Consider the following 57,671-nt stretch of genomic DNA (forward strand, 5'->3'; position numbering starts at 1 on the left):
ACGCGTGGAGCTAACCGATACTAATTGCTCTTTTCGCGCTTGAGAGTTTCACACCCCCATCGACAACCCTGGGTTGTTGATATCCCGGGTGGATGACAATCCAGCCTTTGTGCACGATTTGAAACCCATTTCCCAAACGCCACACCGGCTTCATTGCTTGGTGGCCATAGCGTCTGTGACCCACCCGATCCCATCCCGAACTCGGCCGTGAAACCAGACAGCGCCGATGGTACTATTGCTCAAGCAATGGAAGAGTAGGTCGCCGCCAGGCATTGAAGCCCGTGTCGCGCTTGCGGAAGTACAAACAAAACCCATTCACATGTCCCCCGTTCTGCCCAAAAGGGCAACCAGCATTGGCGCGGGGTGGAGCAGCCCGGTAGCTCGTCAGGCTCATAACCTGAAGGCCGCAGGTTCAAATCCTGCCCCCGCAACCAATCCCACACATACCAAACCGCTTCAGTCCATCCTGAGGCGGTTTTTTTGTGCGCGTTTTCCAGGGCTTGCGCCCGAGTCGTTCCGCTCTCAACGCGCCGCTCTGGACCCCACCGAACGCCAGGGCGTCGATCTGCTTTGGGGGTATTTTCTGGGGTACTCGCCGCAATCCCAGCAGGGTACCCCCAGATGGCGCGCAAGGAACTCGAAGTCCGCTACGCGACCAGGCGGTAAAAGGACTACAAGCTCCCCGATGGCGAGGGCCCGTACCTGCTCGTCCGGCCCAACGGCTCGAACCTCCGGCGGATGATGTACCGCTTCCACGGCAAGGAGAAGCTGCTCTCCTTTGGTCGCTACCCCGATAGGCGCGGGTAGCGCTGGGGCAGGGGAGGGGCCCCGGCGCCAGCAACACGCCGCCGGCAGGTAAAACCTTCGAGCAGGCAGCACGGGCGTGGCACGAGAACCGCGCGGGCAATCTCGACAAAGGCCATGCCCAGCGGCTGATGACACGGCTTGAGCGCGATGCCTTTCCGGTGCTCGGTGATAGGCCGCTTCACTCCATCACCAGTGCCGACGTGCTCGCGATGATGCGGGCCGTCGAAGCGCGCGGTGCGCTCAACGTCAGCCGGCGGATCAAGCAGCATGTCAGCCAGATCTATCGCTTTGCCATTCCGCAGGGCTGGGCCGATCAGGATCCGGCCGCCTATCTGTCGGACTTGCTGAAGCCCAAGCCGCGGGGGCGGCATATGGCGCGCGAGGGGCTGCAGGAGCTGCCGGCGCTGGTCCGCAGGATCACGACTATGACGGTGAGGAGAACCCGCGGCGCCGCGCCGTTACCCGCGCTGCGTCGCTGTTCACACTGCTGACCTGGGCGCGCACCAATGAGACCCGCCTTGCCTGCTGGGAGGAGTTCGAGGGGCTCGACGGCACCGAACCGCTTTGGCGCTTGCCCATGCCGATCTTGACGACGTCCGCATCCCTACAACAGCGCGACCTACCTTCACCCCGCAGGCGAATGCTGCAGGCCTGGGCGGATCACGTTTGCGGGTTCTTGAGGGTGGGGAACGAGCCGCTTCAGTCGGAGCCTCTTGACCTAGCCCAGATGGCGTGAACTGCGACGATTGCGAAAAGACCTAGCGGCGACAGGCGAATAGCGGCTCCTTGGAGAGTACCGCATACGGCTTTTACAGATTGCTGACCCGCAAAAGGAGCAAACGCTGGCCGGTGCAGTGCGGCTTTCGAGGGACAATGCATCAGTCGTCCACCCGCACCCGCTGCTCGATTCGGCCGAAATAGGCAGCGTCCTCGCCCACCTGCATCGCCACTCGGTCGCCGCGCCCGAGGAAGCTGGTGCGGAATTCGCCGTGGGCGATCCGCTCGATGGCCCGGCGCTCGGAAATGCAGGTGGATCCGACCACGGCGTGATCGGCATTGGAGACCGTGCCCGATCCGATGATCGTGCCCGCCGGCAGGCTGCGGGTGCGGGCGGCGTGGGCGATCAGTTCGTGAAAGCCATAGGCCATGGCGCTGCCATTGGGGCTGCCGAACCATGCCCCGTTGACCGTCACGGTGAGCGGGAGGCAGACGCGGCCGTCCTTCCAGGCATCGCCCAGTTCGTCCGGCGTCACCGCGAACGGGGCGACGCTGCACGCCGGCTTGGCCTGGATCCAGCCGAAGCCGGTCTTCATTTCGACCGGCGCGATGGTCCGCAACGACCAGTCGTTGATCAGCACGATCAGCCAGACATGCGCCAGCGCGTCCTCGGCCGAACAGCCCATCGGCACGGCGCCGGTGACCACGCCGAACTCTCCCTCGAAATCGATGCCGTCGGCAGCGGAGGGGAACGGCGCGTCCTCGGTAGGTGCGAGGAACTGGTGGCTCATGCCCTGGTACATCAGCGGCTTGTCGGTCTCGATCGGGGGCAGGTCGAAGGCCTGCTGCATCAGTTCGCCATGCGTCGGAAACGCCGAACCGTCGAGCCATTGCCAGGTGCGCGGCAGCGGCGCGCGGAGGCCGGCCGGGTCGAGCGGCTCGCCCTCCCCGGCGCCGAGGCACGCCGCGACCCTGTGCAATGCCGGACCGGCGGCGTCCCACCGTTCGAGCGCCGACAGCAGGTTGGGCGCATCGGGTCCGGCGGACATGCAACGCGTGCCGTCCGCAGAGACCAGAACGAGTTCGCCGTCGGGCGTGCCATTGTCGCGGGTGGCTAGGCGCATTGCGGGCATCCTTGTGTCGGGGGCGGCGATAGATCGGCCAGAACTGCATCGACGAGTGTGTCGAGGTCCGGTTCGGCGGTGAATCCCAGCGCCGCTGCGCGCGGCGTGGTCAGCGGGGGGTAGCTGGCGAAGGTGCGGCGCAGCGCCGAGTCCTCGGCATGGGTGATCGCCGCGCCGGGAAAACGGCGCGCGAGAATGGCGACCAGGTCGCCCATCCGCACCCGCAGTGCAGGCAGGGTCACCGGGGCAGGCTCGGCGCCGTCGCCGAGCACAGCGCGGGCGAGGTTGGCCGCGCAGGCACGAGCCGAGCAAAGCCAGCTGGTAGCATCGGGTGCCACCGGAATAACGCAGGACCGGCGCGCCGCTGCCGCATGGAATAGGTCGCTGAGGAAGGCGGAACCGAAGCCGCTGGCCGCCGGGGGACGCGCGACGATCCCGGGCAGGCGCAGGACGGCGCCGGCGATGGCGCCGCGGCGTACTGCATCGGCAAAGGCGAGTTCAACCATGCGCTTGTGCGTGCCATAGACGCTGTCCGGCACCGGCACGGTACAATCATCGACCGTCCCGGCTGGCGCCGCACCAAACACCGCGATCGAGCCGGCCAGCACCAGACGCCGACCCTCCATCGCCTCGATCAGCCGCAGCGGCAGGTCAAGATTGATCGCCCGCGAGGCAGCCGGATCGCGTTCTGCAGCAGCACCGGGGAGTGCCGCCAGATGCAGCAACGCATCGCAGTCGTGCGTCGCTGCCGCGACAATAGCAGGGTCCGTCAGATCGCCTTCCAGCCGGCGTTCCGGACCGGCCTCAGCGAAAGCCCGGTCGACCAGCAACAGCTCGGCGGCAGCACCCATTTGGCGCAGCCGCCGGACGACTGCCCGGCCGACAAAGCCGTCGGCACCGGTGATCGTCACTCGCATCGTCAGCGCTTCAGCTGCTCGTCGAACGCGCCGTCGATCAGGATGAAGGCAATGCGGCAATTCTTGTCCGAGCGGTTCGCCCAGCCATGGTTGGTGCCGCGCTGGATGACGATGTCGCCGGCGCGCACGGTAGTTTCGCCCTCGTCCATGATCAGCACCAGTTCGCCTTCGAGGACGATGCCATAGTCGATCGTCTCGGTGCGATGCATCAGCGCGTGGCGTGAGCCTTCGCCATGCGCCGAGGCGCTGCCGGCGCCGACTTCGGCGAAGTGCGCGCGCGCCTCTTCCGGGGTCATGTTGCGGATGCCGTCGCCTTCGGGCGGAATGTCGAGCACCCGGATGCGGGTGCCGTTCTTCGGGGGTGCAAGCACAATGCCGTCCTCGTGCGGCTCGCCCGAAGCAGCGTCGATGGGCGCGGGCGTCGCCTGGGTGTTCCACACCTCGTGGAACAGCGGGCCGATTGCGCCGCCGATGCGCTGCACGCGCGGCACCACGCCGTCTTCCTGGATGATCGCGCGACCCTGGGCATCATGGCCGGTGACGACGCGGCGAACGGGGTTTTCCATCGTGTTTTTCCTTCAGGCTGGGCTGGGATCGGGGGCGCGGCTGCCGGAAATCGCGGCGGCGACCGCCCCGGCGAGCGCGAGCCCGGTGTAGAAGAGCAGGGTCTGCGGTAGCCCGCCGATGACGGGCACCAGCAGCGCGGTGATGAGCGGTGCGACGAACTGGCCGAGAAAGAAGGCGCCGGTCCAGGCGCCGGTCCCGGACCCGCGCGCGGCGGCGGGCAGACGGCGCATCACCCAGGCAAGCATGTTGGGCAGCATCACCCCGCTGCCGACGCAGGCGAGGACGGCAAAGCCGGTGATCGGCCCGAAGCCGGGCGCCAGCGCCGCGCCGGCATAGCCTGTCGCGACCAGTGCCAGCCCGGCGGCGAGCAGTCGCGGCCCGGCATAGGCCTTGAACCGGCCGAACAGGATGCTGCCGATCGCCACGCCGAGATTGGTACCGGCGGCAGCGATACCGATCAGCGCCGGCGAGGTGACGCCGCTGCGCGCGACGATCGGCCCGACCTGGACGATGATCGTGTAGAACAGCACGCCTACCGCGAGCGTGATCAGCAGCACCGGCAGGAGCGACCCCAGCGGCAACCGAGCCTTGGGCCTAGCATGGGCGGTGCGGTGAACGGGCTCGAACAGGATCGCCGCGACGGCGATCGCAATCGGCAGGGCGACGAGATATAGCAGGAACGGCCCTCGCGATCCCAGCGCCTCACCCAGTGCGCCGCCGATCGCGACCAGCGCGATCGCACTGACGCTGACCGACGCCATCTGGACCGAGAGCCAGCGCTCGCGCCGGGCGCCGTCGAAATAGTCGCCGAGCATCGCGGTCGAGATCGTCATGATCGCCGCTTCGGCGAGCCCCATCACCGCGCGCGCGGCGATGATCGCTGCCAGATCCTGCAGCAGTAACGGCAACGCGCCGATCACGCCGTAGACGAGCAGCGCGAGGAGCAGCACCGGCTTGCGCCCGAGCCGGTCCGACAGCGCACCCGCGACCGGCGAGAACAAGGCGATGCACAAAGCCGGGATGGTCAGCGCCACCGGCACCAGCACCGCCGATCCCGGCACGCCTGCGAACTCGCGGAGCAGCAGCGGCAGCACCGGCACCAGCGCGACGATGCCCATGGTGGGCATAATCGCGGTGAGGATAAGCAGGACCGCATGCCGGCTGGACGCGACCTGCGCTCCTGCTACCCGGTTCATGCGGTGTGGCCGCTGAGAGTTTCGGCGAACCAGTCGGCGATATAATCGCGGCCATAGGACATGTTGTCGGCGCCGACATGCTCTACGCCGCCTTCGCGCGCGGTGAAGATCTTCAGCTCGCGCTTCGGGCTGTTGACCAGTTGGTCGTAGCAGTCGTGCGCGTACTGGACGCTGATCTGGCGGTCTTTCGCGCCGTGGGTGACGAGGAAGGGTACCTTCACGCCATCCATATGGCCGTTGAGGTTCATGTCGGCCGCCTTGGCGAAGAAGTCGTCCATGTCCGTCGCGCCGAATGCCCACATGACGTGCGCCCAGTAATGCGGCACGGGGTTCTCGCCCTCGCGCTTCAGGCGCTTCTGCTGCACCTCCGCCCAATTGTGATTGGCGCCCCAGCAGGCACCCGAGGCGAAGCGGGGTTCATAGGCGACCGCGCGCGGCGCGAAATGGCCGCCCAGCGAGATTCCGGTCATCCCGATGCGCTTGGGATCGACGTCCGGCTGCTGTTCGAGCCAGTCGACGGCCTTCGAAGCCCAATGCTCCGAATGCGGATCGACGGGCAGGTTCTGCAACCGCAGCGCCTCGCCCGATCCGGGCTGGTCGACGCAGAGGGTGGAGACGCCGCGCCGGGCCAGCGCCTCGGGCAATCGCGACCAGTAGAGCAGTTCCTTGCAGCTATCGAGGCCGTTGCAATAGACGACGACCGGCTTCGGGCCCGCGCCCGGCGCGCGGGTGTAGAGCGCCGGCATCGTGCCGGTCTCGAGCGGGATTTCCACCCGCTCGCGATTGATCTTGCCGAGCGCGGTGGAGCGATCGAAGGTCGCGCGCGCCTTGGCATAGGTTTCCTTGCGGCCGGGATGGCCGTGGCCCTGCATCCGCTCGCCAGTGAACAAATAGAGCGCGGCACGCTCCAGCTTGGTCGAGGCGGAGAAGGCGCGGCCGCGCGCCTCGTCCTCGGCGGCGAGCTCGATCAGCTTGTCGGCCATCGCGACCCACTGCGCCATGAACTGCGGCGTGCCGGCGTCGGCGCCCGAGGCGGCCGCATCCTTGATCGGCTGACACATGTCGACCAGTTCGCCGATCTGGCCGCCGCTCTCCATCGCGATCGCAACCGACAGATTCCAGATATAGTTCGGGAAATATTCGAACAACGCCACGGATCAGGCCTCCACTGCCACGAACAGCCCGGGATTGGGCGCGGGGTGCGGCAGCGTCTGCGGGCCGCCGGTGCCGATGCCCCACTGGTCCATGATCAGCGGCGCGGGCGTGTAGACCTGATGCTGATGGGCCTCGAAATCCACCTCTTCCAGCTCCGAGGTATATTCGGTGACGAAGCCGCTCGGCGTCACGAAATAGCTGAAGGTGTTGTTGCCGGCGGTGTGTCGGCCGGGCCCCCAGCCGATGTTGATGCCGTTGAGCTTCAGCCGGTGCGCGCCGCGCATCATGCCGTCGATCCCCTCCATGTCATAAGCGACATGGTTGAGGCAGGCCGGCCCGGGCAGCAGCGCGATGCGGTGGTGCGCGGAGTTGCAGCGCAGGAAGCACATGAAGTCGCCGAGCCAGTCGCTCACCTTGAAACCGAGGACGTCGGTGAAGAACTTCACCGCCGCCTGATGGTCCGGCGAGTGCAGCACGATGTGGCTGATCTTGACCGGCACGCCGTCCCAGCGGGCGATCTCGCGGCGCTGGCCGCGCGCGACGTCGCTGGAGACTTCGAATAACAGGCCATCGGGCGAGAAGAAGCGGAAGCCATAGCCGCCGCCGGGCGTGGTGAGATCGGCGGGCGCGCGCGCGATCGTGCAGCCGGCCTCGATCACTCGCGCATGAAGCGCGTCGACATCGGCGCGGCTGTCTGCGGCCAGCGCGATCACGTCGATCCGGTTCTCCTCGGCCGGACGGAGGCGGACGACATGATGCTCGTCATGCCCCTGCGCCTTGAACCAGGCGAGGCCATCCTCGCTGGGGACGGGTTCGAGACCCCATACCTCTTCATAATAGCGCTTCTCGGCATCGAAGTCGGTGACGGCATAGCCGACATAGCGGATCTCGGTAACGCGGGTCATGAACGGTCTTCCTGAGTGTCAGATGGGTTGGGCGGTGAGGGCGAACATCTCGGCAGTCGCCTTGGCATTATCGACCGGTGGACCCTTGCCGAGCTGGCCGTGACAGATCGCCAGGCTCTGGCGGACGATATAGGCGCAGCGATCGAAGCGGCGGGCGCGATACGCAGTGAAAGCCGCCTCCACCGTCTCGGCCCGATCGAGCTCCTCGGCAAGGACCAGGCTGTCCTCGATCGCCATGCCGGCGCCCTGCCCCAGATGCGGGGTGGTCGCGTGCACGGCATCGCCCAGCAGCACCACGCGGCCGCGATGCCACGGCCCCTCGATCAGCATGCCTTCCAGCGGCCGATAGACCACGCCGTCATCGTCGGTGATCTGCTCGGCGAGCGCGCGGATCGCCGGCGCACACTCGGCCAGCTTGGCGCGCATGGTCGCGGCCAGCCCTTCGCGTGGATAGCGCGGATTGTCCGGCTCCGGCGTCGTTACATACATGTACATCAGGCTGTCGCTGATTGGCACGAAGCCGACGCCGGTCGGGCCGTTATAGACCTGGAGCGCATCGAGGTCGGCGAAGCGCGGGAAATTGTAGCGCCACACCGCCTGGCCGGTGAACTGGGGCCGCTCGGCATCCGGAAACAGGGTGGTGCGGGTCTGCGAATAGACCCCGTCCGCGCCGATCACGATATCGTAGATCCCGCTGCTCCCGTCGGAGAACGTCACCGCGACCTGCTCGCCATCGTCGACGATGGTCTCCGCGGTGATGCCGAGGCGCACCTCGGCGCCGAGCGCGATCGTGCGGTCGCCCAGCACCTTGTGCAGCGCGGGCCGGCCGATGCCGACATTGGCGGGATACCCCTCGAGCAGCCGCGGCGCGGGTACCCGGGCGACCTTCACCCCGTCCGGCCGGAAGATCTCCACCGCATCGAACCCGACGCCCGCGTCCAGATAATCGTCGAGCAGGTCCAGCGCCTTCATCGCGCGGAGCACATTGGCCTGCTGGATGATGCCGACCCCGTACACCGACCAGTCGGGATCGCGCTCGATCACCTCGACCGCGAAGCCCTTCTGACGGAGCGCAATGGCGGCGGTAAGCCCGCCAATGCCGCCGCCGATGATGAGGATCTTGAGAGACTGCATGGACACTTTCCTCAGAATTTCGACGTGACCCGCACGCCGTACGTTCGCGGCGGCGAATAGACGGCGAGCGCGGCCGAGCCGGCGCTGTAGATCTGCGCACTTGCCTGGTAGCGTTCGTTCTCGATGTTGCGGACATAGGCGGCGATCGACCAGCGATCGTCAGCCGAGCCGAAGGCGATCTGGGCGTTGCTTACCCAGGTCGCGCCGACCAGTTGGTTGGGCATATATTCGAAGCCGACCACCCGGCTGGAGCGGTACTGCGTGTCGGCCGAGAGCACGGCCTTGTAGTCCCCCAGCGGCACCGTCTGCTGCGCGCCGAGGTTCATCGTCCATTTGGGCGACAGATAGGCGGTGCGGCCCGAGCAATCGATATCGTAAGTCCCCGGCGTCGCGCTGACACGATAGGGGCAGCCGGTCACCGGCGGCGTGGCGCCGATCGGCTCGCGATAGACGAAGCTGTCATATTTCGCGTCGAGATATTGCACGTTCGCGCTGAGCAGCGTCGTCGGCGTGGCGAGAAGCTGGGCCTCCACCTCGACGCCCTTGTTGGTCGACTTGCCGACATTCTCGGTGAACTGGCCCTGGTTGCCGTTCTTGTCGATCCCGGTGTGGTTGACCTGCTGGTTGCGGTACTTCCACAGGAAGGCCTCGACGTTCAGCTGCAGCCGGTTGTCGAAGAACCGGTTCTTCATCCCGATCGTGTAGGCGTCGATATATTCGGGCTGAAACGTCTCGTATCCGGCCGAAAGGGCGAAGCCGCCCGAGCGATAGCCGGTCTCGTAATTGGCGTAGAGCAGCGAGTGCAGACCGACATCGAACTCGGCACCGAGGTGATAGGTGAGACGGTCGTTCGACAGCGTTGTGTTGACCGGCGTCACCGCGTGGATCAACAGCGCGCCCGTCGCGCCGATCGGCCGCGCCTGGTTGTCCGGCACGCTGGGGTAAATCGAGGTCGGCAGGTCCTGGTAGCGGCCGGTCGAGGGCAGCAGCGGCGCCGTCGGGCAGCTAGGCCGCCCCTGCACGACCGCAAGGCAGCGAACGAGGAAGACATCGGCGCGGCCATCAAAGTCCTTGTCGTCCTTGGTGTAGCGCAGGCCACCGATCAGCCGCAGGCGATCGCCCAGATTGGCGGTGAGCCGGCCGAACCCGGCATAGGATTTGGTGCCCGAGGTGAACTGCTGATAGGCGTTCAGCGCCTGCTGGGCATAGAGATAGGTCGCCGCTACGGACTCGTCGAAATAATAGGCGCCGAGCATGTAATCGAAGATGCCGATACGCTTGCCGGCGAAGCGGACTTCCAGGCTCTTCTGCTCGTCGGTCTCGGCGACATCGCCGTAAAAGGCCGGCACCGCGAAGCGATTGTCGAGCTTGGAATAGCGCCAGGCAGGGATCACGGTCAGCGTCCCCGCGCCGGTGCGCAGGCTGATCTCGGCATTGGCGCCGTAGTAATTGTTGTCGAGATAGGGCTGCACGTCGAGCGGTGTGAGGGTGCGACCGGCAAGCCCGCTGAACAGCGTCTGGCGATAGGCCTGGGCATCGGCCGAAAACAGCCCGCTGTCCGGTCCGAAGCCGGAGGGCACGAACAGATTGGTCGTGCCGTTGAACACGATCCGGCCGGCATAGGTAGAGCCCGGGCCCTTGCCGCCGCTATGCGAGAAATCGCCGCCGACGCGCACGGTAAGGTCCGGCGTCAGCTCGCTGAGGAACTGGACGCGCAGCGCCTGGGTCTTCTCGTCGCTGGTGCCGTCGTTCTGGTAGCCGTCCCGGCTCACCACATTGCCGGCGATGCGCATCGCGCCATGCTCGCCCATCGCGACGTTCACCGCGCCCTGGACGTTGACCGCGTCGTAATTGCCATAGCTCGCCGTGACGAAGCCGCTGTTCTCGCCGATCTTTGGGCGGGCCGGCAGCACGTTGATCGCGCCAGCGGTGGCGTTGCGGCCGTACAGAGTGCCCTGCGGCCCCTTGAGCACCTCCACCCGATCGAGATCGTAGAAGATGCCGGAGGTCGAAGTCGCGCGGCCTAGATAGACGCCGTCATAATTGAAGGCGACCGCGGGGTCGCTATAGCCGTTGACGGTGAAATTGCCGACGCCGCGCAGAAAGAAGGTGGTGTTGGCGCCGCCCTGCGGCTGCGCACTGAGCGACGGCACCGAATTGCCCAGTTCGTTCGAGCTGGTAAGGCCCTTGCTGACCAGCTGATCGCCAGTAACCACCGCAACGGGAATGCCCGCGCGCTGGAGATTTTCCGCCTTGCGCTGCGCGGTCACGATGATTTCCTGCAGCCCCTGCTTGTCCGCCGCGCTGCCTGCCTGGCCTGCTTGCTGCTGCTGCGACGTCTCGCCGGCTGTGGGTGCCTCGCTCTGCGCGTGCGCCTGCGTCGCGATGCCAGCGATCGTTAGCGCCAGTATCGAACTGGTCCGCCTCCATGCCCGATTCACATCCATTCTCCTGATACGCGGATCTTTGTTTGTCCGCCGCTGCCGAGAATGGGTCGCTTTTGACATTAATCAAAATTTTATTATTTTATGATTATCCAGTCATAGGATTGATGCATGCGGCTCGATCGCTTCGACCTGAACCTGCTCGTCGCCTTCCACACGCTGATGGAAGAACGCAGCGTCACCCGGGCGGCCGAGCGTCTCCATCTCACCCAGCCGGCGATGAGCGCGGCGCTGCGGCGGCTACGCGACTCGTTCAACGATCCGCTTCTCGTTGCCAACGGCAAGCAGATGGTGCCGAGCCCCCATGCGCAGGAACTCGCTCCCCGGGTAGCCGAGATCGTGGCGAATGCCCAGGCGCTGATCTCCAGCTCGACACTGTTCGATCCGCGGACTTCGCGGCGCAGCTTTCGGATCGCGGCGTCGGACTATGTCACGTCCATCGCCATCCAGCCGCTGCTTGCGGAGATGGCGGTGCAGGCGCCCGGCATCCGCTGCTCGGTAATCCCGCCGCATCCCGGCGCCACCGAGCAGATGGAGCGCGGCGAGGTTGATTGCATCATCTCGCCCGAGCAATTTCAGGCACACGGCCATCCGACGGAGCTGCTGTTCGAGGAGGACCATGTCCTGCTCGGCTGGGCCGAGAATCCGCTGTTCGCCAAGCCGATCTCGGAGGCCGAGTATCAGGCCGCCGGCCATGTAGTGGTGGAGCTTTCGAACACGCCGGCCTTTGTCGAGCAGTTCGTCCGCGCGCGCGGCGACATCCGGCGCATCGAGGTGACCGTGACGTCGTTCACGCTGGTGCCCTGGCTGCTGCCCGGCACGCAGCGGATCGCGCTCGTCCATGCCCGGCTCGCACGTCTTTTCATGGGCAAGCTTCCGCTTGCGATCGCGCCGCCGCCCTTTCCGCTTCCCAAGATGCGGGAACTGATCCAGTTCAGTCGCGCCAGGGCGAGCGATCGCGGGCTGGTCTGGCTGCGTGAGCGGCTCCGGCATCATGCCGGCGCGACGGCGGCGGCGGAGTGTTTCGATACATAAGCAAGTGCACAGTGAGCGATCCGCCCCATGTAGGACAGCCGCCTTGCGAACGCTTATTGGCTTCTTGCTACATCAATTTTATGTCGCGTGCCTAAAAGCCATCAACGCGGTTTATCAAAATCCATCACTTCTTTGACTTTGATGGTCAGGCCTCTAGCGTGGCATTGGTATGACCAATAACAAACGGGAGAGGTTATGCGCACATTCCTATGGGCGGCGGGGGCGAGCACGCTCGCGTACATTGTGCCAGTTCAGGCCCAAACGCAGCAGCCATCGAGCACCCCCGAGGCCGCGTCCGCTGCACAAGATGCACAAGCAAGCCAGGTTGCCGATCAGCAGACCGACGAGATCATCGTCAGCGCGTCGCGCATTGATCGCAGTGGCTTCGTCGCGCCAAGCCCGACTCTGGTGGTCGGTGCAGACACCTTGAAGACGCGCGCTGCCGTCAACGTGGCCGACGTCATCAACGAGCTTCCCGCCTTTCGCCGTACCCAGTCGCCAGAAGCCGGCGGTATCGGCAACTCAGGGGCCAACAATATCGATCTGCGAGGCCTGAGCCCGGTGCGCACGCTGGTCCTGCTCGACAGGATGCGATTGCCGGCAGTCAATCTGCCCGGCGCCACCGTCGCGGGCGCAACCGACCTCAACCTGATCCCGGCGGCACTGATCGGCCGCGTCGATGTGGTCACCGGCGGCGCCTCGGCCGCTTATGGTTCAGACGCGGTGGCTGGCGTGGTCAACCTCCAGCTCGATACGCGGCTGGAAGGGTTCAAGGCGACGCTGCAATGGGGCCAGACCCGCTATGGCGATGCCACCGACAAGTTCGTGTCGCTTGCCAAGGGCACCAGCTTCGCCGGCGGACGCGGACACTTTGTGATCGGCGGCGAGTACAACAAGAACGACGGCACCGGCACCTTCAACGACCAGCGCGCCTGGGGCCGTTCGGCGACCACCAGCGTCGCCTTTGGCGCGGGCCGGGCGGCAGGCACGCCAGCCAACTTCATTGGCAGCGGCATCTATTACGGAACGCTGACCACAGGCGGCCTGATCACGCCCACTGTGGCAAGCAATCCCGCGGGACTGCGAAACCTGCAGTTCGTCGCCGGCCCGAATGGCACCGTGACGGCGACGCCGTTCAACGCCGGGCAGTTCCAGGGGCAGATCGGTACCCGCATGATCGGTGGCTCGAACGTCCTGCCGGTGGAGGTGCTGCGACCGAAGACGGAGCGCTATAACCTCGTCGCGCACGCCGATTTCCAGATCACCGACCATATTCAGCTCTGGGCACGCGGCCTCTATTCCGACGTCGACACCAAGAACCTGAGCGCGGAAATTCGCGCCGCGACCGGCGGCACTACCAGCTTCCTGACGATCAGCCGCAACAATCCCTATCTGCAGGCGGCACTCACTCCGGCGCAACTCGCCCAGATCCCCGCCAACGGGTCGTTGTCGATCGGCTATCTCGGGTATGATTTCGGTCCACCGAAGATGGACATCCGCAGCAAGACGATCGTCGGCCAAGCCGGTCTGAAGGGAGATCTCGGCGATGGCTGGCGATGGGACGTGAGCGCGCAGGCGAGCCGGAACACCAGCACTCAGGCGCAGAGCAACACTGCGATCACTGCGAATTTCCGCAACGCTATCGACGCGGTGGTGCTCAACGGCCAGACGGTGTGCAACAGCGCCGCCGCGCGCGCGGCGGGTTGTCAGCCAATCAACATCCTCGGCAAGGCGAGCTATTCGCCGGAGGCCTATGCCTATGCATTCGGCACCTCCACAGCCAAGGCTGTCACCACGCTGGTGGAGGCGTCCGCCAACATCAACGGAGAGCCATTCTCCACCTGGGCGGGGCCTGTGTCCATCGGAGCCGGTGTGGAGTTTCGTCGCGAAACCTTCCGTACCGACGTCGACGCACTTAGCCAGGCCGGTGCGTTCATGGCCCGCACGCCGCGCAACTTCCCTCAGGTGGGGCAATCGGTGAAGGAAGCCTATCTCGAGACGATCGTGCCGCTGCTGCGCAAGGACTGGGGCATCGGCTCGCTCGATTTCAACGGCGCGATCCGGCGCACCGACTATAGCGTTTCCGGCGCGGTCACCACCTGGAAGACCGGCCTGGTCTGGAAGCCGATCCCCGACCTCCTCCTGCGCGGGACGCTGTCGCGCGACATCCGCGCGCCTAGCCTGCCCGAGCTCTATACCGCCGCGGTCCTGACCGTACCGAAGCCGCTCTATGCCGATCTCCGCCCGGCCTTCGCTGGCAAGCCTTCGTACACCTATGATTCGATCACCGGCGGCAATGTTGGCCTGAAGCCCGAAGTATCGAATACCTTCAGCGTCGGCGCGGTGCTCAACCCGCGCTTCGCGCACCGGCTGCAGCTTTCGGTCGATTACTACAGGATCAAGATCCGAGATGCGATCGGCGCGACGGGTGCCGCCACGGCGCTTACTAACTGCCTTGGCACCGGCACCGCCGATCTAACCAATCCGTTTTGCGGCCTGATCACCTTTGCCAACAATGATCCGGTGAACGGCGCAGTGCTCTCCGTCCTGTCGCAGAACGCGAACTTTGCCGAGTTCAAGACGCGCGGGATCGACATCGCTGCCTCCTATGTCCAGCCGCTCGACGAGATCATCGCCAACGCCCCGGGCCGCCTGACCTTTGGCGCACAGGCGACGCGGGCGCTGGAGTTCCGCTCGACCTTCGACGTTTCGCTGCTGTTCCCCACCGGCATCAATCGCGCAGGACAGACCGGTTCCTTCTTCGGCGGCACCAGCGGTGTGCCCGATTGGGCAGTGAACGCGAATGTTGGTTATCGCGACAAGAAGTTCGGCGCCAACGTTCAGTATCGCTGGATCAGCCGCGGCCACTTCAACAACGGCTTCATCGGGCCCGACGACCCCAGCTACAGCCCGACTCTGGTCAACAGCATCAACAACAACATCGTGCCGGCGCGCGGATATGTGAACCTCAATCTCAGCTACAATTTGGCAAGCGAGGCTAAGCCGATCGAGCTCTACGGCACCATCAACAACCTGTTCGATCAGGATCCGCCGCTGCCGGCGATCGGCAACAACGCCTATTACGATCTGCTTGGCCGTAGCTACCGGATCGGCATTCGGCTTCAGTTCTAAGCTCCTTGCCTGGGGGCGACCGATCCGGTCGCCCCATCTTTGCGACGCTTTGCTCGACATTTTGGGGAGTACGGAACTGTGAAGACTCTTCTGAACACTTGCCGCGCTGCACTTGCGCTCGCGCTGCTGCCATTCGCGCTCACGCCAGGGGCGGCGGTTGCGCAGTCCCAGCCCGCCAGCAAGCCGGTGCCGCAGATGCGCAGCCGCATGCTTACTACGCTGACCGGCTGGGAAGTGAGCGAATATCTCAAGCGCAACGACGTGATCTTCGTACCCGTTGGTCCCGTGGAACAGAACGGCGGCGCGCCGACCGACGTGGAATATGTCATCCCGCTCGCGTACGCGCAGGAACTCGCCGCGAAGGGCGATGGGCTGGTGATGCCCTATCTCGCCTATTTCTATCCAGGCGGCACCACCACCAGCCCGGCGACGGTCTATGTCTCCACGTCGGACAGCCTCCCGTATCTGAAGGCGCTGACCCGCTCGCTGATCCGCCAGGGCTTCCGGCGCATCGTGTTCCTCTCGTCGCACGGCCCTTCGGGCAACACGCTGCTGCCGCTGGTCCGCGAAACATTCGACGAATATCACGTGCCGGTGCTCTGGATGGACACCGGCATGGTCCGCGCGTTCAAGCCCGGCGAAGGCCGCCCTGGTTTCGGCGACGGCCCCGCCAATGGCCGGCAGCTCGTCACCTTCGGCGCCTATGAACTCGTCGGGCGGCTGAACGACATTCCCACCGGGTTGAGCCAGCCCAAGCACAACATCGCGCACGACCCGAGCAACCTTTCGCGGATCGTGCCGCCGTTCAACGGCACACCGGCAGGCAGCTTCTACGCCGATCCAGTTGAGCATGGCGGCTGGGTGGAGAATGTGACGCCCGAGCAACGCGCGCAATGGGGCAGGGAAGGTGCCGCGATGATCAAGGCGCAGGTCGACTCTTTCGATGTGAAAGGCATGCTGGAAGCTTTGCGCAAGCGAGACCAATTCACGAAGGAGCTGGAAAAGAAATATGGCAGTCTGCTTCCCTCTGCGGCACGCTGATATCACGAACATTGAATGAATGGCGGCCAGGGTGCGCCGGATGGAGAGAGAAATCGGTATGGTACAGCGTTCCGCGATCGCATCTGTCCTGCTGTGTTCCGCTATGACGCTGTTCGCACCGCAAATCTGGGCGCAGGCCCCGATGGTGAAGCCGACAAGGACGACTACGAGCAGCGATCCGCGCGTCGTGCTCGATCTCTCCCAAGGCTGGCGCTTCCATTTTGGTGACAGCGACGACGCGCCTGCCGCCGCCGGCTTCGACGATGCGGCATGGCAGCCGGTGGCCGTGCCGCACACCTGGAACAGGGTCGGTAGCTATACGCTCGCACGCGCCGCCGATGCCGACATGCGCCAGGGCAAGGGCTGGTATCGCCGTAGCTTCGCCGTCCCGGCGGCGCTCAGCGGTCGGCGGCTGTTCCTGGAGTTTGACGGTGTTTCGAAGGTCGCGGACATCTGGGTGAACGGCCGGCATGTCGGGAGCCATGCCGGCGCGTTTGGGCGGTTTCGCCTGGATGTGACCGCTTTCGTTCGGCCTGGCGCAAATATCCTCGCCGTGCGCGCCGACAACAGCGCCTCCGCGCCCGGCAGCAGTACCGAGCATGTGATCCCGCTTGGCGGGGATTTCTTCGTGCAAGGCGGGATCTATCGCGGCGTGCGGCTGCTGGCGGTCGACACGGCACATATCGATCTCGGCGACCATGGCGGCCCGGGCGTATATCTGCGCACGCCCCGCATCTCGCCAGCAAGCGCAGAGGTCGCAGCGAAGACGTTGTTGCGCAACCTTGGCACCCGGCGTCGCGCACTGACGCTGGTGACGACCATTGAAGACGCCAGCGGCAAGATTGCGGCCACCGATCGCGCGGCCGTAACGCTCGCCCCGGGGCAAGCATCGTCGGTCGAGCGCAGCCTCACCGTGTCCAAGCCGCATCTCTGGCAGGGCCGAGCCGATCCCTATCTCTACCGCGTCGTCAGCGAGCTGCGCGAGGGTACGCGCGTGATCGACCGGCAGGTCCAGTCCCTCGGCATCCGCAGCTTCGTCTTCGATCCCAATCGCGGGCTCGTGCTCAACGGCAAGGTCACGCCGCTGCATGGCGTGTCGCGGCATCAGGACGTACAAGGCAAGGGCTGGGCTCTGACGCCCGAGGACCATGCCAGCGACATGGCCTTCGCGCTGGAGATTGGCGCGAACACCATCCGTCATGCCCATTACCAGCACGCCCAGGAATGGTCCGACGCGGCCGACAAGGCCGGGATGGTGGTGTGGGCCGAACTGCCCTTCGTCCAAGAAGCCAATGTCGAGCCGAGCCAGGCTCCGGCCGCCGCCACGGTCGCCAATGCCGAGGAACAGCTGCGCGAGTTGATCCGGCAGAACTACAACCATCCCTCGATTCTGCTCTGGTCGGTCGGCAACGAGGCCGATATCGGCGCCGCGATCGATGCCGCGCGCAAGGGCGGCGGCGGGCCGGCCCAGTCAGGCGCGATGTTGAAGCAGCTTGACACGCTGGCCCGCGCTGAGGATCCGAGCCGTCCGACCGTCTATGCCGATTGCTGCGAGGATACGCCCTCGATGCTGTCGATGAAGGGCGCGCCGAGCCTCAACGGCATCACCCAGGTGATGGGCGTGAATCGCTATTTCGGCTGGTATTACGGCGCGCTCGACGGCGTGGGGCCAGCACTCGACGCGCTGCATGCCAGGCATCCGGATTTGCCGATCGCGCTCAGCGAATATGGCGCCGGCGGCGCCATGACTCAGCATAGCGATAATCCATTGGGCGGGCCGGTTGCAGCATATGGCCGCCCGCAGCCGGAAGAATATCAAAGCCTCGTCATCGAGGAGAATTGGAAACAAATCCGCGCCCGCCCCTATCTGGCGGCGAGCTGGCTTTGGAACCTGTTCGACTTCGCGACGACAACGCGCAACGAGGGTGACGCGACCGACATCAACACCAAGGGGCTGGTCTCCTATGATCGCAAGACGCGCAAGGACGCCTTCTACTTCCTAAAGGCCAGCTGGACGGACACGCCGACGCTGCATCTGAACAGCCGACGCTATGTCGATCGCGCCTATTCCGTGGTCGACGTGCGCGCCTATTCCAATGCCGACCGCGTTTCGCTGACGGTGAACGGGAAGCCGGTGGGGGAGGTCGCTTGCCCCGATCACATCTGTTCCTGGCACCGCGTGGCGCTGACACCCGGGCCCAACCATGTAGTCGCCACCGCGACGATCGGCGGCAAGCAGATCAGCGATGCGCTCGACTGGAACGCGCCTGATCCCCGGAAGGGCGTGTTTATCGATGTCGGCGCCATTGCCGGCAGCGTGATGGGCGGCGACCGCTATGGCTCGGACAACTTCTTCCGCGGCGGCACGGCCAAGGTCCTGTCCGGCCGCAACCCGATGGCGCCGCCCCCCAAGGTGGAAGGCACGGATATGCCGGCATTGTTCGGCAGCTATCGTGAGGGGGCTTTCGCCTATGACGTGCCGCTGCCGGACGGGAACTGGACGGTGACGATCGCCACCTTCGAGCCGGACGCGGCGAAGGAGGCCACGCGCAGCTTCCAGGTGCTGGCAAATGGCCAGTCCGTGATCGAGCGGCTTGCGCCGAAGGAAGCGGGTGGCGGCGCGAACAAGGCAGTCTTCCGCAGCTTCACGGCGCGAAGCAGCGGGGGGCACATGGTCTTGGAATTCAAGCCGGTCGGGGGTGACGCCCTGGTAGCTGGCATCAGCATCCGACCGAGTTGATCGACAGCGTTGGGGGCGGCCGAACCGAACTTAAACACCCCACGCTGAGGAACGAGCGATGTCGATATTTGCGTCGGGTGATTGTTTGAGGCACCGCCAAAACCAGCAGGCTGAGGAGATATTCGCAACGCGAAGCGGTGCCGGGGCCCAGGCCCGGTCGCCGTCGCGTCGCCGCTTCGTGCAATATTCCTGGACGATTTGGCTAAGCTGTTTTCCGCCAGCGCTTCGTTTCGAAGCTTCTCGTGCCGCTGCTCCAGAGCGGGGTCCTTCTTGCCCTCGGCGAGGATCTGCCGCGCCTGATCGCGCCGCGTACGCGCGTCACGCAGGCTTACGTCTGGGTAGGAGCCGAAGCTGAGCTTTCTTCGAAGCCGTGGCGTTTGAATTTCATCCGCCACAGGCGGGAGCCGGAGGGCGACACGATCAGGAACAGGCCCAGCGCGTCATACATTTCTTAGGCTCTTTCGCGGGTCTTGGCCCTGCGAATTGCAATGTCTGTCAAAGCCATGGTTCTGCCTTTCGCTGCGAGGGGCCTCCGATATGGGCCCTCGGGCCAAATTTAGGCCCGAAATCTTCGAAAACAGGCCCCACTCGCGCTTGCACTTTCATGGGATGGGACGAGCGATCACGAGCCGGACGACCCGAAAATACCGCAGATTTGCGCGGTTTACAAAGCTCTGTTGGATTTCTTGGGATCGGAAATTGGAGCGGGTAGCGGGAATCGAACCCGCGTATTCAGCTTGGAAGGCTGCTGCACTACCATTGTGCTATACCCGCCCGCTCTCCAGCGCTGCTGCCACAAGCGCGGGCGCCCGGTCAACCGCTTGCGTGATGTCTGGTTCCCTTACGGCGTATCGGGCGTACGCGGTTTAGGCCCTTGCGGCGTCGCGTCGAGCTGGGCGTCGCCGCCCAATGCGCGATAGAGATTGACCCGATTGGTCGCCGCCGTCAGCTGAATCGCCACCAGGCTACGCTGGGCGGTGTATAGCGAGCGCTGCGCGATCAGGCTCGCGAGGAAAGTGTCGATACCGCCGCGATAGCGGGCGTTGGCCAGCCGGTAGGCGTCGGCTGCTGCATCGGTTTCGATCTGCGTCGCGCGTAGCTGCGCGTCGATCGTGCCGCGCTGGGCAAGCGCGTTGGCAACGTCGCGGAAGGCGCTCTGGATCGCGCGTTCGTAGCTGGCGAGTGCGGCCTGTTGCTGCGCCTCGCTGAGTGCGACATTGGCGCGGCCGGCGCCGGCGCGGAAGATGGGGTAGCTGGCCGTGCCGCCCGCCTGCCAGTTGAACGCATTGCTGTCGAACAGGCTGGAAAGCGCGTTGCTGGCAAAACCGAGCACCGTCGTCAGCGTAATGCGCGGGAACAGCGCGGCGCGCGCGGCGCCGATCTGGGCATTGGCGGCGCGCAGCTGATATTCGGCCTGCACCACGTCCGGGCGGCGCAGCAGGATGCCCGAATCGAGCCCGGCCGGCAGGGCGCCGATCGTCGGCATGGCCTGTTCGATCGAGGCGGGAAGCAGCGCCGGGTCGATGTCCGCACCGACCAGCAGCCGCAGCGCATTGATGTCCTGCGCCACCGCCGTCTCATAGCGGCCGATATCGGCCTGCGCGGCCGCCAGCGTCTGTTCGGCCTGGCGCAGATCGGTACGCGGGGCGATGCCGCCCTGGAGCCGCGCGCGGGTGAGCCGCACGGATTCCTCGGCACTGCGCGCCGTGTCGCGCGCCACCTGCAGCAGGCTGGCGTCGGAGGCATAGTTGAGCCAGCCGGTCGCCACATCGCCGACCAGCGTCAGCCGGGTTGCGCGGGCGCCGGCGACGGTCGCGAAATAGCTGTTCTGCTGGGCGCTGGTGAGCGAAGCGAGGCGGCCGAACAGGTCGATTTCGAACCCGGTGATGCCAAGCTGCGGCGCATAGCTGGTGCGCGTGCCGGTGCCGCCGCCGGTGGTGCCCGGGCTCGCGGCGCTGCCACTCGCGCCCCCGGCTGTGCCACCCGTGGTGCTGAGGCCATGGCGCTCGGTAATGCCCAGGCTGGCATCGACTTCCGGGAACTGCGCCGCACGCTGGATGCGATATTGCGCCCGCGCTTGCGCGATATTGGCAGCGGCGATCCGCAAGTCGCGATTATTGGCCAGCGCGCTTTCGATCAGCGTCTGGAGCCGCTGGTCCTTGAAGATGTCGCGCCAGTTGACGGCGGGCAGGGCCGCCTCGCTCTCGCGCAGATAGGCGTCGCCGACCGGCCAGGAGGCGGGGACGGGCGCCGCCGGCCGCACGTACTTCGGCGCCATCGAACAGCCGGTCAGCGCGGCGGTGCCCAGCAGGATCAGCGAACGCTTCATGCCTGGGCCTCCCCATGATGCCGGTGTTCGCGCAACGCCTTCATCCCGTCGCGCACGCCGCGACGGACGAGCACGAAGAACAGCGGGATGTAGAAGATGGCGAGGATCGTCGCCGTCAGCATGCCGCCGATCACCGAGGTGCCGATCGCGATGCGGCTGTTCGCGCCGGCGCCCGTGGAAATGGCCAGCGGCAGCACGCCGAACATGAAGGCCAGGCTGGTCATAAGGATCGGGCGAAGACGGATGCGCGCAGCCTCCAGCGCCGCATCGATCACGCGCTTGCCCTGTTTTTCGGCCTGTTCGGCAAACTCGATCATCAGGATCGCGTTCTTGGCGGCAAGGCCCATGGTCGTCAGCAGGCCGATCTGCAGATACACGTCGTTCTGCAGCCCGCGCAGCGTGACCGCGAAGATTGCGCCGACCAGCCCCAGCGGAATGACGAGCAGCACCGCGATCGGGATCGACCAGCTTTCATACAGCGCGGCAAGGCACAGGAAGACGACGAGCAGCGACACGCCATAGAGCAAGGGCGCCTGGCCCGAGGACAGCCGCTCCTGATAGGACAGTCCCGCCCAGGCGACGCTGGTCCCCGGAATCTGCGCTGCGAGCTCAAGCATCCGCTGCATCGCGTCGCCCGAGCTCTTGCCCGCCGCTGCCTGACCCTGGAATTCAAACGACTGGGTGCCGTTGAACCGGGCCATGGTAGTTGGCGCCGTCGCCCAGGCCGTGCTGGCAAAGGACGAGAAGGGGGCCATGTCGCCGTTGCTGCTGCGGACGAACCATTGCCCGAGGTCGCTTGGCTCCGATCGATAGGGCGCATCGCCCTGCACATAGACGCGCTTGACGCGGCCGCGGTCGATGAAGTCGTTGACATAGCGGCCGCCCCAGGCGGTCGATAGCGTCGAGTTCACGTCGGCCTGGCTGAGGCCCAGCGTCGCCAGCTTCTGCTGGTCGAGATCGACGCGCAGCGTCGACACGTCGGGCAGATCGGACAGGCGCACCTGCGCCAGGTCGGGATCGGCATTGGCCATGGCGAGCAGCTTGTCACGTGCCGCGACGAACTGGTCGCGCGGCATGCCGCTGACGTTCAACAGCTCCATGGTGAAGCCGGTCGACTGGCCCAGCCCGCGAATCGCCGGGGGCACCAGCGCGAAGACCTGCGCATCGCGGAAATTGCGGAAGGCGCCCGAAGCGCGGGCGATAATCGCATCGGCGCTGTTCTGCGCGCCCTTGCGGTCGGCCCAGTCGGCAAAATTCATAAAGCCCTGGCCGGTATTCTGGCCGCTGGCGCCCGAGCCGCCGCCGGCGACCGAGAACATCACCGAGACATTGTTCTTTTCGTGCGTCTGGAAATAGCGCTCGATCGCCGTCTGCACTTCCTGCGTCCGCGTCTGGGTGGCGCCAGCGGGCAGGCGGAACTGCACCTGCGCCGCGCCCTGGTCTTCGGTGGGCAGGAAGCCCGTCGACAGCCGGGAGAACATCACCACCAGCAGCACGCAGACCAGTGCGTAGAGCAGCAGGAACACCCATTTGCGGTCGACGACCGAACGGACGCCGGCGGTGTAGCGGGCAATGCCGCGTTCGAATCCGCGGTTGAAGCCGTCGCGGGCGCGGCCCAGCGTGCGGCCGAAGGCGGGGAAGCGGCGGTCCAGCCAGCCGGCTTCGGCCGTCCCGTCGTGATTCTTCTGCTTCAGCAGCGTCGCGGTGAGTGCCGGGCTCAGTACCAGCGCCACCAGCACCGAAAGCACCATCGCCGAGACGATAGTCACCGAGAACTGGCGATAGATCACGCCGGTCGAGCCGCCGAAGAACGCCATCGGCAGGAACACGGCCGACAGCACCAGTGCGATGGCGACCAGCGCGACCTGGATTTCGTCCATCGACTTGATGGTCGCCTCGCGCGGCGACATGCCGGGATTTTCCTCCATCAGGCGCTCGACATTCTCGACGACGACGATCGCGTCGTCGACCAGCAGGCCGATGGCGAGGACGAGGCCGAACAGTGTGAGCGTGTTGATCGAGAAGCCGAGCGCGTAGAACACACCGAACGTGCCGAGCAGCACCACCGGCACGGCGATGGCCGGCACCAGCGTCGCCCGCCAGCTCTGCAGGAACACGAACATCACGATGACGACGAGGACGATCGCTTCGAGCAGCGTCTTCACCACTTCGTCGATCGACAGCTTGATGAAGCCGGTCGTGTCGTTCGCATAGGCATATTTGAAGCCGGCCGGGAACGTCTTCGATGCGGCTTCGACCTGCGCCTTCACCAGTTCCGCCGTCTTGAGCGCGTCCGCACCCGGCGACAGCGAAATCGCCAGACCGGCGCCGGGATGGCCGTTCACGCGGCTGGCCGAATTGTAATTGTCCGAGCCAAGCTCGACGCGCGCGACATCGCGCAGCTTCACCGTTGCGCCGTTGGGCTGGGTCTTGACGATGATGTTGGCGAATTGCTCGGGCGTCTGCAGGCGCGACTGCGACGTCACCGTCGCATTGAGCATCTGGTCCTTGGGCATCGGCTGGCCGCCGAGTTCGCCGGCGGCGATTTCGGTATTCTGCGCCTGGACCGCGTTGATGATGTCATTGGGGATCAGGCCATAGCTGGCGAGCCTCGCGGGATTGAGCCAGATGCGCATCGCATAGGGCGCGCCGAACACATTGGTGTCGCCCACGCCCGGAATCCGCGACAGTGGATCCTGCAGGTTGGAGGCGAGCCAGTCGGACACGTCGAGATTGGTGCGCTGGTCGGTCTCGTCGTAGACGCCGACGATCATCAGGAAGTCGGGGTTCGATTTGGTGACGGTCAGGCCCTGTTGCTGCACCTGGGTGGGCAGGCGGGACAATGCCTGCTGCACCTTGTTCTGCACCTGGACCTGGGCGATGTCCGGATTGGTGCCTTTTTCGAACGTCGCCGTGATCGTCACCTGCCCGCGCGAGGTGGACGAGGAGCCGAAATAGAGCAGCCCGTCGATGCCGCTGAGCTGCTGCTCGATCACCTGCGTGACGCTGTTCTGCACCGTTTCTGCCGACGCGCCGGGGTAGGTCGCGCGGATGTTCACCTGCGGCGGGGCGATGTCAGGATATTGGGCGATGGGCAGCGAGAAAATCGCACCCAGGCCGACGAGCATCACGATGATCGCCAGCACCCAGGCGAAGATCGGGCGATCGATGAAGATACGCGACATGGCGGATCAGGCGCCCTTGGTCTTGGCGGCGCCCGGTGCCGCACCCTGGCCCTTTTTGGGCGGCTCGATGTTCTGGGGCGTGGTCGCGGGAACCGGCCGGATATCGGCGTCGGGCCGCAGGTTGGCGGTGCCCTGCACGATCACCTTGTCACCGGGCGCCAGCCCCTGCGTGATAACCCAGTTCTGCCCGATCGTGCGGTCGGCAACGACGGTGCGCGCCACTGCCTTGTTGCCCGGGCCGACCACATAAACGGTGGCATTGCCCTTGGGATCGCGCGAAACGCCCTGCTGCGGCACCAGATAGGCCTTGGTGTCGATCGCCTGCGCGAAAACGGCGCGGACGAACATGCCAGGCAGCAGGATGTTCTGCGGATTGGGAAAGCGCGCCCGGAGCGTGACCGTACCGGTGGTCTCGCTGACCATCACTTCCGAAAATTCGACGGTGCCGGCCTCGCCATAATCGCTGCCGTCCTCCAGCTTCAGGTGCACGGCGGCGCTGGCCGGGGCCATGCCGTTGCGGCTCAGCGCGCGGCGCAGCGCCAGCATGTCGGCGCTGGACTGCTGGATATCGACATAGACCGGGTCCAGCCGCTGGATGACGGCCAGCGGATCGGTCTGGTTGGTGGTGACCAGAGCGCCTTCGGTAACCAGCGAGCGACCGATCCGGCCGGTGATAGGGGCGGGCACCGTAGTGAAGCGCTGATTGATCCGGGCGGTCTGCAGCGCGGCACGATATTGCGCGACCTGCGCAGCCGCCTGGCGCGCGGCGGCGGTCGCGTCGGTATAATCCTGCTGGCTCACCGCCTCCATCTGCGCCAGCGGCTTGTAGCGTTCCGCCTTCAGCCGGGCCGCTTCCATGGTCGCCTGTGCGTTCTGCAGATTGGCCTCAGCCTGCGCGACCGCGGCGCGATAGAGGCTGGGGTCGATCTGGTAGAGCGTCTGGCCCTGATGGACGATGGCCCCTTCCTGGAAGAAGCGGCGCTGGACGATGCCGGCAACCTGCGGGCGCACTTCCGACGACTGGAACGCGGTCACGCGCCCGGCGAGCTCGGTCGTCACCGGCACGCTGGTCGGCTGCACGACGACATAGCCGACCTGCGGCGGGCCGGCTGGACCGCGTCCCTTCTTCTGGGCGTCGCCGCCGGCGCTGCAGGAGGACAGAATCAGGGCAGACGCCAACAGCATCGTACCCGATCGGCGAAAGCTGGTCGGTGCGTTCAAGTTCAGAACCCGCTAGTTGACACCTCCGAAGGTCGCCGGAGGTGCTGGCCGTTGCCAAACACGCCCATAGGGCATGTGGTTGCGATACCGCCACAAGAGAGTTGTCGCAAAATATCTCGGCCAGTGTGCGGATTCCCGTACAAGCTCCTTAAAAGGCGAAGCTTTCGCCGATCGTCCGCTCACCCAGCAGAAATGCATCCGCAACAAGTTGCAACGGACGGACATCAGCGTCGCTCTCACCCGCCGACACCAGTTCGGCGAATCTGGCATAGAGTCGGGCATATTCGCGGTCCGGCGCCTTTTGTTCGGCCTCGCCGGGGAACTGGACGATGCTGCCGCCCAGACCCAGCCGCAGCGTGCCGGCATCGGTGTCGATCTCGATGTCCCAGGTTTGCGGGCCGGTCTGCAAAAAGTCGAAATCGGCGGTAACGGGGGCGGTGCCGCACCGCATCTTCAGCGCAGCGCGCAGCGGCGAGGCGCGGCCGGCCGGCACTTCCATTGTCGCCGTTTCGAGCAGCAGCGCGTCGGGCAGGATGCGGGTGGCGATCGACAGGGCGTTGATGCCGGGATCGAACACGCCGAAGCCGCCCGCAGCCAGAATCCATTCCTGGCCCGGGTGCCAGCGGCGAATGTCCTCGCGCCAGGTAATCCGCACGGCGTCGATCCGCTTCCCCTTAAGCCACGCCTGGGCGGGCTCCACGCCAGCCGCCTCGCGCGAATGCCAGGTGGTGAACAGCGTGACGCCCTTTGCGCGGGCCCGTTCGGCGAGGTCGGCAATTTCGCTGAGCGTCGCGGCCGGCGGCTTTTCGAGCATGACATGCAGCCCCGCTTCGATGGCGGCACGTGCCTGCTCATACCGCCCGCCGGGTGGGGTGCACAGCGATACGGCGTCGAGCGCATGGCCGCCGGCGATCATCGATTCAATATCGGAATGGGCGGGAATGCCGTCCAGCTGGGCGTTGCGACTGGCCGTGGCGACAAGGTCGAACCGTCCGTCCGCCGCCAGCGCCGGCAAATGCTGGTCGCGTGCAATCTTCCCGATGCCCACGAGCCCAAGGCGAATCCGCTCCGGCATTCTACATCCTTCCTTTTATAAGATATATATGCTCTTTCTATTCACGCAGGGCGCCGGTATCAAGCCGGGCCTCGGCGTCAACGGCGCTCGATAGCGGAGGATGCATGACCGAAGAAGCTGGAACCCGTCGTACCTTGCGTTCGCGGGCGTGGTTCGACAATCCCGCCAACCCGGACATGACCGCACTCTATGTCGAGCGGTATCTGAATTACGGGATCAGCCTGGAAGAATTGCAGTCGGGAAAGCCGATTATCGGCATCGCCCAGACCGGCAGCGACCTCAGCCCCTGCAACCGCCACCACCTCGAGCTCGCCAAGCGGGTACGCGAGGGGATTCGCGACGCAGGCGGCATCGCCATCGAATTTCCCACCCATCCGATCCAGGAAACCGGCAAGCGGCCGACGGCGGGGCTTGACCGCAATCTCGCGTATCTGAGCCTGGTCGAGACGCTCTATGGCTATCCCATCGACGGTGTGGTGCTCACGATCGGTTGCGACAAGACCACGCCCGCCTGCCTGATGGCGGCCGCCACGGTGAACATTCCCGCCATTGCCCTGTCGGTCGGGCCTATGCTCAACGGCTGGTTCAAGGGCGAGCGCACGGGGTCCGGCACGATTGTGTGGAAGGCGCGCGAGATGCTCGCGGCGGGCGAGATCGACTATAAGGGCTTCATCCAGCTCGTCGCCTCGTCGGCGCCCTCGACCGGCTGGTGCAACACCATGGGCACGGCGACGACGATGAACTCGCTGGCCGAAGCGCTCGGCATGTCGCTTCCCGGCTCGGCGGCGATCCCGGCGCCCTACCGCGACCGGGCCGAATGCGCCTATCGCACCGGGTTGCAGATCGTCGAGATGACGCTGGCGGATCGCAAGCCAAGCGATGTGCTGACGCGCGAGGCGTTCCTCAACGCGATCCGCGTCAATTCGGCGATCGGCGGCTCGACCAACGCGCCGATCCACCTCAACGCGATTGCCCGCCATATCGGCGTGGAACTGAGCCTGGCTGACTGGGAATCGCACGGCGCCGACGTGCCGCTGCTGGTGAACCTGCAGCCGGCGGGCACCTATCTGGGCGAGGATTTCTATCGCGCTGGCGGGGTGCCGGCGGTGATGGGCGAGCTGTACCGCGCCGGGCTGCTGCACGGCGATGCGTTGACCGTGAACGGGCGCACCGTTGCGGACAATGTCGCGGCGGCCGAAATCGAGGATGCCGACGTAATCCGCCCGCTCGCCACGCCGCTGCGGCCGGCGGCCGGGCTGACTGTGCTGTCGGGCAATCTGTTCGACAATGCGGTGATGAAGCTCTCGGTCATCTCGGACGAGTTCCGCGACCGCTATCTCTCCAACCCCGACGATCCCGGCGCGTTCGAAGGCCGCGCCGTGGTGTTCGATGGTCCGGAAGATTATCACCGTCGCATCGACGACCCCGAGCTCGCGATCGACGAGAATTGCGTGCTCGTCATGCGCGGGGCGGGGCCGGTGGGCTATCCGGGCGGGGCAGAGGTGGTGAACATGCGCCCGCCTGCCGCGCTGATCCGTGCCGGCGTCCATGCGCTCCCCTGCCTGGGCGACGGCCGCCAGTCGGGCACGAGCGGCAGCCCCTCCATCCTGAACGCCGCCCCCGAAGCGGCCGTTGAGGGAGGTCTGGCACTCGTACGCACCGGCGACCGAATCCGCATCGACCTGAACAAACGAACTGCCAACATGCTGGTGAGCGACGAGGAACTGGCCGCGCGCCGCGCCGAACTCGGTATCGACTATGTGCCTGAATCGCAGACGCCGTGGCAGGAAATCCACCGCGATCTGGTCGGTCAGTTCGATGGCGGGGCAGTGTTTGAAAATGCGGTAAAGTATCAGCGCATCGCCCAGACCCGGGGGCTGCCGCGCGACAGCCATTGACGTCGACCGCCGTGATCAGGCTGCCGCGTCGTTGAGGCCGGCGCCGTCGATCAGTTCCACCACATCGCCGATCAGCGCCTGCATCGCGGTGCGGGCGGTGGCGGGATCGCGGGCAGCGATGGCATCGCGGACTGCGGCATGGTCGCTCACGCTCGCGGTGCGGCCTTTGATCCGGTTGGTGAAGCGAATCGAGGTGCGCAGCGCAGTTGCCACCATATCGCGGAACTGGGCGTAGAAGGGGTTGCCGGAGGCGCGCAGCACCGCGACGTGGAAGGCGATATCTGCATCCAGCGTATCGTCCGTGCCGCGCTCCGCCGCCTCCATCCGCGCCAGACCCGCGGAAATCTGGCGCAGATCCTCGGCACTGGCGAAACGGGCGGCCAGCGCCGCCGCTTCGGGTTCGATCGCGATGCGCAACTGGCTGAACTGGCGCAGCAGGTCGACCGAAAACTGCCGCTCCAACAGCCAGCGCAGCACATCGGTGTCGAACAGGTTCCATGACGATGCCGGTTGCACCACCGTACCCTGACGCGGCCGGGCGCTTAGCAGCCCCTTGGCGGTCAGCATCTTCACGGCTTCGCGCGTTACCGATCGGCTGACGCCGTGCTGCTTGGCGAGCTCGGCTTCGGTGGGGAAGGGTTCCTCGTCATAGCGGCCGGTCACGATCGCGCGGCCCAACGCGTCGAGCATGCCATAGGTCAGGTTGCGCCCCAGCGAGGCACGCGCATCACCGGCGCCGGTTGAATAGGGAAGGGTCGACATCCTCGTGTAGCTCTGCTTTCCCGGCCGTATGCGCAATCCGCAAACGTCCGATATGTTTGGGCAGGTTAGCCGATGCGCGCCGCTGGACAAGCCCGATAAATAAGATAAATGAACAGCGGCCGCACCGCCGCGGCAGACGCCTGAGAAGCGCGGGGCCCATGCGCCAGTGCCGGGGCAGCAGGAGTGGAGCATGAGTCTCTCGCAGATCGACCTGATCGTGGTGATCGCCTACGCGATCGGCATCTTCGGCCTTGCCCAATGGGTCAGCCGCGAAAAGCCTGGCCATGCCAAAGATACGGCGGACTATTTCCTCGCATCCAAGTCGCTGCCCTGGTGGGCGATCGGCGCGTCGCTGATAGCGGCGAACATCTCGGCCGAGCAGATCGTCGGCATGTCCGGCTCGGGCTATGCGATGGGGCTCGCCATCGCATCCTATGAGTGGATGGCCGCGCTGACGCTGCTAATTGTCGGCAAGTTCTTCCTGCCGATCTTCCTGCGCAACCGCATCTATACGATGCCGCAGTTCCTTGAGCAGCGTTATGGCCGGCTGCTGCCGGTGCTGATGGCGCTGTTCTGGCTCGCTCTTTATGTGTTCGTGAACCTCACCTCGATCATCTGGCTGGGTTCGATTGCGGTCAACAAGGTGGCCGGCATCGACCAGGGCCATGCGCTGATCGCGCTGGGCCTGTTCGCGCTGCTCTATCAGCTCTGGGGCGGCCTGAAGGCCGTCGCATTGACGGACATCGTGCAGGTTACGCTGCTGGTGCTGGGCGGGCTGGTCGTTTCGTATCTGACGCTCAACCAGATCGGCGGCGGGCATGGTGTGATCGCCGGCTTCCAGGTGCTGACCGCGCGTGCGCCCGACCATTTCCAGATGATCCTGAAGCCCGGCAACAAATTCTATAACGACCTGCCAGGCATCGCCGTGCTGGTGGGCGGCATGTGGATCGCCAATCTCAGCTATTGGGGTTTCAACCAGTATATCATCCAGCGTGCGCTAGCCGCCAAGAACCTGGGCGAGGCGCAGAAGGGCGTGCTTTTCGCGGCGTACCTGAAGCTGCTGATGCCGGTGATCATCGTGCTCCCGGGCATCGCTGCCGTGGTACTGGCGCCCGACCTGGCCAAGCCCGACGAAGCCTATCCGACGATGATGCGGCTGCTGCCGCCGGGGCTGCTCGGACTGGTATTCGCGGCGCTGGTCGCGGCGATCATTGCGTCGACCGCCTCCAAGATCAATTCGATCGCCACGATCTTCACACTCGACCTCTATGCCAAGGCGCGCGGCATTCGCACCCGAGGTGAGGATGGCGCCGGCGCCACCGGCCAGGAAAAGCATCTGGTGTTGATCGGCCGCAGCGTCGCTGCGCTGGCTGTCCTGATCGCGATCTTTGCCGCCCGCCCTCTGATCGGCCAGTCGGACCAGGCATTTCAGTTCATCCAGGAATTCTCCGGCTTCTTCACGCCCGGCATCACCGTGATCTTCCTGCTCGGCCTGTTCTGGCGCAAGGCGACTGAGGCTGGGGCGATCGTTGCTGCCGTCGCATCGGTGGTACTGTCAGCGGTGCTCAAGGGTGCGATCCCTGCAGCCTTTCTACCCGACGCCGCTAACGCCTTTCTGATGCCGTTCATGAACCGGATGCTGGCGGTGTTCCTTGCCAGCCTGATCCTCGCCGTGCTTGTCTCGCTGGCAGCGCCAGCCAAGCGGGAAAAGAATGTGGTGACGATGCAGGGTGTCAGCTTTGCGACGCCAGCGGTATTCAATATCGGCGGACTTGGCGTCATTTTGATCCTGATTGCGTTGTACGCGACATGGTGGTGAGTTTTTCCGGCCCCTTCCTGGCGGTTGACTGGGGTACCACCAATCGCCGCGTCTTCGTAATCGAAGGCGGTCGCGTCGCGCATACCGAACGTGACGACAAGGGCGTCACGTCGGTCGCCGACTTCGCGGCCGAAGCGGCGGGCATCCGTGCCCGGCATGGCGACTTGCCGATGCTGATGGCTGGCATGGTCGGCGCCAATATCGGCTGGCAGCCCGCGCCCTATGTCGCGGCCCCCGCAGGCATCCCCGAACTGACGGCGGCGCTGCTCTGGGTCGACAAACGCAGCGCCATCGTTCCCGGCGTATCGACGATGATCGCCGGACGGCCGGACGTGATGCGGGGTGAGGAAGTGCAGTTGCTGGGCGCGGTTCGTGCCGGGCTGGCGCCTGCCGATGCATTGCTGGTCCAGCCGGGCACCCATTGCAAATGGGTGGAGATGGTGGACGGCCGCATAGCCGATTTCACGACAGCGATGACCGGCGAGCTGTTCGCACTGCTTCGCAAGCATGGTCTGCTCGCGGCACAGCTGGGCGATGAGGTGCGCGTCGGCCCCGCTTTCCTCGCCGGCGTGGAGGAGGGGTGTAAGCGCGACCTGGCCGCCTCCCTCTTCGGCATTCGCGCGGCCAAAATGCTTGGCGTACGCGAAGATGAAGATGCCGCCGCCTATGCCAGCGGGCTGCTGATCGGCAGCGACGTCGCGGCGCGGCTGGAAAATGCCGGGCATGATAGTGTCCATATACTTGCCGACCCTGTGCTGGGGGGCCTTTATGCGGCGGCAGTGTGCGCACATGGGCGCAAGGCGGTGATCGCCAGCAGCCATGATGCGTTCGTCGCAGGAATCCTTGCCATTGCGGAGCAGATTGCATGAGCCACATCGCCGAATTCGACGCCGCCTTTGCCCGCTGCCCGCTGGTGGCGATTCTGCGTGGGGTAAAGCCTGAAGAGGTGGAAGCGATCGGCGAGGAACTGGTGGCCGCGGGCTTCGCCCTTATTGAAGTGCCGATGAACTCGCCCGACCCGCTGGACAGCGTTGCGCGGCTGGCGAAGCGCTTTGCCGGCCGTGCCGTGATCGGTGCGGGTACGGTGCTGAAAGTCGATCAGGTGCAGGCAGTGGCCGATGCTGGCGGCGCGATGATCATTTCGCCGAACGCCAATCTCGATGTGATCCGCGCGAGTGCTGCGGCGGGACTCGTCTCGCTGCCGGGCATTGCGACCCCCAGCGAGGCTTTCGCGGCGCTGGAAGCGGGCGCGACGGGGCTCAAGCTGTTCCCAGCCGAGGCGGTCACGCCGACCGTGTTGAAGGCAATGCGCGCGGTGTTGCCCAAGGAGGTGCGAGTGCTGCCGGTCGGCGGCATTGCGCCGGACAATATGGCGCCCTGGACGGCGGCGGGTGCGGCGGGCTTTGGCCTAGGCTCGGCACTGTACAAGCCGGGGCTGAGCGCGGCGGAAGTCGGCGCCAATGCCCGGGCCTTCGTGGCGGCTTTGTAACCTTCCCTCCATTGTTCCCCACCCGCTTGCGGGAGGGGCCAGGGGGGCGACGTGGAGAGGGCGGGCGCACGCTGCCGTCACCCCCTCCCCTGACCCCTCCCGCAAGCGGGAGCGGAGCACAGGTACCGCAAGTTTCAGCTTCCCAACGCCCACATTGCAGCCCGCATCAAACCGGCCTAATAGCCGCGCCCAAATGGCACGTATCCAGACTCCCCAGCGCATCCGGGGCACCCAGGACATTTTCGGCGAAGACCAGCGGCGATTTGCCAAGGTGCTCGAAACGTTCGACCGGGTGCGCAAGCTCTATTGCTTCCAGCGGCTCGAAATCCCGATCTTCGAGGCGACTGGCGTGTTCGCGCGGTCGATGGGCGAAACATCGGACGTCGTCTCGAAAGAGATGTACACGTTCGAGGACCGCGGCGGCGATTCCATCACGCTTCGCCCCGAATTTACCGCCGGTATTGCGCGGGCCTATATCACCGAAGGCTGGCAGCAATTCGCGCCGCTGAAGCTCGCGACCTCCGGTCCGGTGTTCCGCTACGAGCGCCCGCAAAAGGGGCGCTATCGCCAGTTCCACCAGATCGACGCCGAAATCATCGGCGCACCCGAACCCGCTGCCGATGTCGAGCTGCTGGTGTTGGCCGACCAGCTGCTCAAGGAACTGGGTATCGCCGAGGGCGTGACGCTGCAGCTCAACACGCTTGGCGATGCCGCGACGCGCGATGCCTGGCGCACCGCGCTGGTCGCGCATTTCGAGGCGCACAAGGATCAGCTGTCCGAGGACAGCCTGGCGCGGCTCGAAAAGAATCCGCTGCGTATCCTCGATTCGAAGGATCCCCGAGACCGCCCGATCGCCGACAGCGCACCGGACATCGACGCCTATCTGACCGACGAGGCGCGTGCTTTCTTCGATGCGGTTAAGGCCGGGCTGGAAGCTGCCGGCGTCAAGTACGAGCGCAACGCGCGGTTGGTGCGCGGGCTCGATTACTACCGCCACACCGCGTTCGAATTCGTCACCGACCGGCTCGGTGCGCAGGGCACGGTGCTGGCCGGTGGGCGCTATGACGGGCTGATCGGCTCGCTCGGCGGTCCCGAGACGGCGGGTGTGGGCTGGGCGGCCGGCGTCGAGCGGCTAGCGATGCTGATCGACGAGCCGCCGTTCGAGGTGCTTGATGTTGCGGTCGTGGTTGAGGCTCGCGAACTCGAAATCGCAGGAATCACCTTCGTAAGTAACTTGAGGAAGGCAGGCTTTGCCGCTGAGCTCTATGCGAGCGGAAGTCCTCGCAAGCGATACGATAAGGCGATGAAGGCCAATCCTCTCTACGCGGTATCTATCACCGCTGGTCAGGGTGCACCGGAAGTTTCCACAAAGCCCGTAAGGGCACAAGTTGTTGTGGCTCCTGAGAATCTCTTGAGTGTTGTCGTAGCGACAACAGATTCGCTTCACTGGGGCGGCCCGACCGAATGACCCGCATCCCGCCGGACCGCATCGCGGCGATCGAGGCGCGGCGGGACGAGCTGCAGGCGCTGATGGCGTCGGGCGAGCTCGCCGGCGATCGCTTCGTCCAGGTCTCGAAGGAATATGCCGAGATCGAGCCGGTCGCAGTCGCGGCGGGCAATGTCCGCCGGCTGCGCGCCGAGGGCCAGTCGCTCCAGCAGATGACGCAGGACGCCGATGACGAGCTGCGGGCGATGGCGGTGGAGGAGCTCCGCGCCAACGAAGGCACGCTCGCCGAGGCCGAACGCAAGCTCGCGCTCGCGCTGCTGCCCAAGGACGCTGCAGACGAGCGTCCGGCGCTGCTCGAAATCCGCGCGGGCGTGGGCGGGGACGAGGCGGCGCTGTTCGCCGGCGACCTGCTGCGCATGTACCAGCGCTATGCCGACCGGCTCGGCTGGCGGACCGAGCTGATCTCGGCCAGCACTTCGGAAGCAGGCGGCTACAAGGAAGTCGTGATCGGCATCACCGGCACCGGCGTGTTCGCCAAATTGAAGTTCGAAAGCGGCGTGCACCGCGTGCAGCGCGTGCCGGCGACCGAGGCGGGCGGCCGAATCCACACCTCCGCCGCCACCGTCGCGGTGCTGCCCGAGGCGGAAGAGGCGGACGTGCAGATCGACGAAAAGGATCTGCGCATCGACATCTACCGCGCCTCCGGCCCGGGCGGACAGGGCGTGAACACCACCGACAGCGCGGTCCGGATCACCCACCTGCCGACAGGGATCGTCGTGATCCAGCAGGACGAGCGCTCGCAGCACAAGAACAAGGCCAAGGCGATGAAGGTGCTCCGCACGCGCCTGTACGAGGCCGAGCGCGAGCGGCTGGCGGCCGAGCGCGTCGGTGCGCGGCGCTCGATGGTCGGCTCGGGCGACCGGTCGGAACGGATACGGACGTATAATTTTCCGCAAGGCCGCGTGACCGACCACCGCATCAACCTGACGCTGCACCGCTTGCCGGAAATCATGGAAGGCGAGCTGGGCGAACTGGTCGGCGCGCTGGTCGCGCAGGACGAGGCAGACAGGCTTGCGCAGCTGGATTCCTAAGATCCTCCCCGGGACGGGGAGGGGGACCATGTGCGCCAGCACATGGTGGAGGGGGATCGCAGCCAGGGACGCCTTGGCGGAGGCCCCCCTCCACCAAGCCGCTACGCGTCTTGGTCCCCCTCCCCGTTCCGGGGAGGATGTTGGGGTTCCCGTATTGTGAGCGGCCAAATCATCCGCGCCGTCCTTGCCGAAGCCACCCGCCAGTTCGAAAGCATCTCCGACACCCCCCGACTCGACGCCGAGTTGCTGATGGCCCATGCGCTGGACACCACGCGCGAAGGGTTGTTGCTCGCCCGGCTGAACGATCCCGAACCCGCCGGTTTCGCAGCACTCGTCGCGCGCAGGCTGGCCCACGAGCCGGTCGCCTATATCCTCGGTCGCCGCGCTTTCTGGACGATCGATCTGGCGGTCGGCCCCGGCGTGCTGATCCCGCGGCCTGACAGCGAGACGCTGATCGAAACGGCTGTGGCGTGGTTTGCCGGCCGTGGCCCGGCACATGTCCTCGATCTCGGCACCGGTTCCGGCACGCTGCTGCTCGCAGCGCTCGCCGAATGGCCCGAGGCAGAGGGGCTGGGCGTCGATGCTTCCGAAACCGCGCTCGACTATGCCCGCCGCAATGCCGCGGCGCTGGGCATGGCGAACCGCGCAACCTTCCGCGTGGGCGATTGGGCAGCGGGTATCGACGGCCCGTTCGACCTGATCCTTGCCAACCCGCCCTATATCGGGACGGAGGAGCCGCTGCCGCCGCAGGTGCGCGACCATGAACCGGCCGAGGCGTTGTTCGCGGGTGCCGACGGGCTCGACGATTATCGCCGTATTATTCCGGATATCCCGCGCCTGCTCGCCCCCGGCGGGGCGGCGGTGCTGGAGATCGGCTGGACCCAGGCCGCAGCAGTTTCTTTGCTGGGACAGGAACATGGCCTGTCTCCAAGCGTCTATAAGGATATGGGTGGGCGCCCGCGCGTGGTGCGGCTGACTTGAATCCACGCGAAAACGTCACATATTTCTGCTTGGAGAATGCTGCACCAGCGGCTAGAAGGACGCCGGGGCGAGGCACCTTCAACCAAGTCGTTGAATTAAAGGGCTGAGGCCCGACTCCATGGTCATGTGCGCCGCTGCAGTCCGGCGGCCGTGGCAAGCGGGGAGCACCGGATATCCGGTGCTGTCCGCGAATGTAACCCTGCATCCGGAACCTCGATGGATCGACGGACGGCTTTGTAAAGACAGGACACAGAGACCTTGATGAACAATCGTCAGGCCGGCCGCCGTCGCGGTCGTGGCGGGCAGCAGCGCCAGGGTGGAAACCCGAACAACCAGGGCAACGGCAATCGTATTGACAACCGTGCCCGTGGCAATGCCGCCCAGCTGCTTGAGAAGTACAAGAACCTCGCGCGCGATGCACAGATGCAGGGCGATCGGGTGAATGCTGAATATTATCTGCAGTTCGCCGATCATTACTTTCGCGTGCTGAACGAGAATCGTTCACGCTTCGAGGAACAGAATCAGCAGCGCCGCCAGCGCGAGGAATTCGACGGCGACGAGGACGAATTCGAACTCGAAGGCGAAGCGGGTCGCGAAGACGAGCAGGAGGCGCCGCGCCAGCAGCACCAGCCTCGCCGTGACCGCGAACCGCGCTACGAGCGTGAGGCGCGTGAGCCCCGCGAAGGCCGTGAGCCCCGTGAAGGTCGTGAACCGCGAGAGGGTCGTGAACCGCGGGAACCCCGCGACTATCGCGAATCGCGTGACGATCGCCGCAACGGCCGCAACAACGGCTATGCCAATGGTCATGCCGACGAAGCTGCGCAGAATGAAGCCGCTGCGCCGGCCCAGTTTGTCGATGCTCCCGCCGCTGCCGAAGCGGGCGAAGCGGCACCGCGCCGTCGCGGTCGCCCCCGTCGCGAGGCTGCGCCCGTAGAGGCCGAAACCTCGCACGGTATCGACCTGGCGGTACTGCCGCCGGCGATCGGCGCTGAAGCTGCTCCGGCGGAGGAAGCGGCAGTGAAGAAACCGCGTCGCCGCCGCGTCACCAAGGGCGACGAAGCCGAAGTGCCGGCAGCCTGAACCCAGGCCAAGCAATCGGTGAAGGGCTCGCTTCCTCAAGGGAGGCGGGCCCTTCGCTTTTCAGGGGTCAGGCGCGGCCAGACAGGCGTGCGAAGAACCGCGGCACCGGACCGTGCCGTTCCATCCAGTCGCGATAGGCGCGGTATTCGGGATCGGCGCACAGATGCGCCTCCTCGGTCTTCGCGCGCCAGTAATAGATGCCGCTGACGCAGGCGAGAATTGCGGTGTTGCGCGCGGCATCGATCCAGCCCGTGGTAGCCAGGAAGGGCAGGGTGGAAAGCCACCAGAACAGGTTTTTTGCAAGATAGGCGGGGTGGCGGCTCCAGGCATAGGGGCCGTGCGTCAGCACGCCGCGATGCGTCAGGTTGGAAAAGCGTAGGCCGAACGCCACCGTCGCCCAGGCATAAAGCGCCGTCAGCCCCACCAGCACCGCGCCGGTGATCGCCAGCAGCACGGGGTGGCCCGCCAGCCAGATATTCCAGTCGGCGGTGCCCTGATGGTAATCGAGCACGCTGCCCATCAGCGCGAAGGGTGGATAGCAGATCAGCGCCGCCGTCCAGCCCGCCACGCTGGGGTTGGCGCTGCGGATGTGGGAATCGAGCGGGCGCAGCGTGAGGATGTAGCCGGCAGTGGCGAAGGCGACATCGATCAGGAACATGAAGGTAATGCAGCACCCTGCCAGCGCCACCGGATCGCGCCACACCTGCCCATAATCGGCGGCAACGAACTGGCCGAAGCCAGGCGGTACGATCGACAGCATGAAGGCGAGGAAAAAGCCCTTCACGGCCCAGCTGCGTGCATGGTTCGCAACAGCGGCCGGGTCGGCACCCTTCAGCCCCATTGCCCAGGCGCCGGCATGCCAGGCGCCGTCACGCGGCGTCACCAGCCGCCGGTCCAGCCACAGGACATAGGGAATCGAGAGCACGAACAGCGCGGGTGCGGCGATGCCGATGCACCACATGGCAAAGGGGAAATTGCCGTAGCGCGGATCCCACCAGAAACGGCCGACCGCATAGATGGCGGCAATCGCGCCCCAGGTGAGCCACAGCCCGGTAAGCTTGGTGACCGAAATCTCCAGCGTTTCGCGCCACGGCCGCCGCAGCGACCAGTCGATGCCGGTGCTGGGATTGCGGTGGACCTTGTCGACGATCAGCGACCACACCACCATCGGCAGCGCGCAGGCTGCGACATTGACCAGGGCGGCATAAGGACCGTCGAGCCGGTAATGGTGCGCGACCGCGACCCACAGGGTCATGCCCGCAAGCCCCGCCAGCCCGACGCCATGGCTGACCGCAGAACGCGGCCGCGGCGTGATCGCGGCAGAGGCGCCGAGGGTGGCGTCGTGGAACATGGCGGCGGGCATAGGGCGAAGATGGTTAGAAAGGCGTGAACTGTGCCCACGGCCCGTTCAGGTACCGGAAGTCCTTGCAACCGCGCGCGGCGCCGGTAACGATATTGCGCAAGGTGCGCGTTTTCTTGCGCGCCGGTCATCCTCCTGAGGTGTTTCGCCGATGATTCGTGCCGTTTCCGCTTTCGCCCTGCTGCTCGCATCGACTGCGCCTGCGTTCGCGCAGAATTCGGCGCCGCAGCCGGTTCCGATCGTCGACACGATCCCGGCCGCGCGCGACATTCCTTATCCCGGCACGATCAAGCTGGATGTCGATGCTACCGACACCCTGCGCGGCATATTCCGCGTGCGCGAGACGATTCCGGTGGCAAAGGCTGGCCGCCTGACGCTGCTGTTCCCCGAATGGCTGCCCGGCAAGCACGGCCCGCGCGGCGAGATCGAGAAGCTGGCGGGCCTCCAGATCCGCGCCGGCGGCAAGCGGATCGCGTGGACGCGCGATCCGGTCGATGTGTTCGCCTTCCATGTAGAGGTGCCGGCCGGCGCGAAGCAGCTCGACCTGGAGTTCCAGTTCGTCTCCGCGACCGAGGGCAATCAGGGGCGCATCGTCATGACGCCGGCGATGATGAGCCTGCAGTTCAATTCGCTGAGCCTTTATCCGGCTGGCTATTTCGTGCGCCGCATTCCGATCCAGGCCACCGTCAAATATCCGGAGGGTTGGTCGGCCGCCGGCGCGGTGCCGGCCAAGGCGAATGGCTCGACCTATGTTTATGAAAAGACGACCTACGAGATCCTGATGGACTCGCCGGTGCTCGCCGGCCGCTATTACCGACCGATCGAGCTAAGCCCGCGTGTGACGCTGGACGTGTTCGCTGATACGCCGGAAGAACTGGAAGCGACGCCTGAGCAGATCGATGCACACAAGCGGCTGGTCGATCAGGCAGTGAAGACCTTCGGCACCCAGCATTACGATCATTATCATTTCCTGCTGTCGATCAGCGACGATCTGGGCGGCATCGGACTGGAGCATCATCGCAGCTCCGAAGACGGCGTGGGGCTGGGCTATTTCACCAAGTGGAAGGAACAGGCGAGCGCGCGCAACCTGCTGCCGCACGAATATACCCATAGCTGGGACGGCAAGTATCGTCGCGGCGCCGAGCTGTGGACGCCCGACTATCGCATGCCGATGCGCGACCAGTCGCTGTGGGTCTATGAAGGACAGACCCAGTTCTGGGGCTATGTGTTCCAGGCCCGTTCCGGCCTGGTTAGCAAGGAAGAGACGCTGGACGCCTATGCCAATATCATGGCCAGCCTCGACACGCGCGCCGGCCGCCAGTGGCGCCCGCTGATCGACACGACCAACGATCCGATCATCACCGCCCGGGCGCCCAAGCCCTGGACGAGCTGGCAGCGCTCCGAAGATTATTACAACGAAGGCCTGCTGGTGTGGATGGAGGTCGATTCGATCCTGCGCGAAAAGAGCGGCGGCACCAAATCGATCGACGATTTCGCCCGCGCCTTTTTCGGCGGGCGCGACGGCGATTATGGCGAGGTCACCTACACGTTCGACGATGTGGTGAAGACGCTGGACGGCATCGTCGCCTATGACTGGCGCAAGCTGCTGACCGAGCGGCTGTACGACGTGTCTGACCATGCACCGCTCAAGGGCTTCGAGCGCAACGGCTACAAGCTCGTCTATACCGATGTGCCGAACAAGGGCGGCCGCCCGGGTTTTGCCGATCTCAGCTATTCGCTGGGGCTGGCGGTAGGCAAGAAGGGCATTGCCGGCGTCGCCTGGGACGGCCCCGCATTCAAGGCCGGGATCACGCTGGCCGACGAGATCGTCGCCGTGAACGGCCGTGCCTATTCGAGCGAGACGCTGATCGACGCGGTCAAGGCCGCCAAGGGCACCAAGGTGCCGATCGTGCTGACGCTGAAGCGCGGCGAACGCTATCGCGATGTCTCCATCGACTATCATGACGGCCTGCGCTATCCGCACCTCGTCAAGACGGCTCAAGGAGAGGCTGGCCTAGACAAGCTGCTTCAGCCCCGCTGAGACGGGGCGGGGCCGCCAACCAACAGGTGCTTGAAACACAATGCGTATTGACCTGATTCCTGTCGGCGACGATCCGCCGAACAACCTGAACGTCATCATCGAAGTGCCGGTGGGTGGTGAGCCGGTGAAATATGAATTCGACAAGGCCAGCGGTGCGCTGTTCGTCGATCGCATCCTGCACACGCCGATGCGCTATCCGGCAAACTATGGCTTCGTCCCGCACACGCTGTCGCCCGACGGCGATCCGCTCGACGCGCTGGTCATTGCCCGCTCGCCCTTCGTTCCGGGTTGCGTCGTGCGCGCACGTCCGATCGGTGTGCTGAAGCTGGAAGACGAAGCCGGCGGCGACGAGAAGCTGGTCTGCGTGCCTGTCGACAGCACTTTCCCCTATTACAGCGACATCGGCGAGCGGACCGACTTGCCGTCGATCGTGCTCCAGCAGATCGAGCATTTCTTCAAACACTATAAGGATCTCGAATCCGAAAAGTGGGTGCGGATCGGCAACTGGGGCGATGCTGCCGAAGCGCGCCAGATCGTGCTCGAAGCGATCGAGGCCGCCAAGAAGGCGAAGGCAGCCTGAGCAGGAAGACGCTGCGGCGCGGGGCACATCGCCGGGGAATCGGCAATGTGCTCGCGCCGCCGCGATTCCTCGCCTTCGCGCTGGTCACCACCGTCGCGACGCTGCTGCTGCACCCGTTCTGGGGGCTGCGCGGCGGCGTGATGCTGGGGTTTGACATCGGCGCGACCTGTTTCCTGGCGCTATGTGCGCCGATGCTGCGCCACCAGTCGGAAGCGATGCGGCGATCGGCCTGCGCCAATGATGCCAACCGACTGGTGCTGCTGGGCATCACCGGTGCCGTGACGGTGGTGATCCTGATCGCGGTCGCCAGCGAACTGATGGAGCGCAAGGCACCGCAGACCGGGGCGCTGGTACTGATCCTCACGACATTGGCGCTGAGCTGGACGTTCAGCAACAGCGTCTATGCACTCCATTATGCCCATCTCTTCTACACTGCCGCCCCCGGCGGGCGCGACCAGGGCGGGCTCCAGTTCCCGGAGACGCCGGAGCCCAATTACTGGGACTTCATTTATTTCGCTTTCTGTCTGGGCATGACCTTCCAGACCAGCGACGTGTCCGTCACCACAAGGCGGATGCGCCGTGTCGTGACGCTGCACTGCATTGCCGCCTTCGTGTTCAACCTGGGCGTGCTCGCCTTTACCATCAACGTGCTAGGCGGGAGCTGAACGCCGATTCCGCGACGCCTCCGGGCGAGGCCGTATTGCGCGGGGGCGGGCCGGCGCAGTATGGAAGCGCACCCTGGGGAGGGGCGGATTTCAGCATGGCAAGTGTCGTGCGGCCACAGGGCCGACTGGATACCAGCATCGATCGCGCGGGACTCGCGCTCGCCGCCGGCAGTGCGCTGGGCGGGGTGCTGATCCTTGCGCTGCTGGTGGCCGGCGGACAGCGCAGCCCGCTGGCGCTCGCTGCCGGCTGGGTGCTGGGCAGCCTGTTCTCGGGCATTGCGATCACTGCGGTGGCCGGACCGCTCTGGCTGGTATTCCACGTCGCCGGTCTGCGCCGCGCCCGTCATGCCGCGCTGGTCGCCGGCATGACCGCGCTGGGCCTGTTCACCGGCGCGCAGACCTATGGCTTCGGCGCGCTGGGCCTGCCGCCGATGGACAGCCGCGCCTGGATGATGCGCTGGATCAGCGCGCTCGGCACCAGCGGCCTGATCGCGCTGATTGCAGCGGGTATCGGCTTGGTGATGTGGCGGATCGCCTATCGGGCGCGGGATTAGCGCATTCGGGCCGGTGCCCGCGCGTACATGCTCTGTTCTTTTCCCGCCGGCGCCCCCATATTCGCGCCATGGCAATCCAGATTCGCACCAGCCTGGACGAACCGGAAACCGGCCAGTCCTTCGTGCCCCACCGCCCGCAGCGCCCGGAAAAGGCGGAAGGGGGGCGGCGGTTCAAGCTGGTTTCCGACTATCAGCCCTCGGGCGACCAGCGTTTCGCGATTCCCGAACTGGTGGAACAGGCGCGCGCGGGCGAGCGCGACCAGGTGCTGCTGGGCGTTACCGGATCGGGCAAGACCTACACCATGGCCAAGGTGATCGAGGAGCTGCAGCGCCCCGCGCTGATCCTCGCGCCGAACAAGATCCTCGCCGCACAGCTGTATGGCGAGTTCAAGAGCTTCTTCCCCGAAAACGCGGTCGAATATTTCGTCAGCTATTACGACTACTACCAGCCCGAGGCCTATGTGCCGCGGTCCGACACCTATATCGAGAAGGAAAGCTCGATCAACGAGGCGATCGACCGGATGCGCCACGCCGCGACCCGATCGCTGCTCGAGCGCGACGACGTGATCATCGTCGCCTCGGTCTCGTGCCTCTATGGTATCGGCTCGGTCGAAACCTATTCGGCCATGGTGTTCGACCTGAAGAAGGGCCAGGTGGTCGACCAGCGCGAGATTATCCGCAAGCTCGTCGCGCTCCAGTACAAGCGCAACGACGCCGCCTTCGGCCGCGGCGCCTTCCGGGTGCGCGGCGACAATCTGGAGCTGTTCCCCTCCCACTATGAAGACACCGCCTGGCGGATCAGCTTCTTCGGCGACGAGATCGAGGAGATTGTCGAGTTCGATCCGCTCACCGGCAAGAAGGTGGCGAGCCTCGATTATGTTCGGGTATATGCCAACAGCCACTATGTGACGCCCGGGCCGACGCTGAAACAGGCGATGGAAGGCATTCGCCACGAGCTGGCCGAACGGCTGAAGGAACTGGAGGCCGAGGGCAAGCTGCTGGAGATGCAGCGGCTGGAGCAGCGCACCAATTTCGACCTGGAAATGATCGCGGCCACCGGCTCTTGCGCTGGCATCGAGAATTACAGCCGCTTCCTCACCGGCCGCCTGCCCGGCGAGCCGCCGCCCACCTTGTTCGAATATCTGCCCGAAAACGCGCTGCTGTTCGTCGACGAGAGCCACCAGACGATCGGGCAGATCAACGGCATGTCGCGCGGCGACCACAAGCGCAAGCTGACGCTCGCCGAATATGGCTTCCGCCTGCCGAGCGCGATCGACAACCGGCCGCTGCGCTTCAACGAATGGGACGCGATGCGGCCGCAGACCACCTATGTCTCGGCCACCCCGGGCGACTGGGAGATGGAGCGCACCGGCGGCGTGTTCGTCGAGCAGGTGATCCGTCCCACCGGGCTGATCGATCCGCCGGTCGAGATCCGGCCGGTCGAGGAGCAGGTGCAGGACCTGATCCAGGAGTGCAAGGCGACCGCCGCCAAGGGCTATCGCACGCTGGTGACGACGCTCACCAAGCGTATGGCCGAGGATCTGACCGAATATATGCACGAGGCGGGCGTGAAGGTCCGCTACATGCACTCGGACACCGAGACGCTGGAGCGCATCGAGCTGATCCGCGACCTGCGCATGGGCGTGTACGACGTGCTGATCGGCATCAACCTGCTGCGCGAGGGGCTCGACATTCCCGAATGCGGGCTGGTCGCGATCCTGGATTCCGACAAGGAAGGATTCCTGCGTTCGGAGACCTCGCTGATCCAGACGATCGGTCGTGCGGCGCGCAACGTGGAGGGCCGGGTGATCCTCTATGCGGACCGGATGACCGGCAGCATGGAACGCGCGCTGGCCGAAACCAACCGCCGCCGCGAGAAGCAGATGGCGTATAATGCCGAACACGGCATCACGCCGGAGACGGTGAAGAAGAATATCGGCGACATCATCGCCCATGTCGCCTCGAAGGACGGCGTGACGGTGGAGATCGATGCGGACCGCCCGCACATGGTCGGCCACAATCTGCGCGCCTATATCGAAGAGCTCGAGAAGAAGATGCGCGATGCGGCGGCGAACCTGGAGTTCGAGGAAGCCGGCCGCCTGCGCGACGAAATCCGCGCGCTGGAGGCGGAAGAGCTCGGCCTGCCCGAAGGCGAGCGCAAGGCACCGGTGATGGGGCGGAGCAACGAAGGCAAGCCGGGGACGCGGAAGACGCGGTACGGGAAGCAGACGAAGACGCGGATGGGGGGGCGGCGGTGATTTACGTAACCAGTGCTTTCGCTCTCGCTTTTCGCGTCTGTTCAGTATTATTGGGTGACTCGCCTATTTGACGAGTGAGCGAACAATGGTCCGCATTTCCAAGTTATACGCGCAACTGCTCAATGATCCGCGAGCGACGCTGTCATTCCGTGATTTTGAGCGGCTGCTCGAAGCGTTCGGCTTCTGCCTCGACCGTACCAAGGGCAGCCATCGCCAATATGTGCATCCGGCGGTCCCGTTCGTGCTCACCGTCCAGCCCGATGGCAAGGACGCGAAGCGCTATCAGGTTCGGCAATTTCTTGATATGGTGGCCGAGTTCGGGCTGAGTATGGAAGAATGAGCGAGCCGCATTACCACATCAATCTCCTCTGGTCCGACGAGGATGCCTGCTGGATCGCGGACGTGCCGGACCTGCGCTATTGCACGACACATGGCGCCACGCCGGAAGAAGCGCTCGCCAATGTGCGGGAGGCGATTCAGGGTTGGCTGGAAACCGCTGCGGCGAACGGACTTCCGATTCCAGAACCTCGTTACCGCCCTTCGCTCTACGCGGCGCGCTTCGCCGCCTGATCCCGTAACGCCGTCGAAAGCGCCCATTCCGTCGCTTGGCGGCGAGAGCGAGGTTGAGCCGGGCGCCCTGCTCCCACATAAGCCACTGCATGCGTTCCTTCCCCCTTCTGACAGTAGCCGCCCTTGTCATCCTCGCCGGCTGCGTTCCTGCCCCCAGCACGCCGCCGCCCGCCGCGCGGCCGGTGCCGACGCCGCTCGCACCGCCGCCGCCCAAGCCCGCTGCGCCCGTCGCCGACTGGCGGGACTGGCCGCTGACGCCCGGGGACTGGGCCTATCGCCGGGACGCGCGCGGCAGCATCGCGCTGTTCGGCGTGGCGGGGCAGGAGGCGCAGGTGACGCTCCGCTGCGACAAGGCGCGGGTGTATCTGTCGCGGCAGGGGACGGTGCCAGCGGCGCTCACCATCCGCACTACCAGCACGGTGCGCGCCGTGCAGGCGGTGCCGACCGGGGGCACGCCGCCCTATGTTGCGGTCGAGTTCGCGCCCGGCGATCCGCTGCTCGATGCTATGGGATTCAGCCGCGGGCGCTTCCTGATCGAAGGGGGCGGGGGGACACTGACGGTGCCGGCCTGGCCCGAAATTCTGCGCGTGGTGGAGGATTGCCGGGGGTGACGCGGTGGCCAACGCTTCGGCCCAGAATTCCAGAATCGCACCAATAAAAACTTATTACAAGACTTGTTCTGCGACTCGGCATGACTCTACAAGTCAAGTGTGCCGGGTGGCACAGGCTCTTCAACTGGCGAAAGGAGGTGATCCGATGTCTCATGGTTCAGCAATGAGGTCGGTTCAGTTCGTTCGGGAGACGCGCCGCTGACCCTGTAGCGCGGACGGAAGCCCTCCGTCCGTATGCCGTGCGGGAGGTATCCTCCTCCAATCAACGCCGGCAGCCACAGGCAACGCGGCCCGCATGGTCTCCCGGGCTGGAGCTCTCCGGCCGCTGACCATGTCGGAGGTCGCCGGGTACCCTGGAGAGGGACCCGGCGGCCTCTTTCATTTTGGGGCTCCTGCAAAGTTACTGAAAGCTTGCCGCCCCGGTATGGACATGCCCCAACTGGCCGCGCGTGTAACAACCCGCCATGGTCCCCGAAGTTGAGTATAGCGTCGATCCGGGAATCCGTGCGTGAAACAGCGAGCAAGCAAGGCCAATTGTCGGGTAGCGACGACGTCCGACTGCGTGCGCGCCTTGCTGGAGGCGCTGCCCCAGCCGGTGGTGCTGATCGACCGCACGCTCACGATCGTCGACGTCAATGACAGCTTCTGCCGTCTCTATGGCGGGCCGCGCGAGGCGCTGGTTGGTCAGCGCAAGTCCGTGTTGCTCGACCCTGCTTCGGCCCTTCGCGTTGCCGCAGAGCACCGGCGCGTGTTCGAGACGGGTGAAGATCTGGCAAGCGAAGAGACTTGCGTGACCAGCGACGGCCGCGAGGGGTTGTTCCTGTCGCGGCGCCGGCTGATCGAACTCCATGGCGAGCCGATGGTGCTCACCATCCTGACCGACATGACCGAACGCCGCGAGATCGAGGCGCGCAACCGCTATCTGGCGCTGCACGATCCACTGACCGGTCTTGCCAACCGGACTTTGCTGGGCGAGCGCCTGCGCCACGCGATCGACCGCAGCGATACGGCGCGGCCGGCACTGATCTTCGTCGATCTCGACCATTTCAAGGACGTCAACGACGCCTTTGGCCATCCGGCGGGCGACGCGCTGCTGCGCGGTTTTGCCGACCGGCTGAGCGCGCTGGTGCGCGGGTCCGACACCGTGGCACGCATCGGCGGCGACGAGTTTGCCGTGCTGGTCAGCGATGCGGGCTGCGAAAAGGCGCTGGAAGCGCTGTGCCGCGCGATTTTGGCGGTGGCGGCGCAACCGGTCGAACTTCCGGGTGGCACTGTCACCAGCGGCGCATCGGTCGGTTGTGCGGCGGCAGAAGCCGGCGTCGATCCCGATGAACTGCATCGCCGCGCCGATGTCGCGGTGTACGAGGCGAAGCGCGAAGGCCGTGGCTGCTACCGGATGTTCGACGCGGCGCTGGGCGAGCGGTTGCGCGAGCGACGGGCACTGGAAAAGGATCTGCGCGCGGCCATCGCTGCCGGCGACCAGTTCGACGTGCATTACCAGCCCGTCGTCGAATTTTCGGGCAGCCGGCTGGTGGGCATGGAAGCGCTGGTGCGCTGGCGCCATCCCGAACGCGGGCTGCTGATGCCTGGCACCTTCATCGGCATTGCGGAGGAAACGGGGCTGATCGTGCCGCTGGGCGAGCAGGTGCTGGCCCAGGCAGCTCGGACGATGGCGGCCTTTCCGGGCGTGCCGATTGCCGTGAACCTGTCGCCGGTGCAGTTGCGCAGCCCCGGCATGGATTTGCGAATCCTGGAAATATTGGAGGCGGAGGGATTGCCGCCAAGCCAGTTGCAGCTGGAGATTACCGAAACCGCGATGCTCGCCATCGACCAGCCGGTGCGGGATACGCTCGCCCGGCTGCGGCGCGAGGGTGTGCAACTGGTGCTCGACGATTTCGGCACCGGCTATTCGAGCCTGTCGCACCTCCACCGGCTGGCGGTGGACCGCGTGAAGATCGACCAGAGCTTCGTGCGCGAACTGGATACCTCGCAGGACGCGCGGGCGATCATCCAGGCGGTGCTGGGCATCGGCCATTCGCTGGGCATCGGCGTGACGGCCGAAGGCGTGGAGCAGGATGCGCAGCGCGTGTTCCTGCGTGCCTTTGGCTGCAACGAGTTCCAGGGCTATCTGTTCTCGCGCCCGCTGGCGCATGACGATGCCGTGGCGTTCATGGTCCGCGCCCAGAAGGCCGAGCGGCGCGCGGCCTGAGCCTTCAGCCTTCGCGCGCCAATCCCTTCAGCCGGTACAGCAGGTCCAATGCCTCGCGCGGGCTGAGGGCGTCGACATCGAGCCCCTCCAGTTCTGCACGCAGGGCGTCGACCTTTTCCTCTTCCACCTGCGCCGCAGCGGCGAACAGCGGGAGGTCGTCGAGACCCGCTGCAAGCCCGCCAGTCTTGGCGCGGCCGGCCTCCAGCTTGTCGAGCACTGCCTTCGCGCGCTTCACGGTTGCCGGTGGCATCCCCGCCAGCCGAGCCACCGCCAGGCCATAGCTGCGATCCGCAGGCCCCTCGGCGAGTTCGTGGAGCAGGACGAGGTCGCCCTTCCACTCACGCGCGCGGACATGGTGGAGGGTGAGCGCGTCGCAGCGCTCGGCCAGTCGGGTCAGCTCGTGATAATGGGTCGCGAACAGGCAGCGGCAGCGATTGTCTTCATGGATCGCCTCCACCACAGCCCAAGCGATGGCGAGGCCGTCATAGGTCGAGGTGCCGCGCCCGACCTCGTCGAGGATCACGAAGCTGCGCGGGGTGGCCTGCGCCAGGATCGCGGCGGTCTCGACCATTTCGACCATGAAGGTCGAGCGGCCGCGCGCGAGATTGTCCGAGGCGCCGACGCGGCTGAACAGCCGGTCGACCAGCCCCAGCGTTGCGCGCGTGGCGGGGACATAGCTGCCGGCCTGGGCGAGCACCGCGATCAGTGCGTTCTGGCGCAGGAAGGTCGACTTGCCGCCCATGTTCGGGCCGGTGACCAGCCACAGGCGCGAGCCTTCGGAAAGCCTGCAGTCATTCGCCACGAACCGGCCGCCGGCGCGGGTGACGGCGGCTTCGACCACCGGGTGACGCCCCCCCTCGATGTCGAAACAGGCATGGTCGACCAGCGCCGGGCGCGCCCAGCCGCCTTCGGCCGCGCGCTCGGCCAGCGCCGCCGCTACGTCGATTCGTGCGAGCGCGTCGGCGGTGGCGGCGATCGCTTCGCTGCGGCCGAGCGCCTGGCCGGTCAGATCCTCCAGATGCGCGGCTTCGGCGGCGAGCGCATGGGCGCCGGCCTGCGTAACCTTGATCGCCACGTCGTGCAGCTCGGGCGCGTTGAAGCGGACGACGCCGGCCAGCGTCTGGCGATGGGTGAAGCCGCTGTCGGGCTTCATCAGCGCATCGGCCGAGCGGGCCGGCACTTCGATATGATAGCCGAGCACCCCGTTATGGCGGATCTTGAGTGCCGAAATGCCGGTGCGGGCGCGATAGTCGCCCTCCAGCGCGGCAATGGCGCGGCGGCCCCCGGCACCGGCATCGCGCAGATCGTCTAGCGCTGCGTCATAGCCTTCGGCAATGTAACCGCCATGCGCCGCATCGACCGGCGGCTCGGGCACCAGCGCGCGGGCAAGCAGGTCGATGAGCGCGCCGTGCCCGCGCAGTTGCGGCGCCAGTTCGCGCAGCAGGGCAGGGGCGTCGGCAAGCTGGTCGAGCCGCTCGCCGAGCCGCCAGGCGCCGTCGAGCCCGTCGCGCAGCTGGCCGAGATCGCGCGGCGACCCGCGACCAGCAGCAAGCCGGCCGAGCGCGCGGCCGATATCGGGCAGCGCGCGCAGCGTCGCCCGCACGCTGTCGCGCAGGCCCGAATCGTCGTGAAAATGCTGGACGAGATCGAGCCGGGCGTCGATGGCGGCGCGGTCCATCAGCGGGGCGGCGATGTCGGCGCCGAGCAGCCGGGCGCCGGCGCCGGTGACGGTGCGGTCGACCGCATCGAGCAGGCTGCCCTTGCGTGTGCCGGCGGCGCTGACGGTCAGCTCCAGGCTCTCGCGCGTCGCGGCGTCGATCGCCATCGCCGCTTCGGCCTGGCTGATGCGCGGCGGGCGGAGAAAGGGCAGTGAGCCCTTGGCGGTGTGGTCGAGATAGGCAACCAGCCCGCCTGCTGCTGCAAGCCCCGCGCGCGAGAACTGGCCGAATCCGTCGAGCGTGGCGACGCCGAACAGCGACTTCAGCCGCGCTTCGCCGCCGCTGCTGTCGAAATCGATCCTGGGCCGCAAGGCGGTGGCGAGTTCGGCAAAATCGCTCGCCTCGCTGGCAATGACTTCGGCCGGGTTCAGGCGGGCGAGTTCGGCACTCAGGCGCGCGGCTTCGGTCTCGATCAGCTCGAAGCGGCCCGTCGAGATGTCGGCACAGGCGATGGCGACGCCGCCCCCTGCTTCGCCCACCGCCACGCACCAGTTGGCGCTCCGGCTGTCGAGCAACGCTTCCTCAGTCAGGGTGCCGGCGGTGACGACGCGGATGATCGCCCGGGCAACCAGCGCCTTGGATCCGCCGCGCTTCTTCGCTTCCTCGGGCGTTTCGGTCTGGTTGGCAATGGCGACACGGTGGCCGGCCTTGATGAGCCGCGCCAGATACGCCTCCATAGCGTGCACCGGCACGCCGCACATCGGGATACGCTCGCCTTCATGCTCGCCGCGCGCGGTCAGCGCGATGTCGAGCACGGCGCTGGCGATCTTCGCATCCTCGAAGAACAGCTCGAAGAAATCGCCCATCCGGTAAAAGAGCAGGCAATCCCCCGCCTCTTCCTTGAGCGCGAGATACTGGGCCATCATCGGAGTGGGGGCGGCAGACGACATCAGCTTGCGCTACCGGATTGCAGGGGGCGCGCACAACCGCCGCGATGGGATGACGGCTGCAGAAATTGGGGATAAGGCGCGCGCCCATGTTGTTCTCGCGCGTACCGGCTCGCACCGCTGTCTGGTTGCGGTGGTATGCGATCGCGGCCGTCGCGATCGCGTCCGCCCTGCCGTTCCTGTTCGTCCGCATTCCACCGCTCACCGACGTGCCGGGCCATATCGGCCGGTTCGCAGTGCAGGTGGCGCCGGCGGACAGCGGGCTGTGGCGCTATTTCGGGTTCGTCTGGCAGCTGAAGCTCAATCTGGCGGTCGATCTGATGGTGCAGGCGCTCCATCCGCTGCTCGACCCGTTTGCGACCATGTGGTTCGCTTGTATCGCCGTCCCCGTTCTCACCGTGATCGGCCTGATGGCGCTGACGCGGCGGATCAATCCGCAGGGTGCCGTCGCGCTGCCCTGGGCGCTGATCTTCGTCTATAACAGCCCGTTCCTGTGGGGCTTCGTCAATTACTCCCTCAGCGCCGCGCTGGCGCTGTGCGGCTTTGCGCTCTGGCCGCGCTGGGAGCAGCGCCCGTGGCTGCGCGGCATCGTCTTCGCCTTGCTGATCCCCGCATTGTTCGTGGGCCATGCCGAAGGCGGTGCGCTGCTGTTCGTCTGGATTGCGAGCTACGAGTTTGGCGAGGCGCGTGCCTGGCGGCCGTCGACCTGGCACCGCGCGACGGCGGGGCGGTTGATCGCACGGCTGTGGCCGCTGGCCTTCGCGGTGCTGCCGGTGCTGCTGGCGCATGAGGGCGGCGGCGGGATCACCGACTGGTCGGTGCCGCAGAAGTTCGACGAGCTGATCGGCATGGTCCGCGACCAGAATGCCGTTCTCGACATCGCGACGGCGGCACTCGCGCTGCTGGTTCTGATTCTCGGCTGGTGGCTGGGCGCGCGACTGGCGCCGGGGGCATTCTGGCCGGTGATGGCGACGCTGCTGCTGTTCCTTGTCGCGCCGCGCCAGCTTTCCGGCAGCAACAATGTCGACATGCGGATCGCTCCCTATGTCTTCCTGCTGGCGCTGGCATTGCAAGACTGGAGCGCTGTGGCGCGGGCGCGGCGATTGCAAGTGGCCTGGGCCGGCATCGCCCTGCTGGCGGTACGGTTCGGCCTCACCACGGCGAGTTTCATCGACTATGCTGCCGAGTATCGCCGTGAGCTTGCGGCGCTCGACCATGTCGCGCCGGGCAGCCGGGTGCTCAACCTGGTCCGCGACGGCTGCGGGCTCGAGGACTGGCGCCAGTCCCGCACCACCCATCTCGGCAATCTCGCGACGCCGCTGCGTGGCGCCTGGGTCAATGCGCATTGGGCGGTGCCGTCGCTCCACCTGCTGCGCATCCGCTATGCGCCGCCGGTTTTCGCCCGCGATCCCTCGCAGCTCGTTTCGCCCCAGCGCTGCATCAAGAAGGTGATCAGCGAACGCACGCGGCGGACCATGGCGGAACAACTGCCGCTGCTGCCGCTCGACCAGGCCGATTATCTCTGGCTGATCGATGTCCGGCTTCCGCCGAACGCCCGCCAGCCGCGTCTCGCGCTCCTCTGGCAGTCTGGCGACAGCGCGCTCTATGCGATCCGCCCGCCCGAAACGACGTCGGGGAAAGCACCCAAATAACGCGCCGCCGGTTTGCAATCCCCTCCCCGTGCTGCTTAAGGGGCCTAAACGACATGGGTTAGGATTGAGCGGATGGCCGAAGAGAGCAACGTCCAGTTTTCCGATCGCGAGGCACTTCGCTATCACGCGGAAGGGCGGCCGGGTAAGATCGAGATCATCGCCTCCAAGCCCATGGCGACGCAGCGCGATCTGGCGCTGGCCTATTCGCCGGGCGTGGCGGTGCCGGTGCTGGCGATTTCGGAAAATCCGGGCACGGCCTATGACTATACTGCCAAGGGCAATCTGGTCGCGGTGATCTCGAACGGCACCGCGATTCTGGGCCTTGGTAATCTCGGCGCGCTCGCCTCCAAGCCGGTGATGGAAGGCAAGGCAGTGCTGTTCAAGCGCTTCGCCGATGTCGATTCGATCGACCTTGAGCTCAAGACCGAGGATGTCGACCGTTTCATCGACGCAGTCGAACTGATGGAGCCGAGCTTCGGCGGCATCAATCTGGAAGACATCAAGGCGCCCGAATGCTTCGTCATCGAGCAGACGCTGCGCGAGCGCATGAACATTCCCGTCTTTCATGACGACCAGCACGGCACCGCGATCATCGCCGCCGCCGGCCTGATCAACGCGCTTTACCTGACCGGCCGCGACATCAAGACCACCAAGGTCGTCGTGAACGGCGCCGGTGCTGCGGCGATTGCCTGCACCGAACTGATCAAGGCAATGGGTCTGCCGCACGACAATCTGCTGATGTGTGATCGCACCGGTGTGATTTATCAGGGCCGCGAAGACATTAACCAGTGGCAGTCGGCGCATGCCGCGAGGACCGATCGTCGCACGCTGGCGGAGGCGCTGGAAGGGGCGGACGTTTTCCTTGGCCTCTCCGCTGCCAATGCGCTGCCGGCAGAGCTGCTCGCCAAGATGGCCGAGAAGCCGATCATCTTCGCGATGGCCAACCCCGATCCCGAAATCACACCCCCCGACGCCAAGCGCGTGCGGCCGGATGTGATCATCGCCACCGGCCGTTCGGACTATCCGAACCAGGTCAACAACGTGCTGTGCTTCCCGTTCATTTTCCGCGGCGCGCTCGACGTGCGGGCGACGGGGATCAACGATGCGATGAAGGTCGCCGCCGCCCGCGCGCTGGCCGAACTCGCCCGCCAGCAGGTGCCGGAGGAAGTGGCGACGGCCTATGGCACGTCGCACAGCTTCGGTCCCGACTATATCATCCCGACGCCGTTCGACCCGCGCCTCATCGAGATCATCCCCGCAGCAGTAGCGCAAGCGGCGATGGATTCGGGCGTGGCGACCCGGCCGATTATCGACATGACCGCCTATCGCCAGCAACTGCGCGCGCGGATGAACCCGACCACCTCGGTGCTCAGCATGGCCTATGAAGGCGCGCGGGCGAAGCCGAAGCGGGTGATCTTTGCGGAAGGCGAAGAGGAAGTGGTGCTGCGTGCCGCCATCGCCTTCCAGGAGGATGGCTATGGCACGCCGGTGCTGGTCGGCCGCGAATCGGTGCACGACCGTCTCCGCGAACTGGGCGCCAACCCCGATCATTTCGAGGTGCACAACAGCGTCAACTCGCCGCTGGTCGAGGACATGGTCGAGGCGCTGTATCAGCGGCTCCAGCGTCGCGGCTATCTGCGCCGCGATTGCGAGCGCATGGTCAATCGCGACCGCAACATCTTCGGTTCGCTGTTGCTGCGTATGGGCCATGCCGATGCGATGATCACCGGCGTTACCCGCACCTATGCCGAGACGATGCGCCAGGTGCGCCGGGTGATCGATCCGGTCGATGGCCGTACACCCTTCGGCATCCATGTGCTGGTCGGCCAGTCGCACACCGTGTTCATCGCCGACACCACGGTGAACGAGCGCCCGACCGGCGAGGAACTGGCCGACATTGCCGAGCGCACGGTGCAGGTCGCCCGCCGCATGGGCCATGAGCCGCGCGTCGCGCTGCTCAGCTATTCGACCTTCGGCAACCCCGAGGGCAAGTGGATCGACAATATCCGCGACGCGGTAAAGGTGCTCGATGCGCGCGGCGTTGCCTTCGAATATGAAGGCGACATGGCGCCTGACGTGGCGTTGAACCCCAAGCTGCTTGCCAATTATCCGTTCGCGCGCCTGTCCGGGCCGGCCAATGTGCTGATCATGCCGGGCCTGCAATCGGCCAACATCTCCGCCAAGCTGCTGCGCGAGCTGGGCGGCGATTCGATGGTCGGGCCGATGCTGATCGGCATGGAAAAGTCGGTGCAGATCGCACCAATGACCGCGACCGCCAGCGAGCTGGTGACGCTGGCGGTGCTGGCGGCGGGTGACATCGCGCGCTGATCCGGGCATGCGCATCGGCGGCATCAGCCGTCGATGCTCGCCCCCAGCGAAGCATTGACCAGCCCGCCGTCGACGGTGACGGTTTCGCCGATCACATAGTCGCCGGCGCGGCTTGCCAGATAGATGGCCGCGCCTGCCATATCCTCGTCGACGCCGATGCGGAGGGCGGGGATCGCCTTGGCGACGGTGCTGCCATGGTCGCGCGCGGCCTTGTTCATGTCGCTGGCAAAGGCGCCCGGGGCGATAGACGTGACGTTGATATGGTCGCGCACAAGACGGGCAGCCATGCGCTTGGTGAGATAGATCAGCGCCGATTTCGAGGCGTGATAGCTATAGGTTTCCCAGGCGTTCAGCCGCTGGCCGTCGATCGAAGTGATGTTGATCACCTTGGCCGGGCGGTCGGCGCTGCCGCCTGCCTTGAGCAGCCCGTGCAGCGCTTGCGTCAGGAAGAAGGGGGACTTGACGTTCAGGTCCATCACCTTGTCCCAGCCCTTTTCCGGGAAATGCTCGAACGGCTCGCCCCAGGCGGCGCCGGCATTGTTGACGAGGATGTCGAGCCGGGGTTCGCGCGCCGCCAGATCGGCAGCAAGCGCGCGGCAGCCCTCCACCGTCGAGACGTCATGGGGCAGGGGGATGGCGTTCGGTCCCAGCGCGGCCGCGGTCTCTTCGCACGCCTCGGCCTTGCGAGAGGAAACATAGACTTTCGCGCCCGAGGCGACGAAGCCTTCCGCAATCATCCGGCCGATGCCGCGCGATCCGCCGGTGACGAGCGCCACGCGGCCGTCGAGGCGGAACAGCGAAGTTATATCCATATCTTGCTCCCTCTCAAAATTTGTTCACCCTCACCCTCACCCTCACCCTCCCATCGCTGCGCGATGGGGACCTCCCTCTCCCAAGGGGAGAGGTGTTCAAGCTCCCTCTCCCCTTGGTAGAGGGAAGGGGCCCGCCGCCGAAGGCGGTGGGAAGGGTGAGGGTGGCCATGGGCTCACTGCCCCTCTCCCAACCCTCTCCCCTGAAGAGGGGAGGGCTTTATCCTTTATCCACCCCGCTTCAGCGTTTCGCGAGCGATGATCAGTTGCTGGATCTGGCTGGTGCCTTCGTAGATGCGGAACAGCCGCACATCGCGGTACAGCCGTTCGATCCCGTAATCAGCGATATAGCCCGCCCCGCCGAAAATCTGGACGGCGCGGTCCGCCACCCGGCCGACCATCTCGCTGGCGAAATATTTCGCCGCCGCTGCCTCCATCGTCGTGTTGCTGCCGGCGTCCTTGGCCCCGGCCGTTTCCAGCACCAGCGCCCGCGCGGCGAGCGCTTCGGTCTTGGAATCGGCCAGCATCGCCTGGATCAACTGGTGCTCGGCGATCGGCTTGCCGAACTGGCGGCGCTCGCTGGCATAGGCGACGCAGTCGGCGATCAGCCGTTCGGCCACCCCGACACAGACCGCCGCGATGTGCAGCCGGCCGCGGTCGAGCACCTGCATGGCGATGCGGAAGCCCTCGCCCTCCTCGCCCAGCCGGTTGGCGGCAGGCACGGGGACATTGTCGAAGATGACATCGGCGACCTTGGCGCCCTTCTGCCCCATCTTCTTCTCGGGCTCGTCGACCGACAGGCCGGGCAGGTCGCGGGGGACGAGGAAGGCGGAAACGCCACGCCCGCCGGGTTCGTCGCCGGTGCGCGCCATTACGGTGAACAGCTGCGCCTTGTCGGCATTGGTGATGTAGCGCTTGGTGCCGGACAGGCGATAGACATCGCCGTCGCGCACCGCCCGGGTCTTCACGGCGCCGGAATCAGAGCCGACATCGGGCTCGGTCAGGGCAAAGCTGGTGATGATCGCGCCGCTGGCGATGCGCGGCAGCCACGCGGCCTTTTGTTCGGGCGTGCCGGCGATCACCAGACCCTGGCTGCCGATGCCGACATTGGTGCCGAAGGTCGAGCGGAAGGCCGGGGTGGTGCGGCCCAGCTCGATCGCCACGCGGCATTCCTCGGCCATGGTCAGGCCAAGGCCGCCAAATTCCTCGGCGATCGACAGGCCGAACAGGCCGAGCGCCTGCATCTCCGCGACCAGATCGGCCGGGATCGCGTCGGCCGCCTCCACCTCCGCCTCGCGCGGGCGGAGCCGCTCGGAAACGAAGCGGCGAACCGTGTCGATCAGCGCATCGAACAGCTCGGGTTCGAGTGCCATGCATCCTCTCTCTTCTAATTTGATCCAGCATAGCCTTTCTGGATCCGTCGGCAAGCCATACCCGTTCTTCCAAAGCGTTTCATTTGCCCGGACGGACGCGGCCCTGTATCGCTGCTTGCGGATCGACACGGAGAGACCCGCATGCATGGCCGCAGCGCCGCCCCAGCCGCCCTTCCCGAGGCGCGGCGCGTCGCCACGCCGACCCTGTTCGCCTACGGCTTTGGCGCGGTCGCCTATGGCGTGAAGGATTTCGGCTTCGTCAGCTTCCTGCTGCTGTTCTACAATCAGGTGGTGGGGTTGCCGGCGGCCGAAGTAGGGCTGGTCATCATGTGCGCGCTGTTCCTCGATGCGTTCATCGATCCGGCGATCGGGTTCCTGTCTGACCGGACGCGCAGCCGCTGGGGGCGCCGCCATCCCTGGATGTATGCCGCCGCGCTGCCGATCGGCGCCGGCTGGCTGCTGCTCTGGAACCCGCCCGCCTGGTCGCACGGCGCGCTGCTCGGCTGGCTGTTCGTGACGGCGGTGCTGGTGCGAACCGCGGTATCGGCCTTCGAAGTCCCCTCGCAGGCGCTGAGTCCCGAGCTTTCCTCCGATTATGACGAGCGGACTCGGATCATGGCGTGGCGTTTCCTGTTCGGCTGGGCCGGCGGGATGGCGATGCTGACGCTCTCCTATGGCTGGTTCCTGGCTGAACGCGCCGGCCAGCCGCACGGCCAGTTCGACCGCGCCGGCTATCCGCTGTTCGCGCTGGCGGGGGCGGGGATG

The 57,671-nt window shown here is 65.8% G+C and carries 43 protein-coding genes, 2 tRNA genes and 1 rRNA gene (1 of these 46 running past the window's edge); 28 read left to right on the forward strand and 18 right to left on the reverse strand.

Annotated features, from left to right (window positions below; genetic code table 11):
• Positions 1-156 precede the first annotated feature (156 nt).
• The 4 genes from rrf (at position 157) to ACT53M_RS19105 (ending at position 1,298) form a co-directional block, all read left to right on the forward strand.
• Positions 157-271, forward strand: a 5S ribosomal RNA gene (rrf, locus tag ACT53M_RS19090).
• An 86-nt stretch (positions 272-357) separates the two neighbouring features.
• Positions 358-434 (forward strand) — tRNA-Met (locus ACT53M_RS19095).
• Positions 435-702: 268 nt separating this feature from the next.
• Entirely contained in the window at positions 703-807 is a 105-nt protein-coding gene (locus ACT53M_RS19100; RefSeq protein WP_476235524.1) for a hypothetical protein, read from the forward strand.
• 2 nt (positions 808-809) lie between these two features.
• Positions 810-1,298, forward strand: a complete 489-nt coding sequence (locus ACT53M_RS19105; RefSeq protein ID WP_476235526.1) for a tyrosine-type recombinase/integrase — start codon at positions 810-812, stop codon at positions 1,296-1,298.
• A gap of 387 nt (positions 1,299-1,685) precedes the next feature.
• On the opposite strand, the gene ACT53M_RS19110 is transcribed toward ACT53M_RS19105, so the two are convergent.
• From ACT53M_RS19110 to ACT53M_RS19145, 8 genes are read right to left on the reverse strand one after another with little or no spacing between them, the layout of a single operon-like run.
• Positions 1,686-2,648: a fumarylacetoacetate hydrolase family protein gene (locus ACT53M_RS19110; RefSeq protein WP_476235455.1), complete on the reverse strand. Its 963-nt coding sequence runs from the start codon at positions 2,646-2,648 to the stop codon at positions 1,686-1,688.
• On the reverse strand, positions 2,639-3,565 hold the full coding sequence (locus ACT53M_RS19115) for an NAD-dependent epimerase/dehydratase family protein (protein WP_476235457.1): 927 nt from the start codon (positions 3,563-3,565) through the stop codon (positions 2,639-2,641). The genes ACT53M_RS19110 and ACT53M_RS19115 overlap by 10 nt, the downstream gene beginning before the upstream one ends.
• A 2-nt stretch (positions 3,566-3,567) precedes the next feature.
• Positions 3,568-4,131, reverse strand: a complete 564-nt coding sequence (locus ACT53M_RS19120; protein WP_476235459.1) for a cupin domain-containing protein — start codon at positions 4,129-4,131, stop codon at positions 3,568-3,570.
• Between the two features lie 12 nt (positions 4,132-4,143).
• Positions 4,144-5,328, reverse strand: coding sequence for an MFS transporter (locus ACT53M_RS19125; protein WP_476235460.1), 1,185 nt, complete (start codon positions 5,326-5,328; stop codon positions 4,144-4,146).
• Positions 5,325-6,482, reverse strand: a complete 1,158-nt coding sequence (locus ACT53M_RS19130) for an alpha/beta hydrolase family protein (RefSeq protein WP_476235462.1) — start codon at positions 6,480-6,482, stop codon at positions 5,325-5,327. Before ACT53M_RS19130 ends, ACT53M_RS19125 begins: the two co-directional genes overlap by 4 nt.
• A gap of 3 nt (positions 6,483-6,485) precedes the next feature.
• Positions 6,486-7,388 (reverse strand): VOC family protein, encoded by a 903-nt coding sequence (locus ACT53M_RS19135; RefSeq protein WP_476235464.1) that lies wholly within the window; start codon positions 7,386-7,388, stop codon positions 6,486-6,488.
• An 18-nt stretch (positions 7,389-7,406) separates the two neighbouring features.
• Positions 7,407-8,522 (reverse strand): FAD-dependent oxidoreductase, encoded by a 1,116-nt coding sequence (locus ACT53M_RS19140; protein ID WP_476235466.1) that lies wholly within the window; start codon positions 8,520-8,522, stop codon positions 7,407-7,409.
• An 11-nt stretch (positions 8,523-8,533) separates the two neighbouring features.
• Positions 8,534-10,963: a TonB-dependent receptor gene (locus ACT53M_RS19145; RefSeq protein ID WP_476235467.1), complete on the reverse strand. Its 2,430-nt coding sequence runs from the start codon at positions 10,961-10,963 to the stop codon at positions 8,534-8,536.
• A gap of 114 nt (positions 10,964-11,077) precedes the next feature.
• Here ACT53M_RS19145 and ACT53M_RS19150 point away from each other — a divergent pair, with 114 nt between their 5' ends.
• The 4 genes from ACT53M_RS19150 to ACT53M_RS19165 all read left to right on the forward strand — a co-directional run bounded on the left by ACT53M_RS19150 (position 11,078) and on the right by ACT53M_RS19165 (position 18,914).
• A complete protein-coding gene (locus ACT53M_RS19150) occupies positions 11,078-12,001 on the forward strand; it encodes a LysR family transcriptional regulator (protein ID WP_476235469.1) in 924 nt (307 codons plus the stop codon).
• Positions 12,002-12,196: 195 nt separating this feature from the next.
• Positions 12,197-15,133 (forward strand): TonB-dependent receptor plug domain-containing protein, encoded by a 2,937-nt coding sequence (locus ACT53M_RS19155; protein WP_476235471.1) that lies wholly within the window; start codon positions 12,197-12,199, stop codon positions 15,131-15,133.
• Positions 15,134-15,211: 78 nt separating this feature from the next.
• Positions 15,212-16,174, forward strand: a complete 963-nt coding sequence (locus ACT53M_RS19160; protein WP_476235472.1) for a creatininase family protein — start codon at positions 15,212-15,214, stop codon at positions 16,172-16,174.
• Positions 16,175-16,232: 58 nt separating this feature from the next.
• Positions 16,233-18,914, forward strand: coding sequence for a glycoside hydrolase family 2 TIM barrel-domain containing protein (locus tag ACT53M_RS19165; protein ID WP_476235473.1), 2,682 nt, complete (start codon positions 16,233-16,235; stop codon positions 18,912-18,914).
• Positions 18,915-19,614: 700 nt separating this feature from the next.
• On the opposite strand, the gene ACT53M_RS19170 is transcribed toward ACT53M_RS19165, so the two are convergent.
• From ACT53M_RS19170 to ACT53M_RS19190, 5 genes are all read right to left on the reverse strand, one after another.
• Positions 19,615-19,688, reverse strand: a tRNA-Gly gene (locus ACT53M_RS19170).
• A 67-nt stretch (positions 19,689-19,755) separates the two neighbouring features.
• The gene (locus ACT53M_RS19175) at positions 19,756-21,243 is read right to left on the reverse strand and encodes an efflux transporter outer membrane subunit (RefSeq protein ID WP_476235475.1); all 1,488 of its coding nucleotides are present in this window, start codon (positions 21,241-21,243) and stop codon (positions 19,756-19,758) included.
• On the reverse strand, positions 21,240-24,428 hold the full coding sequence (locus ACT53M_RS19180; protein ID WP_476235477.1) for an efflux RND transporter permease subunit: 3,189 nt from the start codon (positions 24,426-24,428) through the stop codon (positions 21,240-21,242). Before ACT53M_RS19180 ends, ACT53M_RS19175 begins: the two co-directional genes overlap by 4 nt.
• Before the next feature lie 6 nt (positions 24,429-24,434).
• Positions 24,435-25,613 (reverse strand): efflux RND transporter periplasmic adaptor subunit, encoded by a 1,179-nt coding sequence (locus tag ACT53M_RS19185; RefSeq protein WP_476235478.1) that lies wholly within the window; start codon positions 25,611-25,613, stop codon positions 24,435-24,437.
• A gap of 184 nt (positions 25,614-25,797) precedes the next feature.
• The gene (locus ACT53M_RS19190) at positions 25,798-26,724 is read right to left on the reverse strand and encodes a Gfo/Idh/MocA family protein (protein ID WP_476235480.1); all 927 of its coding nucleotides are present in this window, start codon (positions 26,722-26,724) and stop codon (positions 25,798-25,800) included.
• 104 nt (positions 26,725-26,828) lie between these two features.
• Between ACT53M_RS19190 and ACT53M_RS19195 the strand changes: the two genes are divergently transcribed.
• A complete protein-coding gene (locus ACT53M_RS19195) occupies positions 26,829-28,622 on the forward strand; it encodes an IlvD/Edd family dehydratase (protein WP_476235481.1) in 1,794 nt (597 codons plus the stop codon).
• Between the two features lie 15 nt (positions 28,623-28,637).
• Here ACT53M_RS19195 and ACT53M_RS19200 read toward each other — a convergent pair whose 3' ends face one another.
• Entirely contained in the window at positions 28,638-29,384 is a 747-nt protein-coding gene (locus ACT53M_RS19200; RefSeq protein WP_476235483.1) for a FadR/GntR family transcriptional regulator, read from the reverse strand.
• Between the two features lie 190 nt (positions 29,385-29,574).
• On the opposite strand from ACT53M_RS19200, the gene ACT53M_RS19205 reads away from it, so the two are divergent.
• From ACT53M_RS19205 to ACT53M_RS19235, 7 genes are all read left to right on the forward strand, one after another.
• Positions 29,575-31,203 carry a sodium:solute symporter family transporter gene (locus ACT53M_RS19205; protein WP_476235484.1) on the forward strand — a complete coding sequence of 543 codons (1,629 nt, stop codon included), beginning with the start codon at positions 29,575-29,577 and terminating at the stop codon, positions 31,201-31,203.
• Positions 31,194-32,072, forward strand: coding sequence for a 2-dehydro-3-deoxygalactonokinase (locus ACT53M_RS19210; RefSeq protein WP_476235486.1), 879 nt, complete (start codon positions 31,194-31,196; stop codon positions 32,070-32,072). The genes ACT53M_RS19205 and ACT53M_RS19210 overlap by 10 nt, the downstream gene beginning before the upstream one ends.
• Positions 32,069-32,692, forward strand: a complete 624-nt coding sequence (locus ACT53M_RS19215; RefSeq protein ID WP_476235488.1) for a 2-dehydro-3-deoxy-6-phosphogalactonate aldolase — start codon at positions 32,069-32,071, stop codon at positions 32,690-32,692. Before ACT53M_RS19210 ends, ACT53M_RS19215 begins: the two co-directional genes overlap by 4 nt.
• A 193-nt stretch (positions 32,693-32,885) precedes the next feature.
• Positions 32,886-34,160, forward strand: coding sequence for a histidine--tRNA ligase (hisS, locus tag ACT53M_RS19220; RefSeq protein WP_476235490.1), 1,275 nt, complete (start codon positions 32,886-32,888; stop codon positions 34,158-34,160).
• The gene (gene prfA / locus ACT53M_RS19225; RefSeq protein ID WP_476235492.1) at positions 34,157-35,230 is read left to right on the forward strand and encodes a peptide chain release factor 1; all 1,074 of its coding nucleotides are present in this window, start codon (positions 34,157-34,159) and stop codon (positions 35,228-35,230) included. Before hisS ends, prfA begins: the two co-directional genes overlap by 4 nt.
• 156 nt (positions 35,231-35,386) lie before the next feature.
• Positions 35,387-36,211 (forward strand): peptide chain release factor N(5)-glutamine methyltransferase, encoded by an 825-nt coding sequence (prmC, locus tag ACT53M_RS19230; RefSeq protein WP_476235493.1) that lies wholly within the window; start codon positions 35,387-35,389, stop codon positions 36,209-36,211.
• Positions 36,212-36,472: 261 nt separating this feature from the next.
• Positions 36,473-37,291, forward strand: coding sequence for a DUF4167 domain-containing protein (locus ACT53M_RS19235; protein ID WP_476235495.1), 819 nt, complete (start codon positions 36,473-36,475; stop codon positions 37,289-37,291).
• Between the two features lie 67 nt (positions 37,292-37,358).
• Here the strand turns inward: ACT53M_RS19235 and ACT53M_RS19240 are convergent, their stop codons facing one another.
• Entirely contained in the window at positions 37,359-38,642 is a 1,284-nt protein-coding gene (locus ACT53M_RS19240; protein WP_476235497.1) for a methyltransferase family protein, read from the reverse strand.
• 160 nt (positions 38,643-38,802) lie between these two features.
• Here ACT53M_RS19240 and ACT53M_RS19245 point away from each other — a divergent pair, with 160 nt between their 5' ends.
• The 9 genes from ACT53M_RS19245 (at position 38,803) to ACT53M_RS19285 (ending at position 48,139) form a co-directional block, all read left to right on the forward strand.
• Positions 38,803-40,692 carry a M61 family metallopeptidase gene (locus ACT53M_RS19245; RefSeq protein WP_476235499.1) on the forward strand — a complete coding sequence of 630 codons (1,890 nt, stop codon included), beginning with the start codon at positions 38,803-38,805 and terminating at the stop codon, positions 40,690-40,692.
• A gap of 40 nt (positions 40,693-40,732) precedes the next feature.
• The gene (gene ppa, locus ACT53M_RS19250) at positions 40,733-41,272 is read left to right on the forward strand and encodes an inorganic diphosphatase (protein ID WP_476229678.1); all 540 of its coding nucleotides are present in this window, start codon (positions 40,733-40,735) and stop codon (positions 41,270-41,272) included.
• A 140-nt stretch (positions 41,273-41,412) separates the two neighbouring features.
• Complete coding sequence (locus ACT53M_RS19255; RefSeq protein WP_476235528.1) at positions 41,413-41,937, forward strand: DUF1345 domain-containing protein; 525 nt, start codon at positions 41,413-41,415, stop codon at positions 41,935-41,937.
• A 95-nt stretch (positions 41,938-42,032) separates the two neighbouring features.
• Positions 42,033-42,491, forward strand: a complete 459-nt coding sequence (locus ACT53M_RS19260) for a hypothetical protein (RefSeq protein ID WP_476235500.1) — start codon at positions 42,033-42,035, stop codon at positions 42,489-42,491.
• A gap of 68 nt (positions 42,492-42,559) precedes the next feature.
• Positions 42,560-44,749, forward strand: coding sequence for an excinuclease ABC subunit UvrB (gene uvrB, locus ACT53M_RS19265; protein ID WP_476235501.1), 2,190 nt, complete (start codon positions 42,560-42,562; stop codon positions 44,747-44,749).
• Between the two features lie 85 nt (positions 44,750-44,834).
• Positions 44,835-45,089 (forward strand): type II toxin-antitoxin system HicA family toxin, encoded by a 255-nt coding sequence (locus ACT53M_RS19270; protein WP_476235502.1) that lies wholly within the window; start codon positions 44,835-44,837, stop codon positions 45,087-45,089.
• Positions 45,086-45,319 carry a type II toxin-antitoxin system HicB family antitoxin gene (locus ACT53M_RS19275; protein ID WP_476235503.1) on the forward strand — a complete coding sequence of 78 codons (234 nt, stop codon included), beginning with the start codon at positions 45,086-45,088 and terminating at the stop codon, positions 45,317-45,319. Before ACT53M_RS19270 ends, ACT53M_RS19275 begins: the two co-directional genes overlap by 4 nt.
• 89 nt (positions 45,320-45,408) lie before the next feature.
• Positions 45,409-45,930 carry a hypothetical protein gene (locus ACT53M_RS19280; RefSeq protein WP_476235504.1) on the forward strand — a complete coding sequence of 174 codons (522 nt, stop codon included), beginning with the start codon at positions 45,409-45,411 and terminating at the stop codon, positions 45,928-45,930.
• 508 nt (positions 45,931-46,438) lie between these two features.
• A complete protein-coding gene (locus tag ACT53M_RS19285; protein WP_476235505.1) occupies positions 46,439-48,139 on the forward strand; it encodes a putative bifunctional diguanylate cyclase/phosphodiesterase in 1,701 nt (566 codons plus the stop codon).
• A gap of 4 nt (positions 48,140-48,143) precedes the next feature.
• On the opposite strand, the gene mutS is transcribed toward ACT53M_RS19285, so the two are convergent.
• Positions 48,144-50,723, reverse strand: coding sequence for a DNA mismatch repair protein MutS (gene mutS / locus ACT53M_RS19290; RefSeq protein ID WP_476235530.1), 2,580 nt, complete (start codon positions 50,721-50,723; stop codon positions 48,144-48,146).
• Positions 50,724-50,833: 110 nt separating this feature from the next.
• Here mutS and ACT53M_RS19295 point away from each other — a divergent pair, with 110 nt between their 5' ends.
• Entirely contained in the window at positions 50,834-52,396 is a 1,563-nt protein-coding gene (locus tag ACT53M_RS19295; protein ID WP_476235506.1) for a hypothetical protein, read from the forward strand.
• A 72-nt stretch (positions 52,397-52,468) separates the two neighbouring features.
• Positions 52,469-54,724: an NADP-dependent malic enzyme gene (locus ACT53M_RS19300; RefSeq protein WP_476235507.1), complete on the forward strand. Its 2,256-nt coding sequence runs from the start codon at positions 52,469-52,471 to the stop codon at positions 54,722-54,724.
• 23 nt (positions 54,725-54,747) lie between these two features.
• Here the strand turns inward: ACT53M_RS19300 and ACT53M_RS19305 are convergent, their stop codons facing one another.
• Positions 54,748-55,536, reverse strand: coding sequence for an SDR family oxidoreductase (locus ACT53M_RS19305; protein ID WP_476235508.1), 789 nt, complete (start codon positions 55,534-55,536; stop codon positions 54,748-54,750).
• 224 nt (positions 55,537-55,760) lie between these two features.
• Entirely contained in the window at positions 55,761-56,906 is a 1,146-nt protein-coding gene (locus tag ACT53M_RS19310; RefSeq protein ID WP_476235510.1) for an acyl-CoA dehydrogenase family protein, read from the reverse strand.
• A 141-nt stretch (positions 56,907-57,047) separates the two neighbouring features.
• Here ACT53M_RS19310 and ACT53M_RS19315 point away from each other — a divergent pair, with 141 nt between their 5' ends.
• Positions 57,048-57,671, forward strand: the beginning of a protein-coding gene (locus ACT53M_RS19315) for an MFS transporter (protein WP_476235511.1). The gene runs 855 nt beyond the window's last position; the window shows 624 of its 1,479 coding nt (coding positions 1-624); it begins with the start codon at positions 57,048-57,050; its stop codon lies beyond the right edge, outside the window.

It is taken from the genome of Sphingomonas sp. DMC6 (assembly GCF_056314225.1).

What these genes read in the sequence shown, in the direction of transcription:
- mutS (WP_476235530.1), bottom strand. Translation starts at nt 50,723, where the DNA reads ATGATGGCCCAGTATCTCGCGCTCAAGGAAGAGGCGGGGGATTGCCTG.
- uvrB (WP_476235501.1), top strand. Translation starts at nt 42,560, where the DNA reads ATGGCAATCCAGATTCGCACCAGCCTGGACGAACCGGAAACCGGCCAG.
- ACT53M_RS19295 (WP_476235506.1), top strand. Translation starts at nt 50,834, where the DNA reads ATGTTGTTCTCGCGCGTACCGGCTCGCACCGCTGTCTGGTTGCGGTGG.
- ACT53M_RS19260 (WP_476235500.1), top strand. Translation starts at nt 42,033, where the DNA reads ATGGCAAGTGTCGTGCGGCCACAGGGCCGACTGGATACCAGCATCGAT.
- ACT53M_RS19190 (WP_476235480.1), bottom strand. Translation starts at nt 26,724, where the DNA reads ATGCCGGAGCGGATTCGCCTTGGGCTCGTGGGCATCGGGAAGATTGCA.
- ACT53M_RS19115 (WP_476235457.1), bottom strand. Translation starts at nt 3,565, where the DNA reads ATGCGAGTGACGATCACCGGTGCCGACGGCTTTGTCGGCCGGGCAGTC.
- ACT53M_RS19215 (WP_476235488.1), top strand. Translation starts at nt 32,069, where the DNA reads ATGAGCCACATCGCCGAATTCGACGCCGCCTTTGCCCGCTGCCCGCTG.
- ACT53M_RS19110 (WP_476235455.1), bottom strand. Translation starts at nt 2,648, where the DNA reads ATGCGCCTAGCCACCCGCGACAATGGCACGCCCGACGGCGAACTCGTT.
- ACT53M_RS19135 (WP_476235464.1), bottom strand. Translation starts at nt 7,388, where the DNA reads ATGACCCGCGTTACCGAGATCCGCTATGTCGGCTATGCCGTCACCGAC.
- ACT53M_RS19245 (WP_476235499.1), top strand. Translation starts at nt 38,803, where the DNA reads ATGATTCGTGCCGTTTCCGCTTTCGCCCTGCTGCTCGCATCGACTGCG.
- ppa (WP_476229678.1), top strand. Translation starts at nt 40,733, where the DNA reads ATGCGTATTGACCTGATTCCTGTCGGCGACGATCCGCCGAACAACCTG.
- ACT53M_RS19175 (WP_476235475.1), bottom strand. Translation starts at nt 21,243, where the DNA reads ATGAAGCGTTCGCTGATCCTGCTGGGCACCGCCGCGCTGACCGGCTGT.
- ACT53M_RS19305 (WP_476235508.1), bottom strand. Translation starts at nt 55,536, where the DNA reads ATGGATATAACTTCGCTGTTCCGCCTCGACGGCCGCGTGGCGCTCGTC.
- ACT53M_RS19300 (WP_476235507.1), top strand. Translation starts at nt 52,469, where the DNA reads ATGGCCGAAGAGAGCAACGTCCAGTTTTCCGATCGCGAGGCACTTCGC.
- ACT53M_RS19270 (WP_476235502.1), top strand. Translation starts at nt 44,835, where the DNA reads ATGGTCCGCATTTCCAAGTTATACGCGCAACTGCTCAATGATCCGCGA.
- ACT53M_RS19235 (WP_476235495.1), top strand. Translation starts at nt 36,473, where the DNA reads ATGAACAATCGTCAGGCCGGCCGCCGTCGCGGTCGTGGCGGGCAGCAG.
- ACT53M_RS19200 (WP_476235483.1), bottom strand. Translation starts at nt 29,384, where the DNA reads ATGTCGACCCTTCCCTATTCAACCGGCGCCGGTGATGCGCGTGCCTCG.
- ACT53M_RS19120 (WP_476235459.1), bottom strand. Translation starts at nt 4,131, where the DNA reads ATGGAAAACCCCGTTCGCCGCGTCGTCACCGGCCATGATGCCCAGGGT.
- ACT53M_RS19210 (WP_476235486.1), top strand. Translation starts at nt 31,194, where the DNA reads ATGGTGGTGAGTTTTTCCGGCCCCTTCCTGGCGGTTGACTGGGGTACC.
- ACT53M_RS19205 (WP_476235484.1), top strand. Translation starts at nt 29,575, where the DNA reads ATGAGTCTCTCGCAGATCGACCTGATCGTGGTGATCGCCTACGCGATC.
- ACT53M_RS19150 (WP_476235469.1), top strand. Translation starts at nt 11,078, where the DNA reads ATGCGGCTCGATCGCTTCGACCTGAACCTGCTCGTCGCCTTCCACACG.
- ACT53M_RS19155 (WP_476235471.1), top strand. Translation starts at nt 12,197, where the DNA reads ATGCGCACATTCCTATGGGCGGCGGGGGCGAGCACGCTCGCGTACATT.
- ACT53M_RS19125 (WP_476235460.1), bottom strand. Translation starts at nt 5,328, where the DNA reads ATGAACCGGGTAGCAGGAGCGCAGGTCGCGTCCAGCCGGCATGCGGTC.
- hisS (WP_476235490.1), top strand. Translation starts at nt 32,886, where the DNA reads ATGGCACGTATCCAGACTCCCCAGCGCATCCGGGGCACCCAGGACATT.
- ACT53M_RS19280 (WP_476235504.1), top strand. Translation starts at nt 45,409, where the DNA reads ATGCGTTCCTTCCCCCTTCTGACAGTAGCCGCCCTTGTCATCCTCGCC.
- ACT53M_RS19275 (WP_476235503.1), top strand. Translation starts at nt 45,086, where the DNA reads ATGAGCGAGCCGCATTACCACATCAATCTCCTCTGGTCCGACGAGGAT.
- ACT53M_RS19195 (WP_476235481.1), top strand. Translation starts at nt 26,829, where the DNA reads ATGACCGAAGAAGCTGGAACCCGTCGTACCTTGCGTTCGCGGGCGTGG.
- ACT53M_RS19165 (WP_476235473.1), top strand. Translation starts at nt 16,233, where the DNA reads ATGGTACAGCGTTCCGCGATCGCATCTGTCCTGCTGTGTTCCGCTATG.
- ACT53M_RS19180 (WP_476235477.1), bottom strand. Translation starts at nt 24,428, where the DNA reads ATGTCGCGTATCTTCATCGATCGCCCGATCTTCGCCTGGGTGCTGGCG.
- ACT53M_RS19255 (WP_476235528.1), top strand. Translation starts at nt 41,413, where the DNA reads ATGCTGGGGTTTGACATCGGCGCGACCTGTTTCCTGGCGCTATGTGCG.
- ACT53M_RS19240 (WP_476235497.1), bottom strand. Translation starts at nt 38,642, where the DNA reads ATGTTCCACGACGCCACCCTCGGCGCCTCTGCCGCGATCACGCCGCGG.
- ACT53M_RS19185 (WP_476235478.1), bottom strand. Translation starts at nt 25,613, where the DNA reads ATGCTGTTGGCGTCTGCCCTGATTCTGTCCTCCTGCAGCGCCGGCGGC.
- ACT53M_RS19310 (WP_476235510.1), bottom strand. Translation starts at nt 56,906, where the DNA reads ATGGCACTCGAACCCGAGCTGTTCGATGCGCTGATCGACACGGTTCGC.
- ACT53M_RS19140 (WP_476235466.1), bottom strand. Translation starts at nt 8,522, where the DNA reads ATGCAGTCTCTCAAGATCCTCATCATCGGCGGCGGCATTGGCGGGCTT.
- prfA (WP_476235492.1), top strand. Translation starts at nt 34,157, where the DNA reads ATGACCCGCATCCCGCCGGACCGCATCGCGGCGATCGAGGCGCGGCGG.